We start from the raw sequence: 54,145 nt of genomic DNA on the forward strand, positions 1-54,145 counted from the left end.
CGAACGATCGATTCCGCCCCTCCGCGGCGGCCGATTTACCCCCGCGGCAGACCTGTATGCGGCAAATCTTCACCTTTGAGCCCTATCGCGCGCCTTATGAATGAGACGATTCCCTCGCCGGCACCGACGGCCGATGGCGCCTTCGCACAACGCGTGCGCAGCGCGGTCGCGTGGCGCTGGGGCACGCAGGTGCTCGCGCAGGCGATCACCTGGACCTCGACGATTCTGGTCGTGCGACTCCTCTCGCCCACCGATTATGGCCTGTTCGCGATGGCGCAGACGGTGATTACCGCCCTCGCCTTCCTCAACGGACAGAGCTTCGCGACCTCGCTGATCCAGGCCGAGCGTGTCGACGAGCGACGAATCGGGCAGGTCTTCGCGCTTCTGCTGATGCTCAACGGCGGGCTGGCGGCGACCCAGTTCCTGATGGCTCCGCTCGCGGCCGACTATTACAACCAGCCGGTGATCGCGCACATGCTGCGCGTGCAGGCGATCATCTTCCTGACCATTCCCTTTTCCGCCCTGCAGCAGGAGCTGCTCGCGCGGCGGATCGAGTTCCGCAGTCAGGGGCTGGTGAATCTCCTTTGCGCGCTGGTCGGGGCGAGCACCGCGCTCGTACTCGCGTGGTACGGGTTCGGCGTCTGGGCGCTCGTCTATGCGCCGATCGCCATGTACCTGACCCGCGCCATCGGGCTGACTCTCGCTGCGCGCCTGCTGGTGAAACCGGTGTTCGACCTGCGCGGCGCGGGCGACCTCATCACCTTCGGCGGCGCGCTGACGCTGTGCCAGTTCTTCTGGATCGTGCAGAGCCAGAGCGACATCGTGATCGCGGGCCGCGCGCTGGAGACGCACGATCTCGGCCTCTACTCCGAAGCGCTGTTCCTCACCCTGATCGTGACCGGGCGGTTCCTGCCGCCGATCAACGAAGTCGCCTTCCCCGCCTATGCCGAGTTGCACAAGGCTGGGCATGCGCTCGCTCCCTACTTCCTTCGCACCGTGCGCATGGTGCTGCTGGTGGTGGCGCCGATCTATGTCGGGCTCTCGCTCACCGCCGAGCCGGCCATTCTCACCCTATTCGGGGAGAAGTGGGCGGAGATGGCGCCCTTCGTCGCCGGGCTGGCGCTTGCGATGCCCTTCTTCGCGCTGCAGATCATCTGCTCGCCGACGACCAATGCGATCGGCCGGCCGCGAATCTATCTGACGACGGCGCTCTGCGGCGCGGTGATCTTTCCCGTACTGTTCCTGATCGGGATCCGATTCGGCCCGATGGGACTGGTCCACGCCTGGTGGGTCGCGGCGCCCACGCTGCTGGCCGTCACGCTGACGCTGACGCTACCCGCGATCGGCGTCCGTCTCCGTGACTTGCTCACGGCGATCACACCCGTCGCAGCTGCGTCCGCGCTGATGGCGGTTGCCGTTCTGGCGCTGCGCAGCTCGGTCGCCGGTTGGTATCCGATCGCGCAGCTTGCCGTGCTCGGGGCGGCGGGGGCGATCACCTATATGCTGACGCTATGGTTCGTCTGGCCGGGAGTCGTGCGCGACGCCTGGGCGATGCTGCGCCGCCAGCCCGACGCCGCGCCGGAGGTCACTGCGCCGCTCGGCGCCACGCACGCCTGACCGGAGACAGCCCGCTGCCGAACCACCATTGGTAGCGGTGAACGCCCTGTGGTATGCTGTGCACGATCTGTCGAATGGGAGATCGTCATGTCGCTCCTAGTTTTCGCCGCCGGTGCGCTGATCCAGATATCGACGCCCGAGCCTGCCGAGCCGCCCGCGCCTGTGGCGACACCCGTTCCCGCGCCCACACCGGCCGATTCGGCCGCCCTGCTCGACAAGATGGCCGGCGCCGCGGGCGAGACCATCGAGAGCATGACCGACTACTATCAGCGCATGACGGTGCCGGTGACGATCGAGGGCCAGGGCCCGTTTCGTTTCATGATCGATACAGGCGCCCAGGCGACGGTCGTCACCCGCGGGCTCAGCGACCGGCTCGGCCTCAAGCCGCTCGGCCATGCCACCGTGGTCGGCATGGCGAGCTCGCAGCAGGTCCAGCTCGTCGAGCTCAACGGGCTCGAATTCGCTGCGCGGACGTTCGACGACCTCCACGCCCCGCTGCTCGAGGCGCAGCATGTCGGCGCCGACGGCATCATCGGCCTCGATAGCCTGCAGGATCTGCGCGTGCTGATCGACTTCCGCGAAGGCACGATCGCGGTCGACGATGCCGAGGCGCTCGGCGGCAACCGCGGCTATGAGATCGTGGTGCGCGCACGGCACAAGCTCGGCCGGCTGATAATCGCCGACGCGCGGATCGACGGGGTGAAGACCGCTGTGGTGATCGACACCGGCGCGCAGGGCAATCTCGGCAATCGCGAGTTGCAGGAGCGGCTGCGGGCGAAAAAGCTGGAGCAGGTGCGCTCTACCGATGTCCATGGGGTCGATCTCGTCGGCGATCTCGATTTCGTCGATTCGGTCAAGATAGACGAGTTCGTGATCCAGAACCTGCCGATCGCCTTCGCCGACGGGCCCGCGTTCGCCGCACTGGGGCTTGACCGAAGGCCGGCGCTGATCCTCGGCATGCGCGACCTGCGCCTGTTCGACCGGGTGGCGATCGACTTCGAATCGCGCACGGTGCTGTTCGACATGCCGCGGGGATACGCTTCAGGTAACCGCGGGCTGCGCTTCGGCGGCATACCGACCCGCTTCTAGCCAGCCCCGTCCATTGCACCGGCGGAGCGGCGTCGCCACATAGGCGCGCGATGCCGCCCGCCGCCCCCTCCCCCGCCCCCGCCAATCACGACGGGTGGGCGACGATCCGGCGGTTCCTCCCCTATCTCTGGCCCCGCGACAATGCCGCGCTGCGGCGGCGGATTGTGATCGCGCTGCTGCTGGTGCTCGCGGCGAAGGCCGTCACCCTCGCGCTCCCCTACGCCTACAAGCGGGCGGTCGACGCGATGACGACGCCGGCGAACGAGGCGGCGATGGTCGCGCTCGCTTTCGTCATCGCCTACGCCGCTGGCCGTTTCGCCTCGGTCGGGTTCGACAACGCGCGCAACGTCGCGTTCGAGCGCGTGGGGCAGGAAGCGACCCGGCATCTTGCCGAGGATACCTTCGCCCGGCTCCATCGCCTTTCGCTGCGCTTCCACCTCTCGCGCCGAACGGGCGAGGTCACCAAGGTGGTCGAGCGCGGCACCAAGAGCATCGACTCGATGCTCTACTTCCTGCTCTTCAACATCGCGCCGACGGTGATCGAGCTCCTCGCGGTCGCGGTGATCTTCTACTTCCACTTCGGCTGGGGCTTGGTGCTCGCGACCGCGGTGACGGTCGCGGCTTACGTCGCGGTGACGCGCTGGATCACCGAATGGCGCACCAAGCTGCGCAAGGAGATGAACGATCTCGACGGCCTGGCGCTCTCGCGCGCGGTCGATTCGCTCCTCAACTACGAGACGGTGAAGTACTTCGGCGCTGAAGGGCGGGAGCGCGAGCGCTACGGCCGCGCCGCGCGCGCCTATGCCGAAGCGGCGATCCGCAGTGAAAACTCGCTCGGCCTGCTCAACGTCACGCAGTCGCTGATCACCAACCTGCTGATGGGCGGCGCAATGGCCTATACCGTCTGGGGCTGGAGCCAGGGCGAACTGACCACCGGCGACCTCGTCTTCGTCAACACGTACCTCGCGCAGCTCTTCCGCCCGCTCGACATGCTCGGCTGGGTTTACCGCACCGTGCGACAGGGGCTGATCGACATGGCCGCCATGTTCGAGCTGATCGACACCGAGGCGGAAGTCGAGGACACGCCCGGCGCACCCGCGCTGGTCGTCCGCCGGCCGAGCATCGCGTTCGACAATGTCGTGTTCGGCTACGATCCGGGGCGGACGATCCTTCACGGGCTCAGCTTCGAAGTGCCCGCCGGCGCGCACGTGGCGATCGTCGGCCCCTCGGGCGCGGGCAAGAGCACGATCGCCCGGCTGCTGTTCCGCTTCTACGATCCGTTGTCGGGCCGGGTCCTGATCGACGGGCAGGACATCACCCAGGTCACGCAAGCCAGCTTGCGCGCCGCGATCGGCATCGTCCCGCAGGACAGCGTGCTGTTCAACGATACGATCGGCTACAACATCGCCTACGGCCGCGCCAACGACACAGGGGCCGCGACGCAGGACGAGATCGTACGCGCCGCGCGCGACGCTGCGATCATGCCGCTGATCGAGCGCCTGCCCGACGGGTTCGAAACCGAAGTCGGCGAGCGCGGCCTTAAGCTATCGGGTGGGGAGAAGCAGCGCGTCGCCATCGCCCGCACGCTGGTCAAGAACCCGCCGATCCTGCTGCTCGACGAAGCGACCAGCGCACTCGATTCGCGCACCGAGCAGGACATCCTCGCCACGCTCCACCGGGTGAGCGAGAACCGCACCAGCCTGTCGATCGCGCACCGCCTCTCGACCATTGCCGACGCCGACGAGATCCTGGTGATGGAGCACGGCCGCCTCGCCGAACGCGGCAGCCACTCCGCGCTGCTGCGCGCGGACGGCCTCTATGCAGAGATGTGGCGCCGCCAGCAGGCTGAGAGCGAAGTCAGCGAAGCGGCGGAGTGACCAGCGAAGGTCCTCCCCCATTAGCGCTATGCGAAAATGGGGAGGAGCGAAGGAACTACCCCGGATACCGCTCGAACCGCGGCAGCTCGCCCAGTGTCGCCTCCCACGGGAGCTCGTCCGCCACCTGCACGTGAATCTGCGGCGGATAGTTCTCCGGATCGTCGAGCGTCGCGGTCTGGATGTCCACCAGCCCCGGCAGCACCTTCTCGTTCACGTAATAGAGCCCGGTTCCGCAAGCACCGCAGAAATAGCGCTCGGCATCGGCCGAGGATCGGTACAGCGCAGGCTCGCCCTCGGCGATCGTGAACTCGTCGCTCGCGACTGCCATCCAGGCGACGCCGGCCGCGCCGGCGCAGCGGCGGCAGTCCTCGCAATGGCAGACCGAAACGTGCTTCGGCTCGCCCTCAACCCGGTAACGCACCGCACCGCAATGGCATCTGCCGCCCGTCATGACATTTCTCCCTCGATTCGAGGGAGAGAACATATCGGGTACGCAGCCGCGCTACAAGATGTACTTCGAAAGATCGCTGTCGGCCGCGAGGTCCTCGAGCCGCTCGCGGACATAGGCGGCATCGATCGTCACCGTCTCGCCCTGGCGGTCCTCGGCCTCGAAGCTCAGTTCCTCGAGCAGCTTTTCCATCACCGTCTGCAGGCGGCGAGCGCCGATGTTCTCGATGCTCTCGTTCACCCGTGCGGCGATCCGGGCGATCTCGCGCACTGCATCGTCGCCGAGTTCGAGCGTCACCTGCTCGGTGCCCAGCAGCGCCTTGTACTGTGCCACCAGATTCGCGCGCGTTTCCGACAGGATGCGCACGAAATCCTCCTCGGTCAGCGCGCGCAGCTCCACCCGGATCGGCAGGCGGCCTTGGAGTTCGGGCAGCATGTCCGAGGGCTTGGCCAGATGGAACGCGCCGCTGGCGATGAACAGCACGTGGTCGGTCTTCATCGGCCCGTACTTGGTCGACACCGTGGTGCCTTCGATCAGCGGCAGCAGGTCGCGCTGCACGCCCTCGCGGCTGACCGAACCGCCGCGCACGTCGGAGACGGCAATCTTGTCGATCTCGTCGAGGAACACGATGCCGTTGGTTTCGGCGTTCTCAAGCGCGACCCGGGCGACGTCGTCCTGGTCCATGCGCTTCTCGGCTTCTTCCTCGACCAGCTTGTCCCAGGCGTCCGGCACCTTGAGCTTGCGCCGCTTCATCGGCGTCTTGCCCATCGCCTTGCCGAGCATGTCGGACAAGTTGATCATGCCCACGTTGCCGCCCATGCCGCCGAGGTCGAAGGGCATCTGCGGCGCCTCCTCCACCTCGATCTCGACTTCGACCTCGTTCATAGCGTTCTGGACGATCCGCTCGCGGAACGATTCGCGGGTGGCTTCGCTGGCGTTTTCGCCGACGAGCGCCTTGAGCAGCCGGTCCATCGCCGCCTTGCTCGCTGCCTCGCGCACAGCCTCCCGGCGGCGGTCCTTCTCCAGCCGGATCGCTTCCTCGACAAGGTCGCGCGCGATCTGCTCGACGTCGCGGCCGACGTAACCGACCTCGGTGAACTTGGTCGCCTCGACCTTCACGAACGGCGCATCGGCCAGCTTGGCCAGGCGCCGGCTGATCTCGGTCTTGCCGCAGCCGGTCGGGCCGATCATCAGGATGTTCTTGGGCGTCACCTCGTCGCGCAGATCGGACGAGAGCCGCTGGCGGCGCCAGCGATTGCGCAGCGCCACGGCCACCGCGCGCTTCGCTTCCTTCTGCCCGATGATGTGCTCGTCGAGAGCGGCGACGATCGCCTTGGGGGTAAGTGCTTCGGTCATTTTCTTCCCATTGCTCTCTCCCCTTCAGGGGAGAGATACGGAGACTTGGCTGCGCAGCAGGCTAGTCGGAGTTGAGAGGGGGGGTCGCATTGCCCCTCTCCCAACCCTCTCCCTGAGGGGAGAGGGCTTAGACCGTCTCCACCGTCACATTGCCGTTGGTGAACACACAGATATCCGCCGCGACCGCCATCGCCTTGCGCGCGATCTGCTCGGCATCGTCTTCGTAGGCGTCGAGCGCGCGGGCGGCAGCGAGCGCGTAGTTGCCGCCGGAACCGATCGCGGCGATCCCCGCCTCGGGCTCCAGCACGTCGCCGTTGCCGGTCAGCACGAGCAGGGTGTCCTTGTCGGCGACGATCATCAGCGCTTCGAGGTTGCGGAGGTACTTGTCGGTCCGCCAGTCCTTGGCGAGCTCGACCGCGGCGCGCATGAGCTGCCCGCTATATTGCTCGAGCTTCTTTTCCAACCGTTCGAACAGGGTGAAGGCATCCGCCGTCGCGCCGGCGAAACCTGCGACCACCGCGCCGTCCTTGCCGATGCGGCGAACCTTGCGTGCATTGGGCTTCATCACCGTGTTGCCCATGGAGACCTGGCCGTCGCCGGCGACGACGGTCTTGCCGTTCTTGCTGACCCCGATGATGGTGGTGCCGTGCCACTGGATCAGGCCGTGACTCGCCGCGTTCTCGTCCATGCCGCGCGATATGGGGTGGCGCGCGCGGCGGTCAAGGAAACCAGTGCCGCCGGAAATCGGCTCAGACGCCGGGTCCGCCCGCGCCGCCGCCGACACCCGGCGTGCCGACCTGGCCGATGTTGCCGAACAGGTCCTCGAAGAATCCGCGTTCGCGGCCGAGCGTCGGCGTCTCCTTGCCGTCGGGGCTGAGATAGACGACGTCTTCCAGCCCGGACTGCTCGGTCGCGACGACATTGCCCGCGGCGTCGAACTTCACCGCGAGAACCGAATGCTGGCGGATCGTCGGGCGCACGAACGGCCGGCGGCCGGTGGTGCTGGAGACATAGTACCAGGTCTCGTCGCCGAACTGGCTGGTGAAGCTCGGCCGGCCGAGCGTAGCCGCGACCGAGCGTTCGTTGTCGATGCCGGGCTGGATCGCGGACACGAGCGTCGCGTCCTGGATGTAACCGCGATTCTCGCGGATCGCGCTACACCCGCCCAGGGCCAGCGCCGCCACAACCGCCGCCACGCCCAAAGCCTTACCTGCCTGCATCGAGAAACCTTCCGAAATCGGCGCACACGCCTTTTGCAAGGCGCGGCGAAACCTTCTATCGGCGCGAGCCTTACGGCGATGCGCGCGTGCTTGCAACTTTGCCGCTTGCGCGCTGTGCGGCGGCGGGGTTGAATTGCCCCTGAACATCGAACCGGACACCTGACGAACTTTGGGACGAACACGAACGGCCATGTCACTGCTTGCGAAAATCTTCGGTCCGCAGACCGATCCCAAGGACCGGTTCGTGCCGTTGTGGCGCGGGATCGTGGCGATCGCGCGCGAGCCGCAGTGGTACGCCGATTGCGGCGTCGCCGACACGCAGGAGGGGCGCTTCGACATGCTCTCCGCCGTGCTCGCGGCAGTGATCGTGCGGATGGAGCGCGACGAGAGCCTGCGCGCACAGGCTGCGCTGCTGACCGAGCTGTTCGTCGAAGATATCGAGGGCCAGCTCCGCCAGCAGGGGATCGGCGATCCGACGCTCGGCAAGCGCATGGGCAAGCTGATGAGCGCGCTCGGCGGCCGCATCGGCGCCTACCGCGCGGGGCTCGCGAACACCGGCGATGCGGCGCTGACCGACGCCGTGACCCGCAACGTCACGTTCGGCGACGGCGGCAGCGCGAGCTGCGTCGCCGAGCGGCTGCGCGCGCTCCACCGCACCTTGCAGGAAACCCCGGCCGAGGCGCTGCTGCGGGCGGAGATCGCACGATGATCGAGAGCGAGCTGTCTCGGATCGTCAAGCTGCGCCAGATCGACGCCCGCCCCATTCGGATCGAAGCGAACGCCGAAGAACGCGCCGCGCTGGCCGAGCGCTTCGGGATCGTTGCGGTGGACCGGCTCGCGGCCGATGTCACGCTGGAGCGCGAAGGCGAGGATGTGGCCGTGTCGGGCCGGCTCGAGGCGGACATCGTCCAGACCTGCGGAATTTCGGGCGAGGATTTTCCGGTCCGCATAGACGAGCCGATCGCCCTGCGCTTCGTCCCTGGAGCCCTCCGCAGCGTGCCCGACGAAGAGATCGAGCTCGACGAAAGCGAGCTCGACGAGATCGAGTACACCGGCGACGCCTTCGATCTCGGCGAAGCGGTCGCCCAGTCGCTCGGCCTCGCGATCGATCCCTACGCGACCGGTCCGAACGCCGATACGGTGCGCAAGGAAGCCGGCCTCCTCGAGGAAGGCGCCACCGGCCCGCTGGCCGAAGCGCTCAGGGCGCTGAAGAAGGACTGAGCGGCTCCAGGAGATCGGGCAAAGGCGGGCACCGCCGGGCTGGTCCCCGCCCGCGCGAGGAGTAGAAGACCGGCCGTAGCCTAGCGCGCCGCGGCCTCCGCGATCGCGGCGATGTGGCGGTGATCGGTGCCACAGCAGCCGCCGAGTACCGCAAGATGCGGCAGCGCGGTGACCAGTTCACCGTATTCGCGGCCAAACTCTGCCGGATTGCCGGCGTCGAGTTCCTCCATGCCGTCGAGTTCGGCGTGGCTGAGCCGCGAGGCATTGGCGCGCAAGCCCTTGATCCGCTTGGTCCACTCGCCGCCGGCGAGCAGCGCCGGGCTGAAGTGGGAGGGATGCGCGCAATTGACCATGTAGTAGGCCGGCCCACCGCCCGTAGCCTGATCGACTGCGGCAATGGCCTGCTCCAGCGTATCGCCGGTCGGCAGCCGCGAGTCGGTCTCGACCGTGAACGAGATGGCCGAGGGCAAGCCCGCCTCCTGCGCTGCCTGCACGATCCCGATGGCCTCGGGGACATTGGTGATCGTAATTCCGGCGATCATATCCGCACCGGCCTCCCCGAACGTTCGGGCCTGCCACGAATGGTACTCGCGGGCTTCCTGCACACCCATGATCTCCGCCGGGTTGTAACCGTCGCCGCGCGGGCCGATGCAGCCGCTCACCACGATCGGGCACTCCGCCGTCTCATGCCGCGCCCGCAGATCGGCCAGCATGTGGATCGCCTCGTGGTTGTATGCCGCGAGTTCTCCCAACGACATGCCGAGCGGTTCCGCCCAGTCGCGGCTCGACCGCCAGGTTGCGCTTTCCAGCACGAAACCGGCCTTCGCCTCCTTGGCGATCGCCAGATACGTTTCGAAATAGCGCTCCAGATGCGCGCGGCCGCCCGGCCTGCGCAGCATGTCGATGGCAGCGAAGCAGGCGAGGTCCACCCCGTCCTGGAAAAGCAGCGTGGTCTCCAGACCGCCATCGGTCAGGAATAGTTTGCCCTGGAGCTGCGGCAGGTCGTGGCCCGTGATTGGCGTAGCCGTCAAAGTGTCGGTCATCTCGTGTCCTCCGTGTCGGTTGAACGGCGCGAGCCGGGGCGGCCTCCCACCACGGGCAGAAGTGTGGTAGAAGGTGCACGGTGGTCGCGTCGAAAAGTGGGCACAATCTACCGGCGGGTCCGCGACCCAATCTAGCGGGCCCATGGTCGGTTGATTCGAAGAGCCCGGCAAACTGCTGTTTTGGCAGGCCTGTTTTCAGGCCGCAGGGAACGGAGCGTGGCGATGCACGGCACTCTCGAGCCGAAGAACCGACCGGCGGTACAGTCCGCCGAGCCGACCAAGGGCGAACGCACGCGTCAGCGGCTGATGGACTTCGCGGAAGAAGCGGTGCTGCGCAAGGGATTCGCCGCGACCTCGATCGACGAGCTGGTCGAAGCCACGGGAATCACCAAGAGCGGTTTCTTCTATCACTTTCGCGACAAGGACGACCTGGCGATGCAACTCGTCGCCCGTTTCGTCGAGCGCGACAGCGAACTTCTCGATGAACTCGCGGAGCGTGCGCGGACGCTCTCGGACGATCCGCTGCAGAGCTTCCTGATCTTCCTCAGGCTCTTCGCCGAGATGATGGACGACCTGCCCAACGTCCATCCGGGCTGCCTGGTCGCATCGGTGATCTACCAGGACCGCGCCTTCAACCGGGAGGTCTCGGCGATGGCCTCCGAGGCGATCCTCCTCTGGCGCGAACGCTTCCACGACTGGCTGAGCCGGATCGCCGATCGCTACCCGCCCAAGATCGAGACCGACCTCGTGGCGCTCGCCGACCACTTCAGCGTCGTCGCGGACGGTGCAATCGTCACCTCTCGCGCCTTGAACGACAAGGAGGTGGTCGGCCGCCAGGCGCGGCTGTTGCACGACTATGTGAAGTTGCTGTTCGACGGGCGCTAGCCGCGTCACGCAGGGCCAGCCGATCGCGCCGCTACAAAGGCGACCCGGCAGCCCTCAGAATGGAATATCGTCGTCCAGGTCGTCGAAGTTGGAGCCGCCGCCCGAACCCGAGCCCTGCCCGCCGCCCTGACCGCCGCCCGAGCCCTGGCCGCCGCCGCCCTGGTTCCAGCCGCCGTCGTTGCCGCCTGCAGCGCCGCCGCGGTCCCAGCCGCCACCGCCGCTACGCTGGCCGCCGCCACCGCCACTACCCCCGCCTGCGCCCGGTGCGCCGTCGAGCATGGTCAGCGTGCCGTTGAAGCCGCGCAGCACGATCTCGGTCGAATAGCGGTCCTGCCCGTTCTGATCCTGCCATTTGCGGGTCTGGAGCTGGCCTTCGATGTAGACCTTGCTGCCCTTGCGCAGGTAGTTCTTGGCGACGTTGATCAGCCCTTCGGAGAAGATCGCCACGCTGTGCCACTCGGTCCGCTCCTGCCGTTCGCCGGAGTTGCGGTCCTTCCACTGCTCGCTGGTCGCGATGCGCAGATTGCACACCGCGCCGCCGTTCTGGAACTCGCGCACTTCGGGATCGGCGCCGAGGTTGCCGATGATCATGACTTTGTTGAGGCTGCCGGCCATGGATTCGCTTTCCTCTTTCGGGTGTGGCGAACGGCTTAACCAATGGGCCGAAGCCGCGCCACCCCGAGAACGGGCCAATCCTGAGGATATTTTCGCCCGAAAGCGGCTACAGCCCCAGCGCCACCGCGATCCAGTACGTCAGCCCCGCGAAGACATAGGCGAGCGCGAACAGGTAGCCGACCATGAACGCCGGCCACTTCCACCCGTTCGTCTCCCGCCGCGCGACGGCGATGGTCGAGAGGCACTGCGGCGCGAACACGAACCACGCCAGGAAGGCGAGCGCCGTCGGCAGGCTCCAGCGCGCCGCGACCTCGTGCTCGAGCGCGAGCGCGGTCTGCTCCTCGTCCTCCGAAGCGACCGCATAAGTGGTCGCGAGCGAGGACACGGCGACCTCGCGCGCCGCCATCGCCGGCACCAGCGCCAGCGCCATCTCGCGGTTGAACCCGATCGGCTCGACCACGACATGAACCCCGTCGGCGACCATACCGGCGAACGAGGCGTCGATCTGGCTCTCGCCCGGGTCGGCCTGGGGGAAACTCAGCAGCACCCAAAGCGCGATCGTGGCGGCGAAGATGATCGTGCCCGCGCGGCGCAGGAATATCCAAGCGCGCTGCCACAGCCCGATCGCGAGATCGCGCAGGCGCGGCATCTGATAGCGCGGCATCTCCATGATGAAGCCGCTCGCGGCCCCTTCGGTCACCGTGCGGCGCAGCAGCAGCGCCGCCGCCATCGCCCCGACAATGCCGGCGAGATAGAGCGCGAACAGCACGAGGCCCTGCAGCCCGATGCCCGCGCCCACCGTGGTCTGCGGGATCACCGCCGCGATGATCAGCGCATAGACCGGCAGCCGGGCGGAGCAGGTCATCAGCGGCGCGATCAGGATCGTCGTCAGCCGGTCCTTCGGGTCGGCGATGCTGCGCGTCGCCATGATCCCCGGGATGGCGCAGGCGAAGCTGGAGAGCAGCGGAATGAAGCTTTTGCCCGACAGGCCGACGCCGGCCATCATCCGGTCCATGATGAAGGCCGCGCGCGCCATGTAGCCGCTCGCCTCCATCACCAGGATGAAGGCGAACAGGATCACGATCTGCGGCAGGAACACGACCACCGAGCCGACGCCGGCAAGAATGCCCTGGGTCACCAGGTCGCGCAGGAAACCGCCGGAGAAGGTCGCTATCACCCAGTCGGAGATCGCGGTCACTGCAGCCTCGAGCCCGTCGGCGAACGGCGTCGCCCAGGCGAAGACCGCCTGGAACATCACGAACAGGATCGCGAACAGGATCACTGGGCCGATCCAGGGGTGCAGCAGCACCCGGTCGACTTGCGCGTGGATGCGATGCTCGGCCGACTCGGCGACTGTCGCCGCTTTCGCCACCTTCCGCGCGGTCTGCCGCCGCTCGGGCAAAGTCGTGGCCGGCCCCGGGACGGCCGGAGACGGATCGGCGGCAGCGCGCACGTCCGCCTGCTCGATCGCTTCGGCGAGCTCGGTCAGCCCCTTGCGCCGCACCGCGACGGTCGGGATCACCGGAACGCCGAGCGCCTTCTCGAGCGCGGCCGGGTCGAGCGTCAGCCCGTCGCGCTCGGCGAGGTCGAGCATGTTGAGCGCGATCACCGTCGGCCGCCCCAGCGCGATCACTTCCTGCGCGAACACGAGGTGCTGTTCGAGATTGGCGGCGTCGAGCACCAGGACCAGCACTTCGGGCAGGGCTTCGCCGGGAAACTCGCCGTGGATGACCTTGCGCGTGACTTCCTCGTCCGGGCTCGCCGCGTCGAACGAATAGCTGCCCGGGAGGTCGATCAGCTCGACCGGCGCGCCCGAGGGCAGGATCAGCCGGCCCGCCTTGCGCTCCACCGTGACGCCCGGATAGTTGGCGATCTTCTGCCGCGCGCCGGTGAGCGCGTTGAACAGCGCGCTCTTGCCCGAATTGGGATTGCCGACGAGGGCGGCCCTGCGCTGGCGGGTCATATCGCTTGCACCGTCATCGCCGCCGCATGGACGCGGCGCACGGCCACGGTCATGCGGCCGACGGTCACGGTAAGCGGATCGACGCCGCCGAACACGCCGCGATGCGCCACCGCCACGTGCGCGCCCTGGTCGAGCCCCATCGCCTGCAGGCGCTTCGCATCTTCGGGGGCGAGAGTGGCCCAGTCGACCGATAGGACGGTCGCTCGCTGGCCGCGATCGAGCTGGTCGAGTGTCATGCCTAGCCCGCTATGGGATGCGCGCCCCATTTGCAACTGATTATCAATAGAGCTTCCGGGCTAGCGCGCCGGATAGCGCAGCCGCCCGAGGAATCGCGCCACGTTGAACCCGTCGCCGCCACTGTTCAGGAGCTGCGCCTTGGCCTTCTCGAACCGCATGACGCCGTCGATTCGCCGGCCGAGGAAGGCGCGCGTCTCGGCCTTGGCCTCGCTCTCGTCGTCGACGAACACGGCCACGGTCGCGGCGTAGATCGAGGCGAGGAGTGCCCGCTTGGTATAGTGGTTGTAATCGGTCGCCGTATCGCCGGCGAGCCGCCACATGACGTCGGCGCTGCGCCAGCCGAGCTTGAGGCTGCGCGCCGCGTTCTGCGGCATGGCCATGATCGACAGCGCGCGCCGCAGCGCTTCCTCGCGGCCGAGCATGGCATCGAGCCGCGCCTGGACCAGCCCTGCGATTCGCGCGCGGATCTTCATGGCTGCGAGCCGTTCGGGCGGCAGCGCCGCGGCCATCGCCGCATCGATCGATTCGAACCACGCGGCGATCATGTCCATCGCCCCGCCAGGGTAGGCGAGCGCGGCGACGTCGGGATCGACGCCTTCGATCTCCGCCGCCACGCGCACGGCCTCGTCGGTCCAGCCGTCGAAGATCGCCGAATCGGCGACCGCGGGCGCCAGCGCGAGCCGCAGTTCGTCGAGCGTCAGGTCGGCGGAGAGCGCCATATCAGAACCTCGGCCCGTAGCTCGGGCCGCTCGCGGCCTTCGTCTCGTCGGCCGCGGCGATGGCTTCGGCGATGCGGGTGTCGGAGCCGAGCAGTTCGGCATAGTCGCGCGCGGAGCGGCCCGAGTTGTCGGTCCGGCCGGGGTTGGCCCCCTTCTCCAGCAGGAGCCGGACCATCGCCATGTCGCGCCGGTGGATCGCCGCGATCAGCGGCGTCTCGCCGGTCGCGCTGGTCACGTCGACATGCGCGCCGGCTTCGATCAGTTCCTTCGCCCCTTCAACGAGGCCGAGCCGCACCGCGATCGACAGCGGGGTATTGCCGGCCTTGTCGCGCACGTTGGGATTGGCGCCCTTGGCGGTCAGGAAGCGGATCCACACCGGATCGCGCCGCTCGGTCACGATATGCAGCGCGGTCTGCCCGGTGGAGATGTCGCGGGCATTGACCACGACCGCACCCGGCTGGCTGAGCGCTTCGGTGACCTTGGTTCCGTCGCGCTCGCGCACGGCTTCCAGGAACTCGTATCCTTCCGACATCATCTGGGCGGCGGCCGGCGCGGCCACAATCGCGGCTGCCAGTCCGATCGCCAGGGTCGCCTTGCGCAGAACGGCGCGGGCCATGTCTTCCCTACCTTTCGTCGTCGTGTCTTGTCGTCGTCGTGTCATGGGGAGCCCTTGCCGCCCCCTTGCGGAAGCCCGATTAGCAGAGCATGAAGCGCCGCGCCATGCCTCTCCCCAGAACTCTGGCCAGAACTCTGGTCGCCCTTTCCGCCGCCCTCGCCCTCGCCGCGTGCGACAGCCAGCCGGCGCTGGACACCGCACCGCTCCACGGCGCCGCGATCGGCGGGCCCTTCGCGCTGCCCGGCGGGGACGGGAAAGTGCACCGCTGGGCGGACTACGACGGCAAGTGGCGGATCGTCTATTTCGGCTATACCTATTGCCCCGACATCTGCCCGACCGACGTTCAACGCTTCTCGCAGGGGCTGACGCAGTTCGAGCAGGCGGAGCCCGAGCTCGGCGCGCAGGTCCAGCCGATCTTCATCACCATCGATCCCGCGCGCGACACGTCCGACGTGGTGGCCGAATTCGTCTCCAACTTCCATCCGCGGCTCGTCGGCCTGACCGGCACGCCCGAGCAGATCGAGGAGGTCGCGAAGACGTTCGGCGTCTTCTACTCGCGCGGCCGCGAGGGAGAGGGCGGCGCCTACGACATGAACCATTCGAACGTGGTCTATCTCTTCGCGCCCGACGGATCGCCGGTCGCGATCCTGCCGGCGAACGAAGGGGCGGACGCGATCGCCGCGGAACTGGCCCGATGGGTGCGCTGAGGGACCGGTTCTGGGAGCGCCCGCTCGCCGAGCTCTCGCGCGAGGAGTGGGAGGCGCTATGCGACGGCTGCGGCCGCTGCTGCCTGCACAAGATCGAGGATGCCGACACCGGCGAGATCGAGGACACCAACGTCGCCTGCAAGCTGCTCGACACACAGACCGCACGCTGCCGCGATTATCGCAACCGCAAGGCCTTCGTGCCCGACTGCCTGCGCCTGACGCTCAAGATCGTCGGCACAGTGAGCTGGCTGCCCGAAAGCTGCGCCTATCGCCGCCGCGCCGCGGACGAGCCTCTGCCCGAATGGCACCCGCTGCTGACCGGCGATCCGGAGAGCGTGAAGCGCGCCGGCGCCTCGGTCGCGGGCCGCGTGGTCAGCGAGACCGAGGCGGGGCCGCTCGAACACCACATCGTCGAGTGGAGCGACGCGTGATCGACTGGCTGCGGCGCGATGCGCGGGCCGCACCGGAGATCCTGCTGGGCGAACGGCGCCTGCCGATCCTCATCGTGCGCCATCCCCGCGCCCGGCGCATGGTCCTGCGCCTCGCACCGGAAGGCGACGCCGTGCGCGTCACCCTGCCGCGCTGGGGCCGCACGGCCGAGGCGGTCGCGTTCGCTCATGCCCGCCGCGACTGGCTCGCCGCGCAGCTCGACGCCCTCCCCCGCGCCGCGCCGCCCGAAGCCGGCGGCACGCTCGCCTACCGCGGCGCCGAGCTCGCCATCGCCTGGTCGCCCGAGGCCTCGCGCCGCCCTGCCCTGGGCGAGGGGACCATCGCGATCGGCGGGCCCGAGAAGCACCTTTCCTTGCGCCTGCGCCGGTGGCTTGAGGGCGAGGCGCTACGGCTGATGGAGGCCGACCTCGCCCAGTTCTGCGCCGCCGCGGGCGTCCCCGTCCCGGCCCTCCGCCTGTCGCGGGCGAAGCGGCGCTGGGGAAGCTGCGCGAGCGACGGCACGGTGCGGATCAACTGGCGGTTGATCATGGCCCCCGACTCCGTCCGCCGCTCCGTGGTCGCGCACGAAGTCGCGCACCTGCTCCACTTCGACCACGGCCCGGCGTTCAAGGCGGCGCTTGAGCGGATCTACGACGGCGACCTTCCCGCCGCCGACCGCTGGCTGAAGGCCAGCGGCCGCACGCTCTACGCCCCGTTCGGCTGAACACTGGCGTTCGCGCGCGGGAACGCCTATCTTGGCGCCATGCGTTTGATCAGCCGCCTCAATCCGGCCGAGGGAGTCGGCGACTTCTGGGCCTATCTGCGACGCCCGCAGCCCTACCGCTGGCCGATTCTCGGACTCTCCATGCTGATGACCGGGACCCTGCTCTTCTGGGTCCTGCAGGAACGGTATTACCTGCCGCCCGAGCGGCCCCGGGTCACCTACATCACCAGCTTCGCACCCGGCCGTACGGACGAGGAGATCATCGCCTCGAACATCGCGAACCAAGCGCGCAAGGAGGCGCTCGCCGCCGAGCAGGCCGAGCGCGAGGAGCTCCGGCGCGAGATCTACCGCACCTTCGGCCGCGCGGCCGGCATGGACGTCGAGAAGATCGAGCGCGAGGCAGCCGAGGAGCGCGCGCGCGAAGAAGCCGCCGAAAAGGCACGGCGCGAGGCTCTGATCGGCGATTCCATTGCCGAACCCGCCGAGTGACGCCGCCTGGCTCGCCGCCGCCGCTCGTCTCGCGGCGCGCGGCCGGCCGCTGAGCCGCCCCAATCCCGCCGTCGGGTGCGTGATCGTCAATGACGGCAAAGTCGTCGGCCGCGGCTGGACGCGTCCGGGCGGCCGCCCCCATGCCGAGGCGATCGCACTCGCCGAAGCGGGCGATGCGGCGCGCGGCGCCACGCTCTACGTCACGCTCGAACCCTGCGCCCACCGCTCCGGGCGCGGCCCCGCCTGCGCCGACCTGATCGCCGAGGCGGCCCTCGCGCGCGTGGTGATCGGCGCGCGCGACCCGGACGAACGCACCCACGGCCGCGGGATCGAGCGGCTCGGCGAAGCGGGCATCGCGGTCGAAACGGCCGACTGCCCCGCCTCCCGCGCCAGCCTCGCCGGTTATCTCACCCGCGCCGAGCACGGCCGCCCGCACGTCACGCTCAAGCTCGCCACTTCGCTCGACGGATGCATCGCCGCCGCGAACGGCGAGAGCCGCTGGATCACCGGCGAGGCGGCCCGCGCGCACGTCCACTCGCGCCGCGCCATGGCCGATGCGATCCTCGTCGGCGGCGGCACCTGGCGCGCCGACGCCCCGCGGCTCGACGTGCGCCTGCCCGGCCTCGAGGCGCGCAGCCCGCGCCGCATCGTCCTCTCACGCACCGTCGAGGACGAGACGGTCGAAACCATCGCCGCGCCCGAGGAGATCGCAGGGCTCGAAGCCGTGCAGTATCTCTACGTCGAGGGCGGCGCACAGACCGCCGCCGCCTTCCTCGCGGCCGATCTGGTCGACCGGCTCGAGCTCTACCGCGCCCCGGTTCTGATCGGCGCCGGCACCCCGGCGCTCGGCGACATCGGCCTCGCCTCGCTCGCCGAAGCGCAGGGCCGCTGGCGCCTTGCCGAGCGGCGGCAGCTTGGCAGCGACACATGCGAGGCCTATGAGCGCGCGCGAACAGGGAGCGAGCAATGTTCACCGGCATAGTCAGCGCAATCGGCACCATCGAGGAAGCGCAGCAGCGCGGCGACCTGCACTTGCGGATCGCCTGCCCCTACGATCCCGAGAAGATCGCGATCGGCGCCTCGATCGCCTGCTCGGGCGTGTGCCTGACCGTGGTGGAGCGCGGCGGAACGCCGGGAGACGCCTGGTTCGCGGTCGACGTTTCGGCCGAGACGGTCTCGCGCACCGTGCCCGGCATGTGGCGCGCGGGCCGCCGGCTGAACCTCGAAACGGCGCTCAAGCTCGGCGACGAACTCGGCGGGCACATCGTCACCGGCCACGTCGACACCGTGGGCGAAGTCCGCCTGGTCCGCACCGAGGGCGGCTCGACCACCGTCGCGATCCGCACCGGCGCCGCCTTCGCCCCCTTCGTCGCGCCCAAGGGCTCGATCACGGTCGACGGCGTCTCGCTCACCGTCAACGACGTGCGCGACCAGGAAGACGGCGCGTGCGACTTCCTCCTCAACCTGATCCCCCACACCGCAGACGTCACCACGCTGGGCGACCTGACCGAAGGCGACCGCGTCAACCTCGAGATCGACGTCCTCGCACGCTATCTCAAACGGATGCAGAGCCTCCAGCGCTAGGCGGCCCATTCCGTCATTCGAGTGTTCGCGGGGATGCCAGTTTTTGGTTCACACGAAGACACGAAGATGCCGTGTCTGCGGCGGAGCCGCACTCATCCACAAGCGGACGGGCCGAGCGTGCGGTTGCCATAGAGGTGCGCCGCTGCACCGCGCGGAACATCTTCGTGTCTTCGCGTGAACAACCCGGAGCAACGGCGCGTTCGGGCACGCCGCCTACCGTCCTCGCACACCCTCAAACCCCCTCGTCAATCCAGCGAAAGCCGGGGTCGGGTGCAGCGAAGTCCGACATGGCGGCCAGCGATCGCAGCTTTCGCTGGGATGACGGATTAGAGATCATACATTGACGTAATGGTATAACATCATTTATCGATCCCGCGCCAATCAGGAAGGGGTCCAACCACACGATGATTTTGCCAGTACTCGCCCAGCGGAAGCGGCTTTGGCTTTCCGCCGCTTCGATCGCACTCGTCTCGCCCGCCGCCGCTTGGGCGCAGGACACTGCGGGCGAGGAGAAGCCGCGCGAGCGGGCCGCAAGGTCCGACATCGTCGTCACCGGCGCCTCGCTCGAGCGGGAGGAGGCGAGCGAGCCGCTGCCGGTCCAGGTCCTCGCCGGCGACGAGCTCGCACACCGGCGCCAGGGCGGCCTCGGCGAGACGCTTGCGGGCCTGCCCGGCGTGCACCTGGACAGCTTCGGCGGCGGCGCCTCGCGCCCGGTCATCCGCGGCCAGACCGTGCCGCGCATCGAGATCCTGACCGACGGCGCCAACCTGTTCGACGCCTCGTCCGTCTCGCCCGACCACGCCATCGCCGCCGATCCGCTGCTTCTCGACGCGATCGAGATCCAGCGCGGCCCCGCCGCAGTCCGCTACGGCGGCAACGCGCTTAACGGCGCGATCAACCTGATCGACAGCAAAGTGCCCAAGGCCGTGCCCGAGGGCGGCTATACCGGCGCGACCGAAGTCCGCTACGGCACCGGGGACGAGGAGAAGACGGTCGTCGGCCGCGTGACCGCCGGCATCGGCTCCTTCGCCGTTCACGCCGAGGGATCGCGCCACGTCAGCGAGGACTACGATGTCCCCGACGCCTATGGCAGCGACAAGCTCAAGGACTCCTACGCCGAAGGGACGAGCTACAGCTTCGGCGCCTCATGGGTGACGGACAAGGGCTATATCGGCGCCGCCTATACGCGGCAGGACAGCGAATACGGCCTGCCCGGCCACAGCCACGCCAACGCCCCGTGCCACACCCACGGCCTCGATCTGCACTGCGGCTCGCACGGCACCCCGCCGCCGCTCGTCTCGGCGCCCGACGATCATACCGCCTATATCGACCTTCGCAGCGAGCGCTTCGACATCCGCGCGGACTACGACCGCCTGCTGCCGGGTCTCGAGCACACCCGTCTGCGCCTGTCCTATACAGACTACACGCACGAGGAGATGGACGGGACGTTCCTGTTCGCGCGCTATGGCAACAAGGTCTACGACGGACGGCTGGAGCTGACCCATGCGCCGCTGCTCGGCTTCACCGGCACGTTCGGCGTCCAATATACCGACGGCACCTTCAGCGGGTTGAACGTCAACGACGTCTATCGCGGCTACGACAGCATCTACGACATCAAGACCGAGAATGTCGGCCTGTTCCTGACCGAGCGGCGCGCGTTCGGTCCTGTCGATATCGAGCTGGGCGTGCGGCAGGACTGGCGGACCATGCATGCGGTGAAGAAGCACTGGACGTCCTACTACATCTTTCCCCCGGGGTTCGAGCTGACGCCGGAGATCGAGGAGATGTATTCAGGCTTCTACGACGACTATTTCGCGTCGCACTATCCATCCTCGGAGCACAACCCCTTCTCGGTGTCGGCGAGCGCGACCTGGAACATCGACGCGGGCTATTCGCTCGGGCTGACGCTGGCCCGATCCCAGCGCGCGCCGAACGTGCGTGAGCTCTACGCCCGAGGGAACAACCTCGCGACCAACAGCTACGAAGTCGGGCTCGCGCGCACGGCGACCATTTCCGACGAACTGCCCGCGCCGGTGACCGACCTCGTCGAGACGAACAAGTCGGTGGACCTGACCTTCCGCAAGACCGACGGGCGCACCCGGTTCGAGCTCGGCGCCTTCTATCAGGACGTCGACGACTACATCTTCGCCCGCCTGATCGAGGAGGAGCGCGAGACCGGCCGCCCCCATCTCCTGCTGGTCTACACCGCCGCGGACGCGCGGTTCTTCGGGATCGACGGGCAGATCAGCCATCAGCTCGCACCGGGATCGCTCGTCACCCTGTTCGGCGACTACGTCGATGCCGAGCTCAAGAGCGAGGACGACAACCTGCCGCGCATTCCGCCGGGGCGGCTCGGCGCGCGCTACGAATGGAACTCGGGGCCGGTCTCGGCGGACGTCGAATACTACCACACCTTCAAGCAGGACCGCGTGGCTTCCTACGAGACGCCGACCGGCGGCTACGACATGCTCAACGCGACGCTCGCCTACCGGTTCGACGTCGGCGGCGGAAAGTCGGTGGAGCTCTACGCGCGGGGCACGAACCTCACCAACGAACTGGCCTACGTCCACACCTCGTTCGTGAAGGACCAGTCCCCGCTCCGCGGCCGCAGCGTCGCGATCGGGATGCGGCACGCCTTCTGACCGCGCTCGCAAGTTCGTCACCCGCGACGGCGACGGGGGGCACGGGGAGGTGGGAAGAAATATCCCGCCTCCCCGTCATTATTTCGGGAGCTTTCGCAGGAGCGCGAGCCGTGAGCCCGCGGACGACGCCGCCGCTCCGGATTGTTCAAACGAAGGCACGAAGATGTCGCGTTTGCGGAAGCCGCGCTCCATCACCGCATCACCGCCGGACGAATTCGGGGTGCGGTTGCGGCATGAGTGCGCCGCTGCACAGCGCAAAACCTCTTCGTGTCTTCGTGTGAATCAAAAACCCCGTCATCCCGGCGAAAGCTGGATCGCTCTCCGCGAGGTCGGACTGGGCCGCACCCGATCCCGTTTCGCTGGGATGACGAACAGGATCGGCACCGTCCGCGTGAAATCAGGCCTCAGGGCTGGCCGGGCGCCTCCGCGGCACCCTGCGCGGCCTTGACGTGGCCCTCGGCCGCGGTCTGAATCCGCTGCTGCAGCTGCGGATCGCTCTGGCTCGCCACGGCGATGGCCTGGAACTCCTGCGGCTGCATGCCCGATTCCTGCACCGCGGCCATCATCTGCGCCTGCTTCTGCTGCTCGTCGACAGCCGTATCGCGGGCGATCTGCTGGACCTTCAGCACCGCGAGCGCAAAGCGGTCGACCTGATCGTCCGAGATGTCCGCCGACTTTGGAGCGGCCTGCGCCGGCGCGGTCTGCTGCGGGGGCGCGGTTTCCTGAGCCAACGCGGCCCCGCTCATCGCGAGCGACGCGGCTGCCAGAGTAAAGACGGTCTTCATGCAGTCCTCCATAATGAAGGCCGCGAAGTACGCGTGGCTGCTCGGGTTTATAACCGCCAGCGAGACGGGGCGTGTGCCGTCCGGGGTGGCGCGCACCTTCCGATCCGAAACCGCTCCGACGCCGGGACGGCAAGTTCTCATTCGCGCAGACCCGGTGAGCGAGGATCGCAAGCGGCCTGCCGGTCGCACCGCCGCTCCGGATTGTTCACACAAAGACACCAAGACACGAAGATGTGGCGTTTGCGGGGATGCCGTTCCGCATCATCGGCGGAAGAGTGAGGGGTATGGTCGAGGAAGGGGTGTCCCGCTGCGCGGGGCGGAACATCTTTGTGCCTTGGTGTCTTTGTGTGAACCAAATTCTCTTCACCTCACGAGCGCCGGGATCGTTCTCCACCAGGCCGGCCTTCGCCGCACGCGAACCCAGCCTTCGCTGGGACGACGAAGTTTTGGTCTAGCGGTCGCGGAAAAGAAGAACAAAGCACGTACAAAAACAACTTTCCTACATCGCGAAAATCTGCCTTATCCTCCCGGATGAAGCACTATCTGCCCCCTCTCCTGCGCGAGCGGAAGCCCGCGCCGCCCCGGATCCCGCTGTTCTACGCCGTGCCCGGCCGCACCCGCATCGACGGGTGGACCCCGCGGCGGCAGGCCGAGTTCATCGGGCATCTCGCCGAAACCCGCTCCGTCACCGAAGCCGCGCGGCGCGTGTCGATGGCGCGCGAGACCGTCTATCGGTTGCGCAGCCGCGAGGGGGCGGAAGGCTTCAACGCGGCGTGGAATGCGGCGCTCGGGATCGCCCCTGCGCAAGGTGACGGTGAAAGGTCACAGGCGGGCGTGACCCCGTCACGGAAGGTCACGAACGCGGAGCTCATGTGGCGCGTCGAGACCGGTCTGTGGCAGGTGCGTATGCACCGCGGCCGCTTCGCCGGCGTGTGGCGGAGGCCCGATAATGCCGCGCTTTTTCAGCTACTTGCCCGGCTCGACCGCGCACGGATCGACGGCCAGCGCACCCGGCGGGAGAGGGAGGCGGCATGAAAGGTCACGCCGCGCAAATACCCCGTCCAGTGTCAACCGAGCGGCCGATAGATTTCCAGGCGCGCTCAGCCGGTGACGGCGGCGAGCGCCTGCACGAACTTCTCGATGTTCCCGCCGTGCAACCCGGCGACGTTGATCCGGCCCGAGCCCGCCATGTAGATCGCATGCTCGGTCCGCAGCCGGCCGACCTGTTCCTTGCTCAGCGGCAGGACCGAGAACAGCCCGTTCTGATGCGCCAGCGGCGTCAGGTCGACCGCGCCGGCCTGCCCCGCATCGGCGAGCGATTGACGCACCTGGCGCATCCGCTCGCGCATCGTCTCGAGCTCGTCGAGCCAGAGCGCGGTCAGGTCGGCGTCGCGCAGCACGATCCGCACCGCCGCGCCGCCGTGATCGGGCGGCATCGACCAGGCCGCGCGGGCCAGGGCGTTGAGGTTCGACTGGATCGCGTCGAGCTGCCCGGCGTCGCGGGCGAGCGCGTAGAGCGCGCCCACGCGGTCGCGGTACATGCCGAAGTTCTTGTCGCAGCTATAGGCGATCAGCGCTTCCGGCACCGCGTCGAGCACGCGACGCAGGCCGTAGGCGTCCTCTTCCATCCCGTGGCCGAGGCCCTGGTAGGCGAGGTCGAGGATCGGCAGCGCCGCGCCGTTCGCGAAGGCCTCGGCGATCGCGTCCCATTCCTCGGGGGAGTAGTCGATGCCGGTCGGGTTGTGGCAGCAGCCGTGGAGCAGCACCGCCTCGCCTTCCCTGGCCCCGCGGATCGCGGCCAGCGCGGCCTCCGCATTGGCGGTGCCGTCGGGATTGGCGTGGTCGAACGTGGCAGCCTCCACGCCCACGTCGGCGAGGATCTGCGCGTGGTTGGGCCAGCTCGGCGCGCCGAGGTGGATGCGGTTCACGCCCGCGCGCTGGGCCACGGCGACCGCGAGGCGCACCGCGCCGGTGCCGCCCGGCGTCTGCATGCCCTGCAGCCGTCCGCCCATCGTGCCGTCGCGGCCGAAGGCATGCGGCATCAGCGCGTTGACGAAGCCCATGTCGCCCTCGGGGCCGAGGTAGGACTTGGAATCCTGCTCCTCGACCAGCCGCTGCTCGGCCTGCTTGATCGCGGCGAAGACGGGCGTGCCGCCCTGCCCGGTGCGATAGACGCCGACGCCGAGGTCGATCTTGTCCGCCCGATCGTCGTCGGCGTAGAGCTTGATCAGCGCCAGCAGGGCGTCGGGCGATTGGGGTTCGAGTCTGTCGAGCATGCGCCGCCCCATGCCCAGACGCGCGAGGGGCCGCAACAGGAAATCCTGTCGCGGCCCCTGCCCCTCCAAGCAATTTTGCTTGTGCGGCTAGAAGGGCATCCAGCGCTGCTCCTTCGAGAACTTCATATAGCCCGCGTTGATGCCCAGACGCAGGCCCGCGCCCAGGCGGATCGGGATCAGCACGACGTTGTCCTTGCGCAGGTAGCTGGCGGTGAGCCCGCCGACCACGTAGGCCTGCCCCTCGCCCGCCGGATAGCGTTCGTAGAGCTGCTCGGTATCGTAGAGGTTGTAGACCAGCACGAAGGTGTTCGCCGCGTTCGCGCCGACGTCGAACCCGATCGACGGGCCGGTCCAGTAGACCGGGCGCTGGCCCTCCACCTTGTGGTAGAGCGTGCCCGAGCCGTAGCGCGCGCCGACGATGAACGCGCCGCCCGCCTCGCGGCCGACGATGTAGGCGTTGGGCTCGCCCTGCTCCTTCAGAAGATCCTGGATCATCCGCGCGAGCCCTTCGGCGCCCTTGCCGAACAGGCCTTCTGCCGCGCCGATCAGGTCGTCTTCCTTGAACGTCTCGCTTTGCGCGCCGGCGACCGCGGTGGTGCCCGCAGTCTGGCCCGCCGCGACCGAAGTCTCGCCGCTCGCCGCCGGATCGGCCCAGGCCGGCGCGACGGGCGCGCCGTCCGGCGGCGTCTCGCTGTAGGTGATGCTGTTGTCCTGCGGCTGCGGCGCCGAGGTCGAGGTATCCTGCGCGGGGATCTCCTGGCTGTAGACCGGCTGGGCGCCGGGTCTCTCCTCGAGATCGGCGTCGATCGCCGTGTCGGGATCGAACGTCTCGATCGACTGCGCGGCGAGCGGCGCCGCGGCGAGCGCAGCAACCGCGGCTGCGCCTGCGATCGTGCGGCGAATGATGGGAATGAGTTGCATGCGGCCCCTCCTGGTCCGAAATCGGGCCCGAAACCCGGACCTGTCCAGGGCCGAACAGAATCCTTTGCGGCTGAAGCAGCAATGAACCGGCGACGAATCGAATCGGAAACACGGCGAAACGAGTCGAATCGCCCCTGTTTTCACGGCTTTTGCCGAAGCGGAGAGAGGCGGCTTGCAGCACTCACCCGTGCCCGTTATAGCGCGCCCCTCGCACGCCGCCGGGCATGCGGAGACGTGGGTGAGTGGCTGAAACCAGTTCCCTGCTAAGGAACCATACCCTATCGGGTATCGAGGGTTCGAATCCCTCCGTCTCCGCCACCCGGGCCGCTCCCCACATTCCGACTGATCCAGGAAGCCGCGTTCCGCGGCTCATTTGATTCGGTTTTCCGATTGCAGAACGACACCCCGCGGCCGGCCCTCGGGCCGGCTACGTACAACTACGTCCGGCTTAGGGATTGGTATGACAGATTGGATAACACGGGTATGCGTTTGCGGTTGACATATTTGGCCTAGGAGATATCCCACCTCCCATAACAAGCCCTTTGGGAGGGACCTCATGTCGAAGTTCGCCGACCGCGGCCGCGCAGCCGTGACCAATTCTCGTTTCCTCGCTACGCTTCTGGTAGGGACCGCACTGTCGGCCATCGCCTTTCCCGGCGCGGCATTCGCCCAGACAGCCGAAGAAGATGCCGGTGTCGTGAACGACGCCGGAGACGGCCAGGCCGCCGAGGGCGAGAACGTCATCGTCGTCGAAGGCATTCGCAGCTCGCTGCAAAGCGCGCTTGCCGAGGAGCGCAGAGCCGACAATCTCATCGAGGTCATCCAGGCCGAAGACATCGGCAAGCTGCCGGACCAGAACCTCGCCGAGGTGCTCGAGAACATCTCGGGCATTCAGATCACGCGGGAAGCAGGCGTCGGCACCGCGGTGCAGATCCGCGGGACCGACGAGAACCGCACCGAGATCAACGGCGTCTCCACCGTCGGCTCCGGGGCCGGGCGCGGGGGCATCAGCTTCGAGGACCTGTCCGCCTCGATCGTCGCCTCGGTCGAAGTGACCAAAGTGCCGGACGCCAGCACGATCGAGGGATCGGTCGGCGGCACGATCAATCTGCGGACGATCCGTCCCCTGGACCTGTCGGAGCCGCTCATCGCCGCCCGCGCACAGGTCGAGCACAGCGACTTCTCGGAAAGCTATCTGCCGCGCTTTTCCGGTACTATCGGCAACCGCTGGTCGACCGGTGCGGGCGAGTTCGGCGTCGTGCTCAGTGGAAGCTATGCCCGCCAGGACGTCACCGCCTTCCGGCCCCGCGTCGACCGCGACGCGGTCGTCCTGCCCACCGATGCCACCGCGAGCGCCGAGGACTTCCCGTTCCTCCGCACCCAGTTCTTCGACCAGGACCTCAACAACTACGAATACGAGACGCTGAACCTCGTCGGGTCCCTGGAATGGTCGCCCAGCCCCGGCCTGAAATTCTATTTCGACGGCATCTACAACGATCAGCAGCGCAGGCAGGAAAGCTCCAGAGTGCAGCTCTCCGGCGTGTCGGCGAGCGACGTGGTCGACAACACGACGAACACCGCGTTCGAAACCATCGACTTCGGAAGCCTGGACGGACCGAACGGCCCGATCGATCTGGGCACGGTCGAGGCCGCACTGGCCGGCGTGATCGAGCCCGGCGCGACCGACCCGAACTTGCGGACCTCGAGCAACACCGGCGCCCGCCTGACCAAGAGCCACGTCTACCGGCTCGGCGGCGAGTGGGAGCGCGACCGGTTCAAGGTCCGGCTGGAAGGCGCACTGTCGACGTCGGACACGGTGAACCCCGATTTCACGACCACGCTCGATTTCATCAACCCGAACCACACGCAGCCGGTTTTCGGAGGCGACGTCGACAACGGCGTGCCGATCGAATTCGATCTCAGAAGCCGGACGCTTCAGTTCGGCATCGCGCAAGGGCTGGCCACGACGCCGACGACCGCGCAACTGCTCGATCCTGCGAACTACCAGCTACGCCAGGTGCAGCAGAGCCATGACATCTCGGAGAACAGGGAACTCGCGCTCCGGTTCGACCTCACTTACGACATGGAGCGCTCGATACCCTTCATCACCTCAATCGATGCAGGCTATCGCTTCAACGAAACCTCCAGCCTGAACGACGACTTCTCCCAGAACTTCAACTACACCAGCGCCACCGCCGACTTCGCCCGGCCCGGCGCCGATCTCTTCTCCGACATCGTCGTGCCGGGCCCGAACAACTTCGGTGCGGCCGACGGCCGGGACCTGTTCATCGGCGACTTCCTGGTCATCGATCCGGCGCTCTCCTTCTCGGACCCGGACGCGGTCCGCGACGCGCTCAATGCCGCGATCGCGACCAGCAACGCGGCGAACCCCGACCTGCCTCCGGTCAGCCCGATCACCGAGCCGACGCAATCGGCCAGTGCCTTCTTCGACATCACGGAGCAGACCCATGCGGCCTACCTTCAGGCCAATTTCGACGGCTACGATCTCGGCCTGCCGGTGCGCGGCAATCTGGGCGTGCGCTACGTCCTCACCGACGTGGACTCGCGCGGAAACACGATCGTCAACGGCGTGGCCTCGCCGGTCGTCCAGACGGGTTCGTACAATTTCTGGCTGCCGCGCTTCAATCTCGTGATCGAGCCGGCGCAGGATTTCGTGATCCGTGCCGGTGTCGCAAGGGACATCAACCGCCCCGACTTCGACGATCTTTCGACCTCGGTCAGCTTCAGCACCGGCCCCAACACGCCCGTCTCGGTCGGTAACCCGGCTCTGGTGCCCGAAGCCGTGTGGTCGTTCGACCTTTCGGGTGACTGGTATTTCGCGCCGTCGAGCATCCTGAGCGTCGGCGTGTTCCACAAGATCCGTACGAACCTGTTCTCCACCTTCCAGGACGATCCGGCGCCGAACCTGGATGCCGACGGGAACCTCAACATCGACATCACCCCGCCCTGCGAAGACGGCGGCATCTTCAATCCGATCGCCGATCGCAACATCAACAACCCGACGCCGGGTGACGGGATCTGCGTGCCGCGCGTCACCACCATCAACGGCGAAGGCAATACGACGCAAACGGGCATCGAAGTCGCCTTCCAGCACGACCTGTCGGCTTATGAAGACACGCTGGGCTTCGCCTCGGGGTTCGGCTTCATCGGGAACTACACCTATCAGGTCACCGGCGGCACCGCGGCGGATTTCCCGACGAACTTCCGCGACGCCGATGGTCCTCGCGACGTCTTCACCCGGCTGGGAATCATCGGGGCTCAGGATCGGATCACCCTGCCGAACCTTTCCAAGCACTCGTTCAACACCACGCTGTTCTACGACAAGTACGGGCTGAACGCGCGGGTGCGGTACACCTGGCGCTCCAGCTACGTTTCGAACGACTCGTTCTTCTTCGGCCTTCCGCGCATCAACGGCGCGCGCGGCCAGCTCAACGCGAGCGTGAACTACGATGTCACCGACAACATCAACATCGGCGTCGAGGGGATCAATCTGCTGCAGGAAGATCAGGCGCAGTTCTGCGTGAACAACAACGCGCTGCTCTGCTTCCAGGGCCTTACCGATCGCCGCCTGATCGGCAGCATCAGCATCAAGATGTAACGCCGATCCTGCGAAACGCTTTCCCGCCGGTGCCGAACGTCTCCCGCGGCACCGGCGGGAAAGCGGCGCGCACCCGCCGCGGGTCAGTAGCCGAAGCGGACCCCTGCCCACACGGTGCGCGGCGCACCGAGATCGATCGACCCGCCATCGTTGCGCGTCACCACCTCCTCGTCGGTCAGGTTCTCGCCGCGCAGGACCAGCGACAGCCGCTCCGTCAGCGGCACCTGGGCATAGGCGCCCAGGGTGGTCGCCGCGGGCAGCACGTCGGTCTCCTGATCGTCCTCGAACTGCGCGCCGACGTGCCGCACCGAGGCGGAGAGCAGCCAGCCGGGCGAAGGCGTCCACGCGAGCGAAGCGCCGGCGGCCCAGCGCGGCGTCTGTGCCGGGCGGTTGCCGTCGAGATCGGCGGAGGGGCCGCGGCCTTCGACCTCGGCATCGGTCCACGCCAGCGTGCCGTCGAAGCGCAGGACGCCGCGCGTAACCGACAGCCCCCCCTCGACACCGTGTGAGGCGATCGCGGGCAGGTTCTGCCGCTGGCGCAAGTCCGGCGCGAGCGTGACGTTGGCGATCGCACCCTTCACCCGGTTGTCGAATGCGGTGACGCCGAACGCGATCCCCTCGGCCGGGGTCAGGTCGAAGCCAGCCTCGAAGCCTTCGAGCCGCTCGTTCTCGAGCGCGGCGTTGGCCTGGGTAACCACAGGGAAGACCACGAAGGGCCGGTAGAGCTCGTTCAGCGTCGGCTGGCGCAAACCGCTGTAGGCCGCGGCGCGCAGGCGCAGCGCCTCGCTGAGGCCGTAGGTAGCGCCGGCGCGCCAGCCCAGCGTCCAGTCCGCGCGGTCGGGCGCGATCGTCTCCTCGACCGGCACGCCGTTCGCGTCGACGGCGCGGTAGAACCCGTCCGCCACCGTCGTCCGGTCGCCGCGCAGCCCGCCCGTGAGGACGAGATTGCCGAGCGTCCAGTCGTCTTCGATGAACAGGCCGAAGTCGGTGTTCGTGCCGCCCGCACGGCGGCGCTCGGTCAGCGCGCCGGACATGGCGCTGTAGGCTTCCTCCTGCAGTTCGCCCGAGGCGCGGCGATAATCGACGCCCAGGCGCAGCACGTGATCGTCGCCCACCGGCGGCCGCAGCTCCAGCTTGCCGCCGAGCCCGGTCGAAGGCGTATTGCGCTGGTCGAGCACGCGGGTGAACTGGGAGGAACTGATCACGACGTTGGAGAAATTCCGCGCCTGGACATAGGCCAGCGCCTCGAACTGCCAGTCGCCGCGGCCGACCACGCGCAGACTCGCGTCCTGGCCCTCGCTCGACGAATCTGCGCCTTCGAAGCGCAGCGTGCGATCGTCGCGGAACACGAGGCCGCGCGCCTGCAGCTCGATCGTGTCGCTCAGCGGCGCGACCCCGCGCAGACCGACCGACCAGCTATCGAACGCCGCGCGCGCGGTGGCCGGCACGCGGTCCTCCACGGGTGTGGTGAAGAAGCCTCTGCCGCGGTCCCACCGCCCATCAATGACGACGAAGCCGGCGCCCAGATCTTCGGCCAAGCCGAGGCTCGCCTCGGTTCCGCCGCGGTCGTTCGCGAGCAAAGAGGCGGTCAGCGGCCCCGGCGCCCCGGGATCGGCGCTCTCGAGCTCGATCCGTCCGGCCAGCGCGCCGGCGCCGAACGGCCCCGAGCCGCCGCCGCGCGTCACCCGGATCGATCCCAGGCGCTCGGGCGCGATGGCGCTCAGCGGGATATAGCCGAAGAACGGATCGGCCATCGGCACGCCGTCGAGCAGGACCAGTGCGCGGCTGGTCGCATTGCCGCCGAGCGCGCGCAGGGTCACGCCTTGCGCGCTGGGATTCGACGAGCGGCTGTCGGAACGGCGGAACTGCTGAAAGCCCGCGACGGCGCCCAGCACGTCCTCGATCCGGCCGGAAGGCACACTGACGATCTGATCGCGTCCGATCGTGATCGTGTCGTAGGCAGGGGCCGCCGGCGTCTCGTCGAGACCCCGGCCCAGCACGACGATCTCCCTCGCCTCGCTCTCCGGCTCCTCGGCGGCGTCCTGCGCCAGGAGCGGAGCGGCAAGTGCTAGGGGAGGAAGAGCGAGGATAGCAAGATGGTGTGACAGCATGGCGGCGCCCTAACCGATCGCACGGCGGCAGTCAGGCTCAATCTATCGGAGAACTCGCCGCAGCGTGGATGCGCGACCCTCGCTCATGAGCGAGGGGGATTCATGGCGGAGAGGGTGGGATTCGAACCCACGGTACCCGTAAGGGCACAACGGTTTTCGAGACCGTCCCGTTCGACCACTCCGGCACCTCTCCGCACGAGAAAGCGCATGGGGCGCGAGGGCGCCCCGGGGCGTTCGGGAGGGCGGCGGTTAGCGGAGGTCTGCCGCCTTGCCAAGCCCCTTGTTCAACGTGACTGGGGATGACGCGCGTGCTGCGCTTGTCTGGCGGATGCGACACCCTATATTTCCGGCTGTAATGGAACGTTCGCAGTTCTTCTCCGCCCAGGCGGGTCGCTTCATCGAGATGCCGCGTCATGCCACCGCCCGGTTCGGGATTGGTGACGTGGTGCGCCACCGCATGTTCGATTTCCGCGGGGTCATCTTCGATATCGACCCGGTCTTCTCGAATAGCGAGGAGTGGTACGAGGCGATCCCGCAGGACATGCGTCCGCGCCGGGATCAGCCGTTCTACCACCTGCTCGCCGAGAACGAGGATTCGTCCTACGTCGCCTACGTCAGCCAGCAGAACCTGCTGCCCGATTCCGACGGGGGACCGGTCGATCACCCGAACGTGCCCGAACTGTTCGAGGAATTCCGCAACGGCCGCTACCGGATGCGCCGTTCGCTGACGCATTGAGCGCAGGCACGCCGGCTCAGTCCTTGAGCTTCCACCCGGATTTCAGCACGCGGTAGCAGAAGTACGCGAGCGCGAGGTTGAACAGGCCGAGGCCGATCGCGCTCTTCACCAGCGCCGCATCGGTGTTGCCGATGTCGCTCTGGCCCAGAAAGCCGTAGCGGAAGCCCGAGATCACGTAGAAGAACGGGTTCGCGCGGCTGATCGCCTGGAACACCGGGGCGAGGTTGTGGATCACGTAGAACGTGCCCGAAAGCAGCGCGAGCGGGGCGACGACGAAGTTGGTGATCGCCGCATTGTGGTCGAACTTCTCGGCCCAGATCGAGGTCAGCAGGCCCATCAGCGAGAGCATCACGGCGCCCATCAGGCCGAACCAGACGACCGCCCAGACATGCTCCATGGCCAGACTGACACCGGGATAGAACGCCATCGCCAGCGCCACCGCGAGGCCGACCATGATCGCGCGCGTCACCGCGGCGCCGACGATGCCCGCCATCAACTCGCCTTCCGAGAGCGGCGGCATCAGCACGTCGATGATCGTGCCCTGGATCTTGCCGCCGAGCAGCGTGAAGCTGGAATTGGCGAAGGCATTCTGCATCATGCCCATGACGATCAGGCCGGGCGCGACGAATGTGGCGAACGGCACGCCGAGCACTTCGCGGCCCGAGCGGCCCAGGGCGACGGTGAAGATCACCAGAAACAGCAGCGTGGTGACGGCAGGCGCCCACACCGTCTGCGTCTGCACCTTGAGAAATCGCCGAACCTCCTTCATATAGAGGCTCCACAAACCGATGCGGTTGATCCCGTCGAACACGGGCACGCCGCGCGGCGGAAACCGGCTCATGTCGCCGGCATTTTCGTCAACGGGGAATGAGCCTGTTTCGAGGGGCGAACCGGCGGGTGTGCGGGCTTGATCGGCCATTGTGGCGCGACTAGTGCTCCGCGCCTTCGCTGGCAAGCCGCACCCCGATAGATTTTATTGCGAATGGAAACCGAATGAGCTGGACCGACGAACGGATCGCCACGCTGAAGAAGATGTGGGAAGGCGGCGCCACTGCAAGCCAGATCGCCGACGAACTCGGCGGGGTGAGCCGCAATGCGGTGATCGGCAAGGCGCACCGCCTCGGCCTCAAGTCGCGCCCGTCGCCTGTGAAGGCGAACGAGCCGAAGAAGGTGGAGAAGAAGGCCGCGGCCCCTGCGCCCGCGCCGCGGAAGCCCGCGCCGCGTCCTGCGGCGACCAAGGCGCCCGAGACTGTAGCGCCGCCTGCTCCGCCGCGCCAGACGAGCGGCGGAGAGCGTGCGCCTGCCGCCCCGTCCTCGTCGCAGCCGCTGCCGAACCCGAGCTCCAACCTGCCCAAGATCGTTTCGGTCGGCCCCGGCGGCTTCCTGCGCCAGGGCCCGGGCGACCAGCAGGCGCCAATCCCGCCGGCCCCGCCGCGCCGCCTCGTGCCGGCCAAGCCGAGCCCCGAGATTGCCGACAAGACCAGCCTGCTCGACCTTAACGACAGAGTCTGCCGCTGGCCCATGGGCCATCCGGGCGAGCCCGATTTCCACTTCTGCGGCGGTCCGGTGAATCCGGGCTTCCCGTATTGCGTCGAGCATTGCGGGCGGGCCTATCAGGCACAGCTTCCGCGCGGTGCGCGCAGACCCCCTCCGCCGCTGCCGTTCGGCGGTCCGCGGGTCCGCTGACCCGCGGCCGCGGCACGCATTGCGATCGACGCTGGCCCACATCCGGCAAGGCGGTTAGTTGCGGTCGCACACCCGATCGCAAGGAGATCGCCCAATGCCGCTTTCGCTTCACGCCGCCTTCGTTCCGAGCGCATTGCAGATGCTCGGCGCCACCCGGAAACTCGTCGACAAGGCGGAAAGCTGGTGCGCCGAGCAGGGCTGCGACCACGACGCGCTCATCGGCGCGCGTCTGGCCGAGGACATGCTGGCCTTCGACTATCAGGTGAAGAGCGTTGCCGTGCATACGCGGGGCGGGATCGAGGGCGTGCGCGCGGGCGTGTTCTCGCCGGACATGAGCGTGCCGCCGGCGACCTTCGAGGCCATGCGGGCCAAGCTCGACGAGGCCATCGCGGCGCTCGAAGCGGTTTCCGAGGAGGAGATGGAAGGCTGGCTGGGCCGTCCGATGCGCTTCGTGATGGGTGAAAGGACGCTGGACTTCACCGTCGAGGAATTCCTGCTCAGCTTCAGCCAGCCCAACTTCTATTTCCATGCCGCCACCGCTTACGACATCCTGCGGATGAAGGGCCTGCCGCTGGCCAAGCGCGACTTCATGGGAAAGCTGCGGATCAACCGCGACTGAGCGGTCAGGCGCTCCGCCGTGCGAACCAGATCGTGTGGCGCGGGCCCTTGTTGTTCGGGCGGGCGCGGACGGTCCGTTCCTCCACCGTTAGGTCGGCATCCTTCAGCCGGCGCGTGAAACGCGGATCGGTCGCTGCCGACCACACCGCAAGCACGCCGCCGGGATTGAGCGCGTCGCGTGCCCGTGCCAGGCCACCGCGGCCGTAGAGCCGCTCGTTTCCGTCGCGCACGATGCCGTCCGGACCATTGTCGACGTCGAGCAGGATCGCGTCGTAGCGTTCGCTCGTGCCGTCCACCGCGTCGTCGATCAGGGCGGCGACGTCGGCAATCACGACCTCGCCGCGCGGATCGGACAGCGTGTCGCCCGTCAGCTCCGCCAGCGGCCCTGTCGCCCATTCGAGGACTTCCGGCACCACTTCCGCCACGACCACCCTGCCGTCTTGCGGCAGGTGCATGAGCGCGGCGCGGTAGGTGAAGCCCATGCCGTAGCCGCCGATCAGCACGCGCGGCCGCTTCGCCGAAAGCTGCTCCAGCGTCAGTTCGGCGAGTTGCTCTTCGGAAAAGCGCATCCGCGTGCCCATCAGCTCGTCGCGCCCCAGCATGATCACGAAGTCGCGGCCGTGGCGGACGAGCGTCAGCGTGTCCCCTCCGGGAATACGGGCGGTGGCGAGGGTTTCGCGCGGCAGCATCGGCAGTCTCCATAAACGAAAGGGGCCGCGATATGCTCGCGGCCCCTCTTCTTGTGCGAGCTCCCGCGAAGGCGGGACCCGAGCTGTTTAGTCCTTCAGGAAGTCGGGCACGTGGCCTTCGCCGCCGCCCTCGTCACCGGTCCGTTCACGGCGCGGACCGCGATCGCGGTCACGTCCGCCGCCGCCGGTGCGGCCGCGACGGTCACCACCGCGTCCTCCACGACCGCCACCTTCGCGTTCAGCGCGAGGTTCGCGCGGGGGACGGGTGTCCTCCAGCTCCTCACCGGTTTCCTGGTCGACCACGCGCATCGACAGGCGGACCTTGCCGCGCTGGTCAATCTCGAGGACCTTGACCTTCACTTCCTGGCCTTCCGACACGACGTCGGTCGGCTTCTCGACCCGCTCGTTCCTCATTTCGGACACGTGGACGAGACCGTCCTTGCCGCCCATGAAGTTCACGAACGCGCCGAAGTCGACGATGTTGACGACCTTGCCGTCATAGATCTTGCCGACTTCCGCTTCCTCGACGATCCCGGCGATCCACTTCCGGGCCGCCTCGATCTGCGACGAGTCGCTGGACGAGATCTTGATCACGCCCTCGTCGTCGATGTCGACCTTGGCGCCGGTCTCGGCGACGATCTCGCGGATCACCTTGCCGCCCGTGCCGATGACGTCGCGGATCTTCGCCTTGTCGATCTGCATCGTCTCGATGCGCGGCGCGTGCTTGGACACGTCCGTGCGTGCCGAGCCGAGTGCCTTGGTCATCTCGCCCAGGATGTGCGCGCGGCCTTCCTTGGCCTGCGCCAGCGCCTTGGTCATGATCTCCTGCGTGATGCCGGCGATCTTGATGTCCATCTGCAGCGAGGTGATGCCCGCTTCCGTCCCGGCGACCTTGAAGTCCATGTCGCCCAGGTGATCCTCGTCGCCGAGGATGTCGGAAAGAACCGCAAACTCGTCGCCTTCGAGGATCAGGCCCATCGCGATGCCGGAAACCGGGCGCTCGATCGGAACGCCCGCGTCCATCATCGAAAGGCACCCGCCGCACACCGTCGCCATCGAGCTCGAGCCGTTGGACTCGGTGATGTCGGACAGGACACGGATCGTGTACGGGAAGTCCTCATGCTTGGGCAGGACCGGGTGCAGCGCGCGCCAAGCGAGCTTGCCGTGGCCGATCTCGCGCCGGCCGGTGAAGCCGAAGCGACCCACTTCGCCGACCGAGTAGGGCGGGAAGTTGTAGTGCAGCATGAAGTGGGTATACGAAAGACCCTCGAGCCCGTCGATCATCTGCTCGGCGTCCTTGGTGCCAAGCGTGGTGGTGCAGATCGCCTGCGTCTCGCCGCGGGTGAACAGCGCCGAACCGTGCGTACGCGGCAGCAGACCGACCATCGCTTCGATCGGTCGGACCTGATCGACCTTGCGGCCGTCGATGCGCGTGCCGTCCTTGATGATCGCCCCGCGCACGATTTCCGCTTCGAGCTTCTTCGTGAGCTTGATCGCGGTCATCAGCTGCTGGCCGTCGAACTCGTCGGACGAGTAGTGCGCCTTCACCTTCGCGCGCGCGTCGTCGATCGTGTCGCGGCGGTCGGCCTTGCTGGTCATCTTGTAGGCCTTGGCGATGTCGTCGCCGATCATCGCCTTGATCGCTGCCTTCATCTCGGCATGATCGTCCTGCGCGGGAAGCTCCCACGGATCCTTGGCGGCCTGTTCGGCGAGGTCGATGATCGCGCCGATGACCTTCTTCGACTCCTCGTGCGCGAACATGACGGCGCCGAGCATCTCTTCCTCGGTCAGCTCCTTGGCTTCCGATTCGACCATCATCACCGCGTCCTGGGTGGCGGCGACGATGAGGTCGAGGCGGCCGTCCTGCAGCGCCTTGTCCTGGCTCGGGTTGAGCACATACTCGCCGTCGACAAAGCCGACGCGCGCCGCGCCGATCGGGCCCATGAAAGGCACGCCGGAAAGGGTCAGCGCCGCCGAAGCCGCGATCATCGCGACGATGTCGGGCTCGGTCTCGCCATCATAGGAGAGGACCTGCGCGATCACGTTGATCTCGTTGTAGAACCCTTCCGGGAAGAGCGGCCGCACCGGGCGGTCGATCAGGCGGGAGGTGAGCGTTTCCTTCTCCGTCGGGCGCGCTTCGCGCTTGAAGAAGCCGCCCGGGATGCGCCCGGCGGCGGAAAACTTTTCCTGGTAGTGGACGGTGAGCGGGAAGAAATCCTGCCCTTCCTTGACCGACTTGGCGGCGGTGACGGCGCACAGCACCACGGTCTCGCCGTAGGTTGCCAGCACGGCGCCATCGGCCTGACGGGCAATACGCCCGGTTTCCAGAGTGAGGGTCTTGCCGCCCCACTCCAGCGATACGGTTTTCGTGTCGAACATTGGTTTTCCTTCGTGAACCCGCGGCGCCCTATTGCACGGCGGGGCCTACTTGCCGGGGGATACCGTCCCGGTCCGGTGTGGGGCCTTTTCCTGCCCCTAGGCCCCTCCGCCGGAGTGCGAAGGACGACCTGTTATCCGGTCGCAGCGCGAACTGATCGCGCAATGCTCCCATATGCGAAAAGGGCGGCTCACCGAGCCGCCCTTGCTAAACTCTTACTTACGCAGACCCAGCTTCTGGATCAGGCTGTTGTACCGCTCGACGTCCATCTTCTTGAGGTAGGCGAGCAGGCTGCGGCGCTTGTTGACCATGGTCAGCAAGCCGCGGCGCGAGTGATTGTCCTTGTGGTGGCCCTTGAAGTGCTCGGTCAGATTGCGAATACGCTCGGTGAGGATCGCGACCTGCACTTCCGGGCTGCCCGTGTCGTTGTTCGCGCGGGCATTATCCTTGATGATTTCCTGCTTCTTCTCGGCAGTAACCGACATTCTCTTTACTCCGCGGTATCGGGGATGTTGAAACCCCTGACGACTCTCGCCGTCCCCGCCGTCACTTCCATCAGCGCCACCGGAACAATGCCGGTCTTCGCGAGGACGAGCCCGTCGGGATGGGGCATTCCGGAAAGAACCCGGCCCTGTCGGACCGCCTGCGCGCTTTCCGGATCGAGTTGATGGGCCGGGATACCGTCCAGCCCAACCTCGAGCGGCAGGAGATGGTCTTCAAGGCGCGCGCCCTTACCGATTTCGTTGAGCGTGTCCAGTGAAATCGCCTGATCCTGCACGAACGGACCGGCCTTGATGCGCCTGAGATAGGTGACGTGACCGACCGTTCCAAGCGCCCGTGCGATGTCCCTTGCCAGGCTGCGAATGTACGTACCCTTGCTGACATGCGCGACGAGCGTGATGCTGTCGGCCAGTTCGAGCGGCGCCGTGGGATCGAACGGACCGAGACGGCCCGCGTCCGACGCGAATGACGATTCGAGCCCCTCACCCCGCGGCTCTCGCTCGCGAAGGACGTGAAGGTCGTGCACCGTCACCCGCCGCGCCTGCATCGCGACGTCCTCCCCCGCCCGCGCACGATCATAGGCGCGCCTGCCATCGACCTTCACCGCCGAATAGGAAGGTGGAACCTGCTCGACCTCGCCGGTGAAATGCGGCAGAATCGCCTCAACCGCAGCAATCGGCGGCCGATGATCGGACCGCGCGATCGCCTCGCCTTCGGTATCGAGCGTGTCCGTCTCCTCGCCGAACTGCACCGTGAACTCATAGACCTTGCTAGCATCGAGCATGCGCCCGGCGAGCTTGGTCGCCTCGCCCAGCGCGATCGGCAGCACGCCCTCCGCAAGCGGATCGAGCGTGCCGCCGTGCCCGACCTTCGTCTTGGCATAGCCGCCCTCGCGCAAGTTGCGCTTGACCGCGCCGACTGCCTGGGTCGAGCCAAGGCCGCGCGGCTTGTCGAGGATGAGCCAGCCGTGAAGTTGCGTCAGTCTGGAAATGCGAGCCTCCGTCCATGGTCGCGGATTGCCGGCGGCCAGTCGTAACTGAAGTGATCGTAGCCGACCTTGTTTCCGGCATAGATCTCTCGCACCGCATCCACGAAGTGCGGCAGGTTGCCTGCCATCGTGTTGAGGAAGCGATAGGCCGTGTCGTGGTTTTCCTTGGGCGTGCGCCCCTTGCGCAGGGCATCCTCGACCAGCTTGCGCAATGTCGCCGAGGCGCCGCCGCGCTGCCTGGCCAGCCATTCCCAATGGCGCGGCAGCAGCGTGACCTCCTTGGCCTCGACGCCGAGCGCGGGCCGGCCTCTCGGCCGCGGCGCGGGCTGCGCCTCGGCGCGCAGGTCGAGATCGACCTGCCGGCCGGTCTCGTCGTCGAAAGCGAGCAGGTCGGAACTCCGCTCGAGCGGCTGCAGCGCGCGCATTGTCGGCACGACCTCCTCGGCCGGTCCACGCGCCACGATCTCATCCTTGAGGAACACTGTCAGCGTCATCTTTGCCTCCATACGGAGGGCTATATATAACCCGGATGAAAATAATCAATTATACCCGGGTAAATTACCCACCGGCGACCCAGAGTGCGAGCGCCATATACTTCTCGCGCAGCCATTCGACGGGCGGCCAGACGACGTTCTCGATGATCCCGCTGTCGGGGAAGGCCCAGGTGACCGCGATCAGCGCGATCAGCAGGAACATGCCGACCTGCTGCAGCCGCGCGTATTGTGCCGCCATCGATCGCGGCAGCAGCCCCTCGACGATGTGCGAGCCGTCGAAGGGCGGGATCGGCAGGAGATTGAACAGCGCGAGGAAGATGTTGATGACGATGAAGTAGTTGAGCCCCGTCAGCACCCATTCCATCGCGCCGCTGGGCGGCAGCGTCAGCGTTGTGGCGACCAGCCCGAGCGCGATCGCACCCACGCCCGCGAGCAGGAGATTGCTCCCGGGCCCCGCGGCGGCGACCGCCATCATCCCGTAGCGCGGATTGTCGAGCCGGTTCTTGCGCACCGGCACGGGCTTCGCCCAGCCGAACACCGGCCCGCCGAACAGAGCCAGCGCGCCGGGCACGATCAGCGTGCCAATCGGATCGACATGGCGGATCGGGTTGAGCGACAGCCGCCGCTGCTCCTTCGCCGTCGGATCGCCGAGCGCCAGCGCGGTCCATCCATGCGCGACTTCGTGGAACACGATCGCGATCACCAGGCAGGGGATCAGGATGGCGGCAAGGATAAGGGTTTCCGTCATGGCGGGTAGATAGGGTGTGCGGGACCGGCGGCCAAGCGCCCTTCTGGGCTTCGACCCGAAGGGCCTTATCCCGCCAGCGCCTCCGAGAAATGCCGGCGGCACAGCGCGACATAGCGGTCGTTGCCGCCGATCTCGGTCTGCGCGCCGTGCCTGACGGCGCCGCCGCTCGCGTCCACGCGCACGTTCATCGTCGCCTTGCGGCCGCAGTGGCACACGGCCTTGAGCTCGATCAGCGCGTCGGCGATGCCGAGCAGCACGGCCGATCCCGGGAAGAGCTCGCCCTGGAAATCAGTCCGCAGACCGTAGCAGAGCACCGGGATATTCGCCTCGTCTGCCAGGCGCGCGCATTGCCAGACCTGCGCCCTGGTCAGGAACTGCGCCTCGTCGACCAGCACGCAGCCGAGCGGCTCCGCCTTGTGTGCGGCCGTGACGCGCTGCCACAGGTCGGTCTCGGCGTGGTAGCGCTGTGCATCGGCGCCGAGGCCTATGCGGCTCTCGATCGCCTGATGGTCGCCCCGGTCATCGAGCGCGGCGGTCCACAGCATCGTGTGCATGCCGCGCTCGCGGTAATTGAAATCCGCCTGCAGCAGCGTGGTCGATTTCCCCGCGTTCATGCTGGCGTAGTAGAAGTAGAGCTTGGCCATGTCCGCTGGCTAGGCATCCGGCGCGCGGCTGCCAATCGCAGCGCCGCGATTGCTCACAGTTCCAGCAGCCAGCTCTCGCTCAGTTCGGGTTTGCCGAAGTCGTTGTGGGTGTGGGTGTCGACGATCCGGTAGCCCTCGGCGGTGTAGATGCGCCGGGCGCTTTCGAGAACCGCGTGAGTCCAGAGCACGATCCGGCGGTAGCCCGCCTCGCGCGCAAACGCCGTGCACTGCTTCACGAGGGCCTGCCCGACGCCCATCCCGCGGGCCTCCGGCTCGACGTAGAGCAGGCGGAGACGGGCGGTCTCCGCATCGTCCTCGACGAGAAATACCGAGCCCAGCATTCGCCCCTCACGCTCCGCAATCCAGCACTGCTCGCGCTGCGGCTTGAAGTCGCGCAGGAACGAGGCGGTGATCTCGCCGATCAGCGCCTCCATGCCGCGCCCCCAGCCATAGACTTCGTGATAGAGGGTCGATTGCCGCGCGGTGATCAGGCCCATGTCGCCGGTGCGGAACGTGCGGAGCGACCATTCGCCGCGCGCGGTGCCGAACAGCAGTGCGCCGGCCTCGCTCAGCAGCGTGCCGAGACGCCGTGCGCCATCTTCGCCGAGCGGTGCGATCATGCGCACCGTCTGTGCCGCCGTGGTCCGGTCGAGTTCCGCGTAGGCGGCGCGCCCCACGGCCGTCAGCGAGAGCGGCCGCTCCCGTGCATCCGTCCCGCGCCCCCGCTCCACGAACCCGCGCCTGAGCAGTCGCGCAATGAGGCGGCTGAGATAGCCGGGATCGAGCCGCAGTGCGGCAGCGATGTCGCGCGCCAGAGCAGGCTCCCGCTGGACGATCTCGTAGAGGACCCGCGCTTCCACGACCGACAGGTTGCTGCCCATGTAACGCGGTTCGAGCAGACCCATCAGCTGCGAGAAGTCGCGGTTGAACGCTCGCACGCGGTGGACGATCGGATCGATCACAGGGTCAGCGTCGATTTCCACCACTCCGGATTCACAGCTATAGTTGCCGATGTCAAATATTAATGCAGCTGATTGTGGAGGAGCCGATTAACCGGAGCGACAGCAGCCACAGGCGATGCTAGCTCCCACGCACGAAGAACTGTGGAGAGGAACAGACGTGGTGGAAGCGGCAGAGGGCCGAGCACAGAAGGGTATTCTCGGCTGGATCGAACGGAGCGGCAACAAGCTGCCCGATCCGGTATTCCTGTTCTTCTGGCTGATCGCGGTGGTGATCGCGATTTCGCTGCTGGGCAGCCTGCTCGGCTGGTCGGTGGTCCATCCGACCGAGATCGACGAGGCGACAGGCCAGGCACGTGTGATCGCCGCGACCAGCCTGCTCTCGGCCGAGAACATCCAGCGGTTGTGGGTCGAGATGCCCGCGACCTTCACCCATTTCCACCCGCTCGGCTACGTGCTCGTGGTCATGCTCGGCGCGGGCGTGGCCGAGCGCGCCGGGCTGTTCGGCACCGCGATGCGCGCCGGCGTGCGCAACGCGCCCACGTTCCTGCTCACCCCCATCGTCGCCTTCGTCGGCATGATGGGCAACCTCGCCGCCGATGCGGCTTACGTCGTGCTGATTCCGCTGGCGGGGATCATCTTCCACGCCGCCGGCCGCCACCCGGTGGCGGGTATCGCCGCGGCCTTCGCGGGCGTGTCGGGCGGCTTTTCCGCCAACCTCCTGCCCGGCCAGCTCGATGCGCTGCTGTTCGGCATCACCGAAGCCTCGGTCGAGACGGTGTTCGGCGATTTCACCGCGAACATCGCCGGCAACTGGTACTTCATCGCCGCGATGACCGTGCTGTTCCTGCCGGTGATCTGGTACGTCACCGACCGGCTGATCGAACCCCGGCTCGGCGCGTGGAACCCGGGAATGGCCGGGCGCGAGGATTCCGGCGAACAGGGCGACCGCCCGCTGACCGGCGAGGAACGCAAGGGCCTGCGCCGCGCGGGCCTTGCCGTGCTCGCGGTCGTCGCGCTGTGGCTCGCGTTCACCTTCGGCCCGGGCACGCCGCTGATCGACGAGACCGCAACGCCGGAAGCGCGGCTGACGCCGTTCTACCAGAGCCTCGTCGCGGGCTTCTTCCTGCTCTTCCTGCTCGCCGGCTGGGCTTACGGCGCGGCGGCGGGCACGATCGACGACCACCGCGCCCTGGTGAAGATGATGTCAGGCTCGATGGGCGACATGGCGTACTATCTCGTGCTCGCCTTCGCCGCAGCGCACTTCGTGGCCATGTTCGCCTGGTCCAACCTCGGGCTGATCCTGGCGGTCAACGGCGCGGACTTCCTCGGCAATTTAGGGCTTCCCGCGTGGGCTCTGCTCGGAGCGATCGTCGTGGTTTCGGCGCTGCTCAACATCTTCATCGGTTCGGCAAGCGCCAAGTGGGCGCTGCTCGCGCCGGTGCTGGTGCCGATGCTGATGCTGCTCGGGATCACCCCCGAAATGGCGACCGCCGCCTATCGCGTGGGTGACGGCGCGACCAACATCATCACCCCGCTGATGGTCTACTTCCCGCTGATCCTTATCTTCTGCCAGCGCTGGCAGAAGGACTTCGGCCTCGGCAGCCTCGCCGCGACCATGCTGCCCTACTCGATCGGGTTGCTGCTTGCGGGGCTGGTGATGACGATCGGCTGGGTCATGCTCGATCTTCCGCTCGGCCCGGGCGCCGGCGTGTTCATGGACCCGCCGACGACGGTCCAGCCGACCGCCCCGGCGATGGCGGAGTAGCCGCCCCCGATCAGTCCTCGCCCAGGTCCCGCGCCACTTTGGGATCGTTCAGCAGGCGCTCGATCCGCTCGGCTTCGTCGAAGCTCTCGTCAGGCTTGAACTGCAGCTTGGGCGCGAACTTGAGCCCGAGGCGCTTGGCGACCTCGCGCTGGAAGAACGCGGTGTTGGTGCGCAGCGCCTTCAGCACCGCAGCCTCGTCCTCTCCGAGCAACGGCTTCACATAAGCCGCCGCGTTCCGGAGGTCGGGGGTCATCCGCACTTCGGTGACGCTGACGGTGGTCGCCGACAGCGTGTCGTCATGCACCTCGCCGCGCGCGAGCAGTTCCGACAGGATGTGCCGCACCCGCTCGCCCACTTTGAGGACGCGAACCGACTGCTGTTCGGGCGTGGATTGATTGCGGGCCATAGCTCCCTCTCCCCTGCGAGGGAGAGGGCCGGAGAGAGGAGGAACCCCTCGCCGTCAGGGCCGCGGACGGCCCCCTCTCCCAACCCTCTCCCTCGCAGGGGAGAGGGCCATGTCCTACAACGTCCGTTCGCGCTCCTCGACCTCGAACACTTCGAGGTGGTCACCCGGCTTGATGTCGTTCGTGTCGCTGAGCACCACGCCGCATTCGAGACCGGCGCGGACTTCGTCCACGTCGTCCTTGAAGCGCCGCAGCGAGGCGATCGTGGTGGCCGAGACGATGACGTCCTCGCGCGTGAGACGTGCGTGGAGACCCTTGCGGATGACGCCTTCGAGCACGAGGAGGCCGGCGGCCTTGTCCTTCTTGCCCGCGGGGAACACCTGCTTGACCTCGGCACGGCCGACGACGTGCTCGATCCGCTCGGGGCCGAGCTCGCCCGCCATCTCCTTCGCGATCTCCTCGGTCAGGTGATAGATGACGTCGTAGTACATCATCCGCACCTTCTCGCGCTCGACCAGCTGGCGCGCCTTGGCATTCGGGCGCACGTTGAAGCCGAGGATCGGCGCCTTCGAAGCGGCGGCAAGCTGCACGTCGCTTTCGGTGATCGCACCCACGCCTGCGTGAAGCACGCGGACCTTGATGAGATCGTTCGAAAGGTTGTGCAGCGCCGAGTTGATCGCCTCCACACTGCCCTGCACGTCCGCCTTCACCACCACCGGGAATTCGATGACGTCCGACTGAAGATTGCTGAACATCGTGTCGAAATTGGTCGGGGCGAGCGCGGTGCGCTTCTCGGTCGCCTTCTCCTGGCGGTACTGGGCAACCTCACGGGCGCGCTGCTCGTTCTCGACCACGGTGAGCTGGTCACCCGCCATCGGCACGCCGCCGAGGCCGAGAACCTCGACCGGCGCCGAGGGGCCGGCTTCCTTCACCTGCTTGCCCTGATCGTCGATCAGCGCGCGCACGCGGCCGCTCTGGGTGCCGACGACGAAGGTGTCGCCGCGCCGGAGCGTGCCGCGCGTGACGAGCACGGTCGCAACCGGGCCGCGGCCCTTGTCGAGCTGCGCCTCGATCACCGTCGCGTCGGCCGCACGGTCGGGGTTGGCCTTGAGTTCCAGCAGCTCCGCCTGAAGCGCGATCTTCTCGAGCAGATCGTCGAGACCGATCTTCTTGAGTGCGGAGATCTCCACGTCCTGCACGTCACCCGACATCTCTTCGACGACGACTTCGTGCTCGAGCAGACGTTCGCGGATCCGCTGCGGATTCGCGTCTTCCTTGTCGACCTTGTTGATCGCGACGATCATCGGCACGCCCGCGGCCTTCGTGTGATTGATGGCCTCGATCGTCTGCGGCATGATCCCGTCATCGGCGGCGACCACCAGAACGACGATGTCGGTCACGTTGGCACCGCGCGCGCGCATTTCGGTGAACGCCGCGTGGCCCGGCGTGTCGAGGAACGTGATCCTGTCGCCGTTCTTGGTCTTTACCTGATAGCTGCCGATGTGCTGGGTGATGCCGCCGGCTTCGCCCTTCACGACATTGGTGCCGCGCAGCGCGTCGAGCAGCGAGGTCTTGCCGTGGTCGACGTGGCCCATGATCGTGACCACCGCCGGGCGCGACTGGAGCGCCTCGTTCGGATCGACGTCCACGGTCGTGTCGATGTCGACGTCGCTCTCGCTGACGCGCTTGATATTGTGGCCGAATTCCTCGACCAGCAACTCGGCAGTATCCTGGTCGATCGTCTGGTTAACGGTGACCATCATGCCCATGTTGAACAGCGCCTTCACCAGGTCGGCGCCCTTCTCGGCCATGCGGTTGGCGAGTTCCTGGACGGTGATCGCCTCGGGCACAACAACGTCGCGCACCTGCTTCTCACGGGGCCTCGACGGTCCGCCCTGCGTCCGGCGCTCCTTCTCCCGCGCACGCTTGAGCGCAGCGAGCGAGCGCGCACGGCGCCCTTCGTCCTCGTTGAGCGCCTTGGTGACGGTGAGCTTGCCCGAACGGCGCTTGTCGACGCGCTCCGTGGCAGCACCGCCACCGCCGCCGCGCTTCTCGTCCTTCTTCTTCTTTTCCGGCTTCTTCGGCTCGGGGCGCGCGACCGGCGTGAAACGGCGCGGCGCGGGAGCCGTGGCTTCGGAGGACGACGACGGCTGAGGCTCGGCCGGGGCCGGTGTCTCTTCCCCGCCACCTTCAGCGGGCGCGGGCGCAGGCGTGGGCGCAGCAGCTTCCTCGGCAGCGCGCTTCTCCGCTTCCTCTGCGGCCTTGCGATTCTCCTCGGCGCGGCGCTTCTCGTCCTCGGCCGCCTGGCGCGCAGCCGCATCGTCGCGGCGGCGTGCCTCTTCGGTGAAGCGCAGGCGCTCTTCCTCGGCCTCGCGCTGAAGGCGCGCGACGCGTTCCTGCGGGGTCTCGCCCGCAGGCGCCTTCTTCGGCGCGGGCTTCTTCGCGACTGGCTCCGGCGCCGGCGGCGGCGGCGGGGGCGGCGGCGGAGGGGGGGGAGGCGGCGCCGCTTCGCCCGGCTTGACGAGCTTGCGGCGGCGCTTCACCTCGACCGCAACCTTGTTGGTGCGGCCGTGGCTGAAGGTCTGCTTGACCTCGCCCGCGTCCACCGACCTTTTCAGGCCGAGCGGTTTGCGGGGGCGCTGGTTGTCACTATCGCTCATAAAACTCGTCAATCCTTCAAATCAATCAGCTTGTCCCCGGTCGGGACCGGGGAACGCGGCGAACCGGAGGCCGGTTCGCCGTCATCGTCGGCAGCCGCAAGGCCCCTGAAATGCAACAGGCGCGCGAGGATCGCTCGGATCCGCTCGGCCGCAGCATCACCGGCCAGCGCCAAGTGGACGACATTGTCGCGGCCCAATGCCACAGACAGCGCCGCCCGGTCCAGTGGCAAGCGGATGCCCCTTTCGCCGGTCCCTTCCGCCTCGCGCCCTACGCGCCAGGCCTGGTCGAGCTTCTTGGTCCCGTCCTCGCTGGCGTCCGCGGCGTGGAGCAGCAGAGCCACGCGGCCGCTGCGCGCGTGCTCGGCGATCCGATCGGACCCCAAGATAAGCTTTCCGGCGCGCATTTCGAGTCCCAGCCGGTCGAGCAGCACGCGGACCAGCGCATCGTCGACCTTCTGCGGCAGGTCTTCGGGCACGGTCAGCGGCGCGCCCTTGAACGCGCGCGCCAGCGCTCCGCGCAGCCGGCCCTTCGCCACCGCTCCTTCGAGCACGGCCCGGGTGACGCCGATCCAGGCACCGCGACCGGGGGCCCTGGCAAGCGGATCGGGCAGCACCAGGCCGTCGGGCGAGATCGCGAGGCGGATCAACGCATCGCGCGCGCCATGCTCCCCGGAGAGGATGCACCGCCGTTCCGGCACGGACTTTCCCGTGCCGGCGGCGTCAGCGATGTCGGACGTCAGGCGCTCATTGTTCGGAGTCCGCATCGGCGGCCTCCTCGGTGACGGGTTCCTCGGCAGCAGGCGCGGGAGTGGGCTCGTCGGACGCCGGAGCGGGCGCCGGTTGCTCGTCCTCGAACCAGTGCGCACGCGCGGCCATGATGATCTCGTTGCCCTGCTCTTCGCTCAGGCCGTATTCGCCGAGCACGCCGCCCTTGTCCTGCTCGCGCGCCGGGGGGCGCCGGGTGGGCGGGCCATCGGTGTTGTTGCGGCGGCGCGGCGCTTCGCGCTTCTTCGCGATCAGCTCGTCGGTGGCAAGGTCGGCGAGATCGTCGAGCGTCTTGATGCCCGCCTTGCCCAGCGTGACGAGCATTTGCTCGGTCAGGTGCGGGATTTCGGCCAGCGCGTCGTCGACGCCGAGTTCGCGGCGTTCGGTGCGCGCAGTTTCCTCGTGCCGCTCGATCGCCTCGAGCGCACGGCTCTGAAGCTCTTCGGCGAGTTCGTCGTCGAAGCCTTCGATCGAGGCGAGCTCGTCGAGCTCCACATAGGCCACTTCGTCGAGCTCGGCGAAGCCTTCGGCCACGAGAAGCTGCGACAGCGTCTCGTCCACGTCGAGTTCTTCCTCGAACATCTTGGAGCGTTCGGCGAATTCCTTCTGCCGCTTCTCGCTCGCCTCTTCCTCGGTCATGATGTCGATCTGGTGACCGGTGAGCTGGCTGGCGAGGCGCACGTTCTGGCCGCGGCGGCCGATCGCGAGACTGAGCTGGTCGTCGGGCACGACGACTTCGATCCGCCCCTCGTCCTCGTCGAGCACGACGCGGCTGACGGTGGCGGGCTGGAGCGCGTTAACCACGAACGTCGCCGTGTCCTCGCTCCAGGGAATGATGTCGATCTTCTCGCCCTGCAGTTCCTGCACGACGGCCTGGACGCGGCTGCCCTTCATACCGACGCAGGCGCCGACGGGGTCGATCGAGCTGTCGCGGCTGATCACGCCGATCTTGGCGCGGCTGCCCGGATCGCGGGCGGCGGCCTTGATCTCGATGATGCCGTCGTAGATCTCGGGCACTTCCTGCGCGAAGAGCTTCTTCATGAACTCGGGATGGGCGCGGCTGAGGAAGATCTGCTGCCCGCGGTTGTTGCGTTCGACCTTGGTGATCAGCGCGCGCACGCGCTCGCCGACACGGGCGGCCTCGCGCGGGATCTGCTGGTCGCGGCGGATGACGCCCTCGGCCCGGCCGAGGTTGACGATCACGTGGCCGAATTCGACCGACTTGATCACGCCGGTGATAACCTCGTCCGCGCGGTCCTTGAACTCCTCGTACTGGCGCTCGCGCTCGGCGTCGCGAACCTTCTGGAAGATCACCTGCTTGGCGCTCTGCGCGTCGATGCGGCCGAGATCGACCGGCGGCAGGGGATCGACGATGAAGTCACCCAGCTTGGCCTCGGCGTCGAGCTTCTTCGCCGCCTCGAGATCGATCTGCTTGAAGTAGTCCTCGACTTCCTCGACCACCTCGACAACGCGCCACAGGCGCAGGTCGCCGGTCAGCGGGTCGAGCTTGGCGCGAATGTCGTTCTCGGCGCCGTAGCGGTTGCGCGCGCTCTTCTGGATTGCTTCTTCCATCGCCTCGATGACGATCGCCTTGTCGATCATCTTCTCGGAGGCGACCGCATTCGCAATCGCGAGCAGCTCGGCCTTGTTGGCGGAAATTGCACTGGCCATCAGTCGTCAGCCTTCTCTTCTTCGACAATATCTTCGGCGCCGCTGGCGTCGATCGGTCTGGTGGCGGCGATGAGTTCGTCGGTCAGGACGAGTTTCGCCGAATGAACTGCATCGAGCGGCACCGCGATGGCGCCCGCCTTGCGGTCCTCGATCAGCACTTTGCCGTCTTCGAGACCACCCAGGGCGCCGCGCAGATTGCGCAGTCCGTCGATCTTCTCCGCAAGCGCGATCTTGGCCTCGTGTCCGGCCCAGCTCTCGAAATCCTTCGGCCGGGTGAGCGGCCGGTCGATTCCGGGGGAGCTGACTTCCAGGTGATAGGCGCCTTCGACCAGCACCGTGCCCTGTTCCTCGAGCTCATCGAGCTTTTCCGAGATGCGGCGCGAGAGCGCAGCGCACTGGTCGAGCACGAGCTGCCCGGTCGCCGGGTCCTCGGCCATGACCTGCAGCGCCTGCCCGCCGTCCCCGGCTTCCGAGGCGATCATCTTCACGCGCACGAGATCGAAGCCGAGCGCGTTCGCTTCGGGCTCGATAATCTCGGTCAGGCGCGCCAGATCGGCCATTCGGTCTCCAGGTTTACACGACGGATGCGACAAGCAGGTTTCGTGCCGGCCCCTTTCGGCGCCAGCCCCTCCAGTGTCGCGACAATGTCGGGATTGATGCGCAGATAGACTCGGCCGGCCGCATTTGCAACCGCATTCGACTCACCGCCACGGCCGGCACCGCATCCATTTGACACCGGGCCACCAAGGTGACAGCTTCGCGCGATGACGACAGCGCACTTTCGACATCACGGGGGACAACTTCTCGCGGGCATCTAGCCCCGGGTCCGGTGCGCGCACGCCCCGTACCCGGGGCGAACATTCCGTCTTCTGACGCGCGACGCGCGGATTTCCAAACCTTCCTCGAAAGATTCGATCCATGACCGCCCAGCAGGCCGCAGAACGGCCTCCCATCACCCTCGTCGAAAGCGAAGCCGATGCGCTCGCCGATCTCGCCTTCGGTATCCGCACCCGCCATCCGAACGTCAGCCGCATGCTGCTGGAGGAGATCGACCGGGCCGAGACGCTGCCCGCCGAAGAGGTGCCGGGGGACGTGGTGACCATGGGCTCGACGGTCGAGTTCGTCGTCCAGAAGACCAGCGAACGCCGGACAGTCAAACTCGTCTACCCGAAGGATGCGGATATCGCCGAGGGGCGGCTTTCGATCCTCACCCCCGTCGGCGCCGGCCTGATCGGCCTGCGCGTGGGGCAGTCGATAAGCTGGCCCGACCGCAACGGCGAGGAACGACTGCTGACGATCGAGAATGTCACGCGGCCCGGCTAGAGCGCCGTCAGCTCTCGCCGTCGCCGCGCTCGGCCAGGCCGTGCTTCCGGATGCAATGCCGTAGCTGATCGTAGGTGAGGCCGAGCGCCCGCGCCGTCTGGCGCTGGTTCCAGCGGTGCTTGCCGAGGGCATGCTCGACGATGCGGCGCTCGTGCGCGTCGACTTCGGCGCGCAAGTCCTCGACCGCATCGAGATCGAGCCCGCCCGGCCGTGCGGGCGCTGCCGGGGCGGCCGCGCCGCCCTGAGCCTTGCGCGTGGGCGGCGAGAACGGCTTCCACGGCGAATCGAACGGGTCGAACTGCACGTGCCCGATCGGCTCGCGCCAGCTGTCCCAGCGATAGACCGCCCGCTCGACCACGTTGCGCAGCTCGCGGACATTGCCCGGCCAGGAATGCTCCTCGAGCTGGCGCGCGACGTGCTCGGCGAAGCCCGGCCAGCCGTCCCAGTGCAGTTCCGCGGCCATGCGGCGGCCAAAGTATTCGGCGAGCACCTCGATATCGCCCTCCCGCACGCGCAACGGCGGCAGGGTGATGACTTCGAAGCTCAGCCGGTCGAGCAGGTCGGCGCGGAACTCGCCGCGCTCGGCCAGCTCGGGCAGGTTCTCGTTGGTCGCGGCGACGATCCGCACGTCGACCCGGATCGGGCGACTCGAACCAATCCGCGTGACCTCGCCATATTCGACCGCGCGCAGCAGCCGCTCCTGCGCCGCCATCGACAGCGTGCCCAGTTCGTCGAGGAATAGCGTCCCTTTGTCGGCTTCCTCGAACCTTCCCGCGCGCACTCTGGTAGCACCGGTGAATGCTCCGGCCTCGTGGCCGAACAGCTCCGCCTCGATCAGCGTTTCGGGCAGCGCGGCGCAGTTCATCGTCACGAGCGGCTCGTCCCAGCGGGTCGAGAGGCGGTGGAGGCGTTCGGCGATCAGTTCCTTGCCGGTTCCCCGCTCGCCGATCACCAGCACCGGCCTGCGCATCGGAGCGGCGCGGCTGGCGCGCTCGACCGCGTCGAGAAACGCGCTCGATTGACCGATGAACTGGTTGTCGCGATCCATGGCACCAACCTATAGTGAAATCCGCCGATTATTGGCAACAGAAACCAACGCCTGATATGCAAGATGAAGGTAAGTATTTGAAAATTAGTGGTTTTATGAGTTTGGCACACCTCTTGCGAAACTGTTCCCGTAACCGAGTTCCGGGAGGACCCACACAATGTACGACCGCCGCTTCTTTCAGACCAAGCTGGGACAGGCCGCCCTCGCCAGCGTCACCGCGATGGCCCTGTTCGTGGCGCTGAGCGGCCAGATGCACGCCTCGCCGGCCATGGCCGCGACGGTCGGATGCCAACAGGTCGAACTGGCGTGACCAAGCCGACCGATCTCGACCCGTTTGGGCCGGAGCGCGAGCCCCCCCAGTCCCGCGGCGCCAAAGAGCGCGCCGACCGCGCTTCGGCCCATAGCCGCCTGTCGCGCCTCGATGAGGAAGTCGAGCGCCTGCGCACCAGCCCGACCCCGACGCAGGGGAGGCCGACGCAGGGCCGGTCCCACGCACGCGCAGGCAGCGGCTGGTCGAGCGAGTTCAATTTCAACGGAGTGCCCCTGATGGGAATTTTCAGCCGTACCCGCGACATCATCGCCGCGAACTTCAACGACATGCTCGACAAGGCCGACGACCCGGCCAAGATGATCCGCATGATCATCCTCGAGATGGAGGAGACGCTGGTCGAGGTCCGCGCGAGCGCCGCGCGCACCATCGCCGATCAGAAGGAGATGCATCGCCATACCGTCAAGCTCGACCGGCTTCAGGCGGACTGGGGCGAGAAGGCCCAGCTCGCGCTCAGCAAGGATCGCGAGGATCTCGCCCGCGCCGCGCTGGTCGAGAAGAAGAAGGCGGCCGACATGGCCGAGCAGCTCAAGCAGGAAATCGCGGTGCTCGACGATGCGCTGCGCGCCTACGAGCAGGACATCGCCAAGCTGCAGCAGCGCCTGCGCGAGGCCCGCAGCCGGCAGACCGCGATTGCCGCGCGCCTCGAAAGCGCTGAGAACCGCGTCAAGCTGCGCACGCTGATGAGCACCGAGCGCACCGATGAAGCGCTGGCGCGCTTCGACCAGCTCGAACGCCGCGTCGATTACGCCGAAGGGCGCGCCGACGCGCTCTCGCTGTCCGACGGAAGCGGCCAGCTCTCGCTCGCCGACGAGATCGCCTCGCTCGAGGATTCAGACCGGGTCGACGAGGAACTGGAAGCGATGAAGCGCGCGCTCGGCAAGGGCGACGCCGCAAACAAGGGGGACTGATCCATGGAAGAGGTACTGGCAATCGTCGCGATCTTCATCGCGCTTCCGTGGATCATTCTCCACTACGTCACCAAGTGGAAGACCTCTGCCACGATCACTACCGACGACGAGGCCCTGCTCGAGGAGCTCTACAGCCTCGCCAAGCGGCTCGACGAGCGGATGGACACGGTCGAGCGGCTGGTGGCCTCCGACAATCCGGACTTCAAGCCTGCCCGGCTGATGCACGACCGCGAAATCGATAACGAAAAGTTGCGCGAGCTCGACCGCATGCTCGCCGAGAAGAAGGGAGCCCACCAGTGAACAGCCCGCGCACAACGCTTTATCGCGACAAGCAGAACGCCAAGCTGATGGGCGTCTGCGCCGGGATCGCCGACTACACCGGGGTCAACGCGCTCTGGGTCCGGCTCGGCTTCATCGGGCTGACGTTCGTAGCCGGCGGCGGCACCATACCGTTCTATTTCATCGCGGGCCTGCTGCTGAACAAGAAACCCCCGCACCTCTACGTAGATCGCGAGGAGCAACAGTACTGGCAGCGCGTGCGGCAGAGCCCGAAGCGCACCGCGCGCGAGATCCGCGCCCGGATGCGCGACATCGATCGCCGCCTGGCCGAAGTCGAGACTTACTATGTCTCGTCTAATCCACGCCTGACCGCCGAAATCGAGCGGCTGCGCTGAAAGCAAGATTGCAGGGAGTGAAACAATGGATCCGGCAACCCTTGGCGTAATGATCCCCATTATCGCTTTGATGATCCCGATCGTCGCTATCTGGGCCAGGCATCAGCAGAAAATGGCGGAGATGAATGTCAAATCCACCGCCGAGATGACTGCCGAAAAAGCCGCCCAATACGCCAGTCATATCAAGGATCTCGAAGATCGCGTGCAGGTGCTCGAGCGCATCGTCACCGACCGCGGCTACGACATCGCCACCCAGATCGAAGCCCTGCGCGACAAGCGCGAGGTCGAGGAACGCGACACCGGTGTGCCGCTTCGCATGCCGAACCGGGAGAACGCATGATGCAAGTACAGGGCGTCGAACTTCTCCCCTACCTGCCCTGGATCATCGCCGGCGCAACCGCCGTCGGTCTGGCGGGCGTGTTCGGATGGATCCACACCACCCGGTTGCGGATCAAGCACGGTTATCCGCTGGAAGGCATGTGGGGCCAGTCGCTCAAGCCGAGCACCGATGCCCAGGCTGCCGAGCGCATCAGGCTGCTCACGCAGGAGAACGCCGAGCTGCGCGCCGAAGTCGGATCGATGAAGGACCGGCTCGCCAATGTGGAGCGGATCGTCACCGACAGCGGCTATCAGCTCACGCATGAGATCGACCGTCTGCGCGAAGGCAAGGAGAAGGTGCAATGAACATCGCTGAAGCCATCGCCTTCTGCGCGCTCGTCATCGGCCTGATCTCGGGCGCCGGCATCTGGCTCGATGCCTACAAGCGGCGCCTGACCAACCGCGAGCGCGAACTCGAATTGCAGGCCCGCGCGGCCGAAGCGCGGGGCCGGACGGGCGACGTGGAGGTGACGAAGCTTGAAAGCCGCCTGCGCGTCCTCGAACGGATCGCCACGGATCGCGGCCAGGATCTGGCCATCCAGATCGAGGGTCTGCGCCACGACATCGACAGCCGGGAGAAGG

56 protein-coding genes and 2 tRNA genes (1 of these 58 running past the window's edge) are annotated in these 54,145 nt (G+C 67.4%); 28 read left to right on the forward strand and 30 right to left on the reverse strand.

What is annotated here, in order from left to right; translation table 11 throughout:
• Window positions 1-96 precede the first annotated feature (96 nt).
• From AC3A5N_RS02140 to AC3A5N_RS02150, 3 genes are all read left to right on the forward strand, one after another.
• Window positions 97-1,617 carry a lipopolysaccharide biosynthesis protein gene (locus AC3A5N_RS02140; RefSeq protein WP_487735658.1) on the forward strand — a complete coding sequence of 507 codons (1,521 nt, stop codon included), beginning with the start codon at window positions 97-99 and terminating at the stop codon, window positions 1,615-1,617.
• Between the two features lie 87 nt (window positions 1,618-1,704).
• Window positions 1,705-2,706, forward strand: a complete 1,002-nt coding sequence (locus AC3A5N_RS02145) for a retroviral-like aspartic protease family protein (protein ID WP_487735659.1) — start codon at window positions 1,705-1,707, stop codon at window positions 2,704-2,706.
• A gap of 50 nt (window positions 2,707-2,756) precedes the next feature.
• On the forward strand, window positions 2,757-4,583 hold the full coding sequence (locus tag AC3A5N_RS02150) for an ABCB family ABC transporter ATP-binding protein/permease (RefSeq protein ID WP_487735660.1): 1,827 nt from the start codon (window positions 2,757-2,759) through the stop codon (window positions 4,581-4,583).
• Window positions 4,584-4,638: 55 nt separating this feature from the next.
• On the opposite strand, the gene AC3A5N_RS02155 is transcribed toward AC3A5N_RS02150, so the two are convergent.
• The 4 genes from AC3A5N_RS02155 to AC3A5N_RS02170 form a co-directional block, all read right to left on the reverse strand.
• A complete protein-coding gene (locus AC3A5N_RS02155; RefSeq protein WP_487735661.1) occupies window positions 4,639-5,034 on the reverse strand; it encodes a GFA family protein in 396 nt (131 codons plus the stop codon).
• A gap of 51 nt (window positions 5,035-5,085) precedes the next feature.
• Window positions 5,086-6,387 (reverse strand): ATP-dependent protease ATPase subunit HslU, encoded by a 1,302-nt coding sequence (gene hslU / locus AC3A5N_RS02160; RefSeq protein ID WP_487735662.1) that lies wholly within the window; start codon window positions 6,385-6,387, stop codon window positions 5,086-5,088.
• Between the two features lie 127 nt (window positions 6,388-6,514).
• Window positions 6,515-7,075: an ATP-dependent protease subunit HslV gene (gene hslV / locus AC3A5N_RS02165; RefSeq protein WP_487735663.1), complete on the reverse strand. Its 561-nt coding sequence runs from the start codon at window positions 7,073-7,075 to the stop codon at window positions 6,515-6,517.
• Between the two features lie 61 nt (window positions 7,076-7,136).
• A complete protein-coding gene (locus AC3A5N_RS02170; RefSeq protein WP_487735664.1) occupies window positions 7,137-7,607 on the reverse strand; it encodes an outer membrane protein assembly factor BamE in 471 nt (156 codons plus the stop codon).
• A 190-nt stretch (window positions 7,608-7,797) separates the two neighbouring features.
• Here AC3A5N_RS02170 and AC3A5N_RS02175 point away from each other — a divergent pair, with 190 nt between their 5' ends.
• Together AC3A5N_RS02175 and AC3A5N_RS02180 are read left to right on the forward strand one after the other, a co-directional pair.
• Window positions 7,798-8,316, forward strand: a complete 519-nt coding sequence (locus tag AC3A5N_RS02175) for a ubiquinol-cytochrome C chaperone family protein (protein ID WP_487735665.1) — start codon at window positions 7,798-7,800, stop codon at window positions 8,314-8,316.
• A complete protein-coding gene (locus tag AC3A5N_RS02180; RefSeq protein ID WP_487735666.1) occupies window positions 8,313-8,828 on the forward strand; it encodes a YceD family protein in 516 nt (171 codons plus the stop codon). Before AC3A5N_RS02175 ends, AC3A5N_RS02180 begins: the two co-directional genes overlap by 4 nt.
• 80 nt (window positions 8,829-8,908) lie before the next feature.
• Here AC3A5N_RS02180 and AC3A5N_RS02185 read toward each other — a convergent pair whose 3' ends face one another.
• Window positions 8,909-9,871 (reverse strand): homocysteine S-methyltransferase family protein, encoded by a 963-nt coding sequence (locus AC3A5N_RS02185; protein WP_487735667.1) that lies wholly within the window; start codon window positions 9,869-9,871, stop codon window positions 8,909-8,911.
• Between the two features lie 222 nt (window positions 9,872-10,093).
• Between AC3A5N_RS02185 and AC3A5N_RS02190 the strand changes: the two genes are divergently transcribed.
• On the forward strand, window positions 10,094-10,756 hold the full coding sequence (locus AC3A5N_RS02190) for a TetR/AcrR family transcriptional regulator (RefSeq protein WP_487735668.1): 663 nt from the start codon (window positions 10,094-10,096) through the stop codon (window positions 10,754-10,756).
• A 54-nt stretch (window positions 10,757-10,810) separates the two neighbouring features.
• On the opposite strand, the gene ssb is transcribed toward AC3A5N_RS02190, so the two are convergent.
• The 5 genes from ssb to AC3A5N_RS02215 all read right to left on the reverse strand — a co-directional run bounded on the left by ssb (window position 10,811) and on the right by AC3A5N_RS02215 (window position 14,906).
• Window positions 10,811-11,371, reverse strand: coding sequence for a single-stranded DNA-binding protein (gene ssb, locus AC3A5N_RS02195; protein ID WP_487735669.1), 561 nt, complete (start codon window positions 11,369-11,371; stop codon window positions 10,811-10,813).
• Between the two features lie 106 nt (window positions 11,372-11,477).
• Complete coding sequence (feoB, locus tag AC3A5N_RS02200) at window positions 11,478-13,334, reverse strand: ferrous iron transporter B (protein WP_487735670.1); 1,857 nt, start codon at window positions 13,332-13,334, stop codon at window positions 11,478-11,480.
• On the reverse strand, window positions 13,331-13,570 hold the full coding sequence (locus tag AC3A5N_RS02205; protein ID WP_487735671.1) for a FeoA family protein: 240 nt from the start codon (window positions 13,568-13,570) through the stop codon (window positions 13,331-13,333). The genes feoB and AC3A5N_RS02205 overlap by 4 nt, the downstream gene beginning before the upstream one ends.
• Window positions 13,571-13,630: 60 nt before the next feature.
• Window positions 13,631-14,290 (reverse strand): COQ9 family protein, encoded by a 660-nt coding sequence (locus AC3A5N_RS02210; RefSeq protein WP_487735672.1) that lies wholly within the window; start codon window positions 14,288-14,290, stop codon window positions 13,631-13,633.
• 1 nt (window position 14,291) lies between these two features.
• Window positions 14,292-14,906 carry an ankyrin repeat domain-containing protein gene (locus tag AC3A5N_RS02215; protein ID WP_487735673.1) on the reverse strand — a complete coding sequence of 205 codons (615 nt, stop codon included), beginning with the start codon at window positions 14,904-14,906 and terminating at the stop codon, window positions 14,292-14,294.
• 89 nt (window positions 14,907-14,995) lie between these two features.
• On the opposite strand from AC3A5N_RS02215, the gene AC3A5N_RS02220 reads away from it, so the two are divergent.
• The 7 genes from AC3A5N_RS02220 (at window position 14,996) to AC3A5N_RS02250 (ending at window position 21,481) form a co-directional block, all read left to right on the forward strand.
• On the forward strand, window positions 14,996-15,613 hold the full coding sequence (locus tag AC3A5N_RS02220) for an SCO family protein (protein WP_487735674.1): 618 nt from the start codon (window positions 14,996-14,998) through the stop codon (window positions 15,611-15,613).
• Window positions 15,601-16,044, forward strand: a complete 444-nt coding sequence (locus AC3A5N_RS02225) for a YcgN family cysteine cluster protein (RefSeq protein ID WP_487735675.1) — start codon at window positions 15,601-15,603, stop codon at window positions 16,042-16,044. The genes AC3A5N_RS02220 and AC3A5N_RS02225 overlap by 13 nt, the downstream gene beginning before the upstream one ends.
• On the forward strand, window positions 16,041-16,766 hold the full coding sequence (locus AC3A5N_RS02230) for a M48 family metallopeptidase (protein WP_487735676.1): 726 nt from the start codon (window positions 16,041-16,043) through the stop codon (window positions 16,764-16,766). The genes AC3A5N_RS02225 and AC3A5N_RS02230 overlap by 4 nt, the downstream gene beginning before the upstream one ends.
• A gap of 39 nt (window positions 16,767-16,805) precedes the next feature.
• Window positions 16,806-17,255, forward strand: coding sequence for a hypothetical protein (locus AC3A5N_RS02235; protein WP_487735677.1), 450 nt, complete (start codon window positions 16,806-16,808; stop codon window positions 17,253-17,255).
• Complete coding sequence (ribD, locus tag AC3A5N_RS02240) at window positions 17,236-18,237, forward strand: bifunctional diaminohydroxyphosphoribosylaminopyrimidine deaminase/5-amino-6-(5-phosphoribosylamino)uracil reductase RibD (RefSeq protein ID WP_487735678.1); 1,002 nt, start codon at window positions 17,236-17,238, stop codon at window positions 18,235-18,237. Before AC3A5N_RS02235 ends, ribD begins: the two co-directional genes overlap by 20 nt.
• Window positions 18,222-18,839: a riboflavin synthase gene (locus AC3A5N_RS02245; RefSeq protein ID WP_487735679.1), complete on the forward strand. Its 618-nt coding sequence runs from the start codon at window positions 18,222-18,224 to the stop codon at window positions 18,837-18,839. The genes ribD and AC3A5N_RS02245 overlap by 16 nt, the downstream gene beginning before the upstream one ends.
• A 404-nt stretch (window positions 18,840-19,243) precedes the next feature.
• Complete coding sequence (locus AC3A5N_RS02250) at window positions 19,244-21,481, forward strand: TonB-dependent receptor domain-containing protein (RefSeq protein ID WP_487735680.1); 2,238 nt, start codon at window positions 19,244-19,246, stop codon at window positions 21,479-21,481.
• A 404-nt stretch (window positions 21,482-21,885) separates the two neighbouring features.
• Here the strand turns inward: AC3A5N_RS02250 and AC3A5N_RS02255 are convergent, their stop codons facing one another.
• Window positions 21,886-22,362: a DUF4168 domain-containing protein gene (locus AC3A5N_RS02255; protein WP_487735681.1), complete on the reverse strand. Its 477-nt coding sequence runs from the start codon at window positions 22,360-22,362 to the stop codon at window positions 21,886-21,888.
• A gap of 435 nt (window positions 22,363-22,797) precedes the next feature.
• Here AC3A5N_RS02255 and AC3A5N_RS02260 point away from each other — a divergent pair, with 435 nt between their 5' ends.
• A complete protein-coding gene (locus AC3A5N_RS02260) occupies window positions 22,798-23,301 on the forward strand; it encodes a hypothetical protein (protein ID WP_487735682.1) in 504 nt (167 codons plus the stop codon).
• A 65-nt stretch (window positions 23,302-23,366) separates the two neighbouring features.
• On the opposite strand, the gene AC3A5N_RS02265 is transcribed toward AC3A5N_RS02260, so the two are convergent.
• Window positions 23,367-24,542: an amino acid aminotransferase gene (locus AC3A5N_RS02265; protein WP_487735683.1), complete on the reverse strand. Its 1,176-nt coding sequence runs from the start codon at window positions 24,540-24,542 to the stop codon at window positions 23,367-23,369.
• An 87-nt stretch (window positions 24,543-24,629) separates the two neighbouring features.
• Window positions 24,630-25,463, reverse strand: a complete 834-nt coding sequence (locus tag AC3A5N_RS02270) for a DUF1134 domain-containing protein (protein ID WP_487735684.1) — start codon at window positions 25,461-25,463, stop codon at window positions 24,630-24,632.
• A gap of 228 nt (window positions 25,464-25,691) precedes the next feature.
• Here AC3A5N_RS02270 and AC3A5N_RS02275 point away from each other — a divergent pair.
• A tRNA-Ser gene (locus AC3A5N_RS02275) sits at window positions 25,692-25,781 on the forward strand.
• 238 nt (window positions 25,782-26,019) lie between these two features.
• Entirely contained in the window at window positions 26,020-29,082 is a 3,063-nt protein-coding gene (locus tag AC3A5N_RS02280) for a TonB-dependent receptor (protein ID WP_487735685.1), read from the forward strand.
• Between the two features lie 83 nt (window positions 29,083-29,165).
• Here AC3A5N_RS02280 and AC3A5N_RS02285 read toward each other — a convergent pair whose 3' ends face one another.
• Both AC3A5N_RS02285 and AC3A5N_RS02290 read right to left on the reverse strand, forming a co-directional pair.
• Window positions 29,166-31,193 (reverse strand): TonB-dependent receptor, encoded by a 2,028-nt coding sequence (locus AC3A5N_RS02285; RefSeq protein WP_487735686.1) that lies wholly within the window; start codon window positions 31,191-31,193, stop codon window positions 29,166-29,168.
• A 103-nt stretch (window positions 31,194-31,296) separates the two neighbouring features.
• A tRNA-Ser gene (locus AC3A5N_RS02290) sits at window positions 31,297-31,386 on the reverse strand.
• Between the two features lie 162 nt (window positions 31,387-31,548).
• Between AC3A5N_RS02290 and hspQ the strand changes: the two genes are divergently transcribed.
• Entirely contained in the window at window positions 31,549-31,929 is a 381-nt protein-coding gene (gene hspQ / locus AC3A5N_RS02295) for a heat shock protein HspQ (protein WP_129522984.1), read from the forward strand.
• A gap of 16 nt (window positions 31,930-31,945) precedes the next feature.
• Here the strand turns inward: hspQ and AC3A5N_RS02300 are convergent, their stop codons facing one another.
• Window positions 31,946-32,848: an ABC transporter permease gene (locus AC3A5N_RS02300; RefSeq protein ID WP_487735687.1), complete on the reverse strand. Its 903-nt coding sequence runs from the start codon at window positions 32,846-32,848 to the stop codon at window positions 31,946-31,948.
• Window positions 32,849-32,922: 74 nt separating this feature from the next.
• On the opposite strand from AC3A5N_RS02300, the gene AC3A5N_RS02305 reads away from it, so the two are divergent.
• The gene (locus AC3A5N_RS02305) at window positions 32,923-33,615 is read left to right on the forward strand and encodes a GcrA family cell cycle regulator (protein ID WP_487735688.1); all 693 of its coding nucleotides are present in this window, start codon (window positions 32,923-32,925) and stop codon (window positions 33,613-33,615) included.
• 94 nt (window positions 33,616-33,709) lie between these two features.
• Window positions 33,710-34,234, forward strand: a complete 525-nt coding sequence (locus tag AC3A5N_RS02310; RefSeq protein WP_487735689.1) for a DUF1993 domain-containing protein — start codon at window positions 33,710-33,712, stop codon at window positions 34,232-34,234.
• Between the two features lie 4 nt (window positions 34,235-34,238).
• On the opposite strand, the gene AC3A5N_RS02315 is transcribed toward AC3A5N_RS02310, so the two are convergent.
• The 8 genes from AC3A5N_RS02315 to AC3A5N_RS02350 all read right to left on the reverse strand — a co-directional run bounded on the left by AC3A5N_RS02315 (window position 34,239) and on the right by AC3A5N_RS02350 (window position 41,657).
• Entirely contained in the window at window positions 34,239-34,922 is a 684-nt protein-coding gene (locus tag AC3A5N_RS02315) for a polyamine aminopropyltransferase (RefSeq protein ID WP_487735690.1), read from the reverse strand.
• A gap of 87 nt (window positions 34,923-35,009) precedes the next feature.
• A complete protein-coding gene (gene pnp / locus AC3A5N_RS02320; protein WP_487735691.1) occupies window positions 35,010-37,301 on the reverse strand; it encodes a polyribonucleotide nucleotidyltransferase in 2,292 nt (763 codons plus the stop codon).
• A gap of 213 nt (window positions 37,302-37,514) precedes the next feature.
• Window positions 37,515-37,784, reverse strand: coding sequence for a 30S ribosomal protein S15 (gene rpsO, locus AC3A5N_RS02325; RefSeq protein WP_487735692.1), 270 nt, complete (start codon window positions 37,782-37,784; stop codon window positions 37,515-37,517).
• Window positions 37,785-37,789: 5 nt separating this feature from the next.
• Complete coding sequence (gene truB, locus AC3A5N_RS02330) at window positions 37,790-38,782, reverse strand: tRNA pseudouridine(55) synthase TruB (RefSeq protein ID WP_487736306.1); 993 nt, start codon at window positions 38,780-38,782, stop codon at window positions 37,790-37,792.
• On the reverse strand, window positions 38,779-39,282 hold the full coding sequence (locus AC3A5N_RS02335; protein WP_487735693.1) for a DUF2239 family protein: 504 nt from the start codon (window positions 39,280-39,282) through the stop codon (window positions 38,779-38,781). The genes truB and AC3A5N_RS02335 overlap by 4 nt, the downstream gene beginning before the upstream one ends.
• Window positions 39,283-39,346: 64 nt before the next feature.
• Complete coding sequence (locus AC3A5N_RS02340; protein WP_487735694.1) at window positions 39,347-40,030, reverse strand: site-2 protease family protein; 684 nt, start codon at window positions 40,028-40,030, stop codon at window positions 39,347-39,349.
• A gap of 65 nt (window positions 40,031-40,095) precedes the next feature.
• On the reverse strand, window positions 40,096-40,674 hold the full coding sequence (locus AC3A5N_RS02345) for a thymidine kinase (RefSeq protein WP_487735695.1): 579 nt from the start codon (window positions 40,672-40,674) through the stop codon (window positions 40,096-40,098).
• A 53-nt stretch (window positions 40,675-40,727) separates the two neighbouring features.
• Entirely contained in the window at window positions 40,728-41,657 is a 930-nt protein-coding gene (locus AC3A5N_RS02350; RefSeq protein WP_487735696.1) for a bifunctional helix-turn-helix transcriptional regulator/GNAT family N-acetyltransferase, read from the reverse strand.
• A 139-nt stretch (window positions 41,658-41,796) separates the two neighbouring features.
• On the opposite strand from AC3A5N_RS02350, the gene AC3A5N_RS02355 reads away from it, so the two are divergent.
• A complete protein-coding gene (locus tag AC3A5N_RS02355) occupies window positions 41,797-43,401 on the forward strand; it encodes an AbgT family transporter (protein ID WP_487735697.1) in 1,605 nt (534 codons plus the stop codon).
• 10 nt (window positions 43,402-43,411) lie between these two features.
• Here AC3A5N_RS02355 and rbfA read toward each other — a convergent pair whose 3' ends face one another.
• From rbfA to rimP, 5 genes are all read right to left on the reverse strand, one after another.
• On the reverse strand, window positions 43,412-43,807 hold the full coding sequence (gene rbfA, locus AC3A5N_RS02360) for a 30S ribosome-binding factor RbfA (protein WP_487735698.1): 396 nt from the start codon (window positions 43,805-43,807) through the stop codon (window positions 43,412-43,414).
• Window positions 43,808-43,921: 114 nt separating this feature from the next.
• Window positions 43,922-46,465, reverse strand: coding sequence for a translation initiation factor IF-2 (infB, locus tag AC3A5N_RS02365; protein ID WP_487735699.1), 2,544 nt, complete (start codon window positions 46,463-46,465; stop codon window positions 43,922-43,924).
• Window positions 46,466-46,473: 8 nt separating this feature from the next.
• The gene (locus AC3A5N_RS02370) at window positions 46,474-47,229 is read right to left on the reverse strand and encodes a DUF448 domain-containing protein (RefSeq protein ID WP_487735700.1); all 756 of its coding nucleotides are present in this window, start codon (window positions 47,227-47,229) and stop codon (window positions 46,474-46,476) included.
• Window positions 47,210-48,901: a transcription termination factor NusA gene (nusA, locus tag AC3A5N_RS02375; RefSeq protein WP_487735701.1), complete on the reverse strand. Its 1,692-nt coding sequence runs from the start codon at window positions 48,899-48,901 to the stop codon at window positions 47,210-47,212. Before nusA ends, AC3A5N_RS02370 begins: the two co-directional genes overlap by 20 nt.
• Window positions 48,901-49,461 (reverse strand): ribosome maturation protein RimP, encoded by a 561-nt coding sequence (gene rimP / locus AC3A5N_RS02380; protein WP_487735702.1) that lies wholly within the window; start codon window positions 49,459-49,461, stop codon window positions 48,901-48,903. The genes nusA and rimP overlap by 1 nt, the downstream gene beginning before the upstream one ends.
• Before the next feature lie 358 nt (window positions 49,462-49,819).
• Between rimP and rnk the strand changes: the two genes are divergently transcribed.
• Window positions 49,820-50,224, forward strand: a complete 405-nt coding sequence (rnk, locus tag AC3A5N_RS02385) for a nucleoside diphosphate kinase regulator (protein WP_487735703.1) — start codon at window positions 49,820-49,822, stop codon at window positions 50,222-50,224.
• 7 nt (window positions 50,225-50,231) lie between these two features.
• Here the strand turns inward: rnk and pspF are convergent, their stop codons facing one another.
• Complete coding sequence (pspF, locus tag AC3A5N_RS02390) at window positions 50,232-51,272, reverse strand: phage shock protein operon transcriptional activator (protein WP_487735704.1); 1,041 nt, start codon at window positions 51,270-51,272, stop codon at window positions 50,232-50,234.
• 157 nt (window positions 51,273-51,429) lie between these two features.
• Between pspF and AC3A5N_RS02395 the strand changes: the two genes are divergently transcribed.
• The 7 genes in view from AC3A5N_RS02395 to AC3A5N_RS02425 are tightly spaced (at most 25 nt apart) and all read left to right on the forward strand, a layout consistent with a single transcriptional unit that may run on beyond the window.
• Entirely contained in the window at window positions 51,430-51,582 is a 153-nt protein-coding gene (locus tag AC3A5N_RS02395) for a hypothetical protein (protein ID WP_487735705.1), read from the forward strand.
• Window positions 51,579-52,511, forward strand: coding sequence for a phage shock protein PspA (gene pspA / locus AC3A5N_RS02400; protein ID WP_487735706.1), 933 nt, complete (start codon window positions 51,579-51,581; stop codon window positions 52,509-52,511). Before AC3A5N_RS02395 ends, pspA begins: the two co-directional genes overlap by 4 nt.
• 3 nt (window positions 52,512-52,514) lie before the next feature.
• Window positions 52,515-52,811 (forward strand): envelope stress response membrane protein PspB, encoded by a 297-nt coding sequence (pspB, locus tag AC3A5N_RS02405; protein ID WP_487735707.1) that lies wholly within the window; start codon window positions 52,515-52,517, stop codon window positions 52,809-52,811.
• Complete coding sequence (gene pspC / locus AC3A5N_RS02410; protein WP_119514347.1) at window positions 52,808-53,185, forward strand: envelope stress response membrane protein PspC; 378 nt, start codon at window positions 52,808-52,810, stop codon at window positions 53,183-53,185. Before pspB ends, pspC begins: the two co-directional genes overlap by 4 nt.
• Before the next feature lie 25 nt (window positions 53,186-53,210).
• A complete protein-coding gene (locus AC3A5N_RS02415; protein WP_487735708.1) occupies window positions 53,211-53,525 on the forward strand; it encodes a hypothetical protein in 315 nt (104 codons plus the stop codon).
• A complete protein-coding gene (locus tag AC3A5N_RS02420) occupies window positions 53,522-53,869 on the forward strand; it encodes a hypothetical protein (protein WP_449014560.1) in 348 nt (115 codons plus the stop codon). Before AC3A5N_RS02415 ends, AC3A5N_RS02420 begins: the two co-directional genes overlap by 4 nt.
• Window positions 53,866-54,145: the 5' portion of a hypothetical protein gene (locus tag AC3A5N_RS02425; protein WP_487735709.1), read on the forward strand. Its footprint extends 5 nt past the window's final position; the window shows 280 of its 285 coding nt (coding positions 1-280); it begins with the start codon at window positions 53,866-53,868; its stop codon lies beyond the right edge, outside the window. Before AC3A5N_RS02420 ends, AC3A5N_RS02425 begins: the two co-directional genes overlap by 4 nt.

Source organism: Pelagerythrobacter sp. Soil_C_18, assembly GCF_057657235.1.

Excerpts from the sequence above, each read along its gene's own strand:
- AC3A5N_RS02145 (WP_487735659.1), top strand. The coding sequence starts at position 1,705 with ATGTCGCTCCTAGTTTTCGCCGCCGGTGCGCTGATCCAGATATCGACG.
- hslV (WP_487735663.1), bottom strand. The coding sequence starts at position 7,075 with ATGGACGAGAACGCGGCGAGTCACGGCCTGATCCAGTGGCACGGCACC.
- AC3A5N_RS02180 (WP_487735666.1), top strand. The coding sequence starts at position 8,313 with ATGATCGAGAGCGAGCTGTCTCGGATCGTCAAGCTGCGCCAGATCGAC.
- AC3A5N_RS02140 (WP_487735658.1), top strand. The coding sequence starts at position 97 with ATGAATGAGACGATTCCCTCGCCGGCACCGACGGCCGATGGCGCCTTC.
- nusA (WP_487735701.1), bottom strand. The coding sequence starts at position 48,901 with ATGGCCAGTGCAATTTCCGCCAACAAGGCCGAGCTGCTCGCGATTGCG.
- rnk (WP_487735703.1), top strand. The coding sequence starts at position 49,820 with ATGACCGCCCAGCAGGCCGCAGAACGGCCTCCCATCACCCTCGTCGAA.
- AC3A5N_RS02185 (WP_487735667.1), bottom strand. The coding sequence starts at position 9,871 with ATGACCGACACTTTGACGGCTACGCCAATCACGGGCCACGACCTGCCG.
- hspQ (WP_129522984.1), top strand. The coding sequence starts at position 31,549 with ATGGAACGTTCGCAGTTCTTCTCCGCCCAGGCGGGTCGCTTCATCGAG.
- rpsO (WP_487735692.1), bottom strand. The coding sequence starts at position 37,784 with ATGTCGGTTACTGCCGAGAAGAAGCAGGAAATCATCAAGGATAATGCC.
- AC3A5N_RS02190 (WP_487735668.1), top strand. The coding sequence starts at position 10,094 with ATGCACGGCACTCTCGAGCCGAAGAACCGACCGGCGGTACAGTCCGCC.
- AC3A5N_RS02215 (WP_487735673.1), bottom strand. The coding sequence starts at position 14,906 with ATGGCCCGCGCCGTTCTGCGCAAGGCGACCCTGGCGATCGGACTGGCA.
- AC3A5N_RS02345 (WP_487735695.1), bottom strand. The coding sequence starts at position 40,674 with ATGGCCAAGCTCTACTTCTACTACGCCAGCATGAACGCGGGGAAATCG.
- rbfA (WP_487735698.1), bottom strand. The coding sequence starts at position 43,807 with ATGGCCCGCAATCAATCCACGCCCGAACAGCAGTCGGTTCGCGTCCTC.
- AC3A5N_RS02150 (WP_487735660.1), top strand. The coding sequence starts at position 2,757 with ATGCCGCCCGCCGCCCCCTCCCCCGCCCCCGCCAATCACGACGGGTGG.
- hslU (WP_487735662.1), bottom strand. The coding sequence starts at position 6,387 with ATGACCGAAGCACTTACCCCCAAGGCGATCGTCGCCGCTCTCGACGAG.
- AC3A5N_RS02285 (WP_487735686.1), bottom strand. The coding sequence starts at position 31,193 with ATGCTGTCACACCATCTTGCTATCCTCGCTCTTCCTCCCCTAGCACTT.
- pnp (WP_487735691.1), bottom strand. The coding sequence starts at position 37,301 with ATGTTCGACACGAAAACCGTATCGCTGGAGTGGGGCGGCAAGACCCTC.
- AC3A5N_RS02340 (WP_487735694.1), bottom strand. The coding sequence starts at position 40,030 with ATGACGGAAACCCTTATCCTTGCCGCCATCCTGATCCCCTGCCTGGTG.
- AC3A5N_RS02235 (WP_487735677.1), top strand. The coding sequence starts at position 16,806 with ATGCGTTTGATCAGCCGCCTCAATCCGGCCGAGGGAGTCGGCGACTTC.
- ssb (WP_487735669.1), bottom strand. The coding sequence starts at position 11,371 with ATGGCCGGCAGCCTCAACAAAGTCATGATCATCGGCAACCTCGGCGCC.
- AC3A5N_RS02245 (WP_487735679.1), top strand. The coding sequence starts at position 18,222 with ATGTTCACCGGCATAGTCAGCGCAATCGGCACCATCGAGGAAGCGCAG.
- infB (WP_487735699.1), bottom strand. The coding sequence starts at position 46,465 with ATGAGCGATAGTGACAACCAGCGCCCCCGCAAACCGCTCGGCCTGAAA.
- AC3A5N_RS02310 (WP_487735689.1), top strand. The coding sequence starts at position 33,710 with ATGCCGCTTTCGCTTCACGCCGCCTTCGTTCCGAGCGCATTGCAGATG.
- AC3A5N_RS02270 (WP_487735684.1), bottom strand. The coding sequence starts at position 25,463 with ATGCAACTCATTCCCATCATTCGCCGCACGATCGCAGGCGCAGCCGCG.
- AC3A5N_RS02300 (WP_487735687.1), bottom strand. The coding sequence starts at position 32,848 with ATGGCCGATCAAGCCCGCACACCCGCCGGTTCGCCCCTCGAAACAGGC.
- rimP (WP_487735702.1), bottom strand. The coding sequence starts at position 49,461 with ATGGCCGATCTGGCGCGCCTGACCGAGATTATCGAGCCCGAAGCGAAC.
- AC3A5N_RS02225 (WP_487735675.1), top strand. The coding sequence starts at position 15,601 with ATGGGTGCGCTGAGGGACCGGTTCTGGGAGCGCCCGCTCGCCGAGCTC.
- AC3A5N_RS02280 (WP_487735685.1), top strand. The coding sequence starts at position 26,020 with ATGTCGAAGTTCGCCGACCGCGGCCGCGCAGCCGTGACCAATTCTCGT.
- AC3A5N_RS02395 (WP_487735705.1), top strand. The coding sequence starts at position 51,430 with ATGTACGACCGCCGCTTCTTTCAGACCAAGCTGGGACAGGCCGCCCTC.
- AC3A5N_RS02220 (WP_487735674.1), top strand. The coding sequence starts at position 14,996 with ATGAAGCGCCGCGCCATGCCTCTCCCCAGAACTCTGGCCAGAACTCTG.
- AC3A5N_RS02250 (WP_487735680.1), top strand. The coding sequence starts at position 19,244 with ATGATTTTGCCAGTACTCGCCCAGCGGAAGCGGCTTTGGCTTTCCGCC.
- AC3A5N_RS02370 (WP_487735700.1), bottom strand. The coding sequence starts at position 47,229 with ATGCGGACTCCGAACAATGAGCGCCTGACGTCCGACATCGCTGACGCC.
- AC3A5N_RS02265 (WP_487735683.1), bottom strand. The coding sequence starts at position 24,542 with ATGCTCGACAGACTCGAACCCCAATCGCCCGACGCCCTGCTGGCGCTG.
- AC3A5N_RS02210 (WP_487735672.1), bottom strand. The coding sequence starts at position 14,290 with ATGGCGCTCTCCGCCGACCTGACGCTCGACGAACTGCGGCTCGCGCTG.
- AC3A5N_RS02260 (WP_487735682.1), top strand. The coding sequence starts at position 22,798 with ATGAAGCACTATCTGCCCCCTCTCCTGCGCGAGCGGAAGCCCGCGCCG.
- AC3A5N_RS02205 (WP_487735671.1), bottom strand. The coding sequence starts at position 13,570 with ATGACACTCGACCAGCTCGATCGCGGCCAGCGAGCGACCGTCCTATCG.
- pspB (WP_487735707.1), top strand. The coding sequence starts at position 52,515 with ATGGAAGAGGTACTGGCAATCGTCGCGATCTTCATCGCGCTTCCGTGG.
- AC3A5N_RS02415 (WP_487735708.1), top strand. The coding sequence starts at position 53,211 with ATGGATCCGGCAACCCTTGGCGTAATGATCCCCATTATCGCTTTGATG.
- AC3A5N_RS02305 (WP_487735688.1), top strand. The coding sequence starts at position 32,923 with ATGAGCTGGACCGACGAACGGATCGCCACGCTGAAGAAGATGTGGGAA.
- AC3A5N_RS02175 (WP_487735665.1), top strand. The coding sequence starts at position 7,798 with ATGTCACTGCTTGCGAAAATCTTCGGTCCGCAGACCGATCCCAAGGAC.
- feoB (WP_487735670.1), bottom strand. The coding sequence starts at position 13,334 with ATGACCCGCCAGCGCAGGGCCGCCCTCGTCGGCAATCCCAATTCGGGC.
- pspF (WP_487735704.1), bottom strand. The coding sequence starts at position 51,272 with ATGGATCGCGACAACCAGTTCATCGGTCAATCGAGCGCGTTTCTCGAC.
- AC3A5N_RS02155 (WP_487735661.1), bottom strand. The coding sequence starts at position 5,034 with ATGACGGGCGGCAGATGCCATTGCGGTGCGGTGCGTTACCGGGTTGAG.
- AC3A5N_RS02170 (WP_487735664.1), bottom strand. The coding sequence starts at position 7,607 with ATGCAGGCAGGTAAGGCTTTGGGCGTGGCGGCGGTTGTGGCGGCGCTG.
- AC3A5N_RS02420 (WP_449014560.1), top strand. The coding sequence starts at position 53,522 with ATGATGCAAGTACAGGGCGTCGAACTTCTCCCCTACCTGCCCTGGATC.
- AC3A5N_RS02315 (WP_487735690.1), bottom strand. The coding sequence starts at position 34,922 with ATGCTGCCGCGCGAAACCCTCGCCACCGCCCGTATTCCCGGAGGGGAC.
- AC3A5N_RS02335 (WP_487735693.1), bottom strand. The coding sequence starts at position 39,282 with ATGACGCTGACAGTGTTCCTCAAGGATGAGATCGTGGCGCGTGGACCG.